55 protein-coding genes (2 of these 55 only partly in view) are annotated in these 56220 nt (G+C 57.8%); 13 read left to right on the plus strand and 42 right to left on the minus strand.

What is annotated here, in order from left to right; genetic code table 11:
* The 7 genes in view from ACR0JA_RS14380 to ACR0JA_RS14410 are tightly spaced (at most 24 nt apart) and all read right to left on the minus strand, a layout consistent with a single transcriptional unit that may run on beyond the window.
* Positions 1-1098: the 5' portion of an amidase gene (locus ACR0JA_RS14380; RefSeq protein ID WP_480575997.1), read on the minus strand. 186 nt of this gene lie to the left of the window's left edge; 1098 of the gene's 1284 nt are visible here — the first part of the coding sequence; it begins with the start codon at positions 1096-1098; its stop codon lies off the left edge, out of view.
* The gene (locus tag ACR0JA_RS14385; protein WP_480576000.1) at positions 1095-2285 is read right to left on the minus strand and encodes a YlbE family protein; all 1191 of its coding nucleotides are present in this window, start codon (positions 2283-2285) and stop codon (positions 1095-1097) included. Before ACR0JA_RS14385 ends, ACR0JA_RS14380 begins: the two co-directional genes overlap by 4 nt.
* Positions 2285-2911, minus strand: a complete 627-nt coding sequence (locus ACR0JA_RS14390; protein WP_480576003.1) for a hypothetical protein — start codon at positions 2909-2911, stop codon at positions 2285-2287. The genes ACR0JA_RS14385 and ACR0JA_RS14390 overlap by 1 nt, the downstream gene beginning before the upstream one ends.
* Positions 2911-3543: a hypothetical protein gene (locus ACR0JA_RS14395; protein WP_480576006.1), complete on the minus strand. Its 633-nt coding sequence runs from the start codon at positions 3541-3543 to the stop codon at positions 2911-2913. The genes ACR0JA_RS14390 and ACR0JA_RS14395 overlap by 1 nt, the downstream gene beginning before the upstream one ends.
* Complete coding sequence (locus ACR0JA_RS14400; RefSeq protein ID WP_480576009.1) at positions 3540-4910, minus strand: Rieske 2Fe-2S domain-containing protein; 1371 nt, start codon at positions 4908-4910, stop codon at positions 3540-3542. The genes ACR0JA_RS14395 and ACR0JA_RS14400 overlap by 4 nt, the downstream gene beginning before the upstream one ends.
* Positions 4911-4934: 24 nt before the next feature.
* Positions 4935-6395 carry an aldehyde dehydrogenase gene (locus ACR0JA_RS14405; RefSeq protein WP_480576012.1) on the minus strand — a complete coding sequence of 487 codons (1461 nt, stop codon included), beginning with the start codon at positions 6393-6395 and terminating at the stop codon, positions 4935-4937.
* Positions 6392-7417 (minus strand): succinylglutamate desuccinylase/aspartoacylase family protein, encoded by a 1026-nt coding sequence (locus ACR0JA_RS14410; protein WP_480576015.1) that lies wholly within the window; start codon positions 7415-7417, stop codon positions 6392-6394. The genes ACR0JA_RS14405 and ACR0JA_RS14410 overlap by 4 nt, the downstream gene beginning before the upstream one ends.
* A gap of 129 nt (positions 7418-7546) precedes the next feature.
* Between ACR0JA_RS14410 and ACR0JA_RS14415 the strand changes: the two genes are divergently transcribed.
* Genes ACR0JA_RS14415 through ACR0JA_RS14425 form a run of 3 tightly spaced genes read left to right on the plus strand, consistent with a single transcriptional unit; the run spans position 7547 to position 9758 of the window.
* Positions 7547-8641: a pyridoxal phosphate-dependent aminotransferase gene (locus tag ACR0JA_RS14415; protein ID WP_480576018.1), complete on the plus strand. Its 1095-nt coding sequence runs from the start codon at positions 7547-7549 to the stop codon at positions 8639-8641.
* Positions 8641-9189, plus strand: a complete 549-nt coding sequence (locus tag ACR0JA_RS14420) for a decarboxylase (protein WP_480576021.1) — start codon at positions 8641-8643, stop codon at positions 9187-9189. Before ACR0JA_RS14415 ends, ACR0JA_RS14420 begins: the two co-directional genes overlap by 1 nt.
* Complete coding sequence (locus ACR0JA_RS14425) at positions 9186-9758, plus strand: thiamine pyrophosphate-dependent enzyme (protein WP_480576024.1); 573 nt, start codon at positions 9186-9188, stop codon at positions 9756-9758. The genes ACR0JA_RS14420 and ACR0JA_RS14425 overlap by 4 nt, the downstream gene beginning before the upstream one ends.
* Here the strand turns inward: ACR0JA_RS14425 and ACR0JA_RS14430 are convergent.
* The 5 genes from ACR0JA_RS14430 to ACR0JA_RS14450 form a co-directional block, all read right to left on the minus strand.
* Positions 9727-10635, minus strand: a complete 909-nt coding sequence (locus tag ACR0JA_RS14430) for a LysR substrate-binding domain-containing protein (protein ID WP_480576027.1) — start codon at positions 10633-10635, stop codon at positions 9727-9729. The two genes, ACR0JA_RS14425 and ACR0JA_RS14430, sit on opposite strands and share 32 nt — an antisense overlap.
* Positions 10636-10762: 127 nt before the next feature.
* The gene (locus ACR0JA_RS14435; protein WP_480576030.1) at positions 10763-11341 is read right to left on the minus strand and encodes a helix-turn-helix domain-containing protein; all 579 of its coding nucleotides are present in this window, start codon (positions 11339-11341) and stop codon (positions 10763-10765) included.
* Between the two features lie 123 nt (positions 11342-11464).
* A complete protein-coding gene (locus ACR0JA_RS14440; protein WP_480576032.1) occupies positions 11465-12976 on the minus strand; it encodes a malonate--CoA ligase in 1512 nt (503 codons plus the stop codon).
* Positions 12977-13171: 195 nt separating this feature from the next.
* On the minus strand, positions 13172-15430 hold the full coding sequence (locus ACR0JA_RS14445; protein ID WP_480576035.1) for a molybdopterin-dependent oxidoreductase: 2259 nt from the start codon (positions 15428-15430) through the stop codon (positions 13172-13174).
* A gap of 253 nt (positions 15431-15683) precedes the next feature.
* Positions 15684-16472 (minus strand): transporter substrate-binding domain-containing protein, encoded by a 789-nt coding sequence (locus tag ACR0JA_RS14450; RefSeq protein ID WP_480576039.1) that lies wholly within the window; start codon positions 16470-16472, stop codon positions 15684-15686.
* 127 nt (positions 16473-16599) lie between these two features.
* On the opposite strand from ACR0JA_RS14450, the gene ACR0JA_RS14455 reads away from it, so the two are divergent.
* Together ACR0JA_RS14455 and ACR0JA_RS14460 are read left to right on the plus strand one after the other, a co-directional pair.
* Positions 16600-17349, plus strand: coding sequence for an amino acid ABC transporter ATP-binding protein (locus tag ACR0JA_RS14455; protein WP_480576042.1), 750 nt, complete (start codon positions 16600-16602; stop codon positions 17347-17349).
* Between the two features lie 10 nt (positions 17350-17359).
* The gene (locus ACR0JA_RS14460) at positions 17360-18133 is read left to right on the plus strand and encodes an amino acid ABC transporter permease (RefSeq protein WP_480576045.1); all 774 of its coding nucleotides are present in this window, start codon (positions 17360-17362) and stop codon (positions 18131-18133) included.
* A gap of 63 nt (positions 18134-18196) precedes the next feature.
* On the opposite strand, the gene ACR0JA_RS14465 is transcribed toward ACR0JA_RS14460, so the two are convergent.
* On the minus strand, positions 18197-18541 hold the full coding sequence (locus tag ACR0JA_RS14465; protein ID WP_480576048.1) for a carboxymuconolactone decarboxylase family protein: 345 nt from the start codon (positions 18539-18541) through the stop codon (positions 18197-18199).
* Between the two features lie 278 nt (positions 18542-18819).
* Between ACR0JA_RS14465 and ACR0JA_RS14470 the strand changes: the two genes are divergently transcribed.
* Entirely contained in the window at positions 18820-19566 is a 747-nt protein-coding gene (locus tag ACR0JA_RS14470) for a creatininase family protein (RefSeq protein WP_480576051.1), read from the plus strand.
* A 29-nt stretch (positions 19567-19595) separates the two neighbouring features.
* Here the strand turns inward: ACR0JA_RS14470 and ACR0JA_RS14475 are convergent, their stop codons facing one another.
* Positions 19596-20294, minus strand: a complete 699-nt coding sequence (locus ACR0JA_RS14475; RefSeq protein ID WP_480576054.1) for a GntR family transcriptional regulator — start codon at positions 20292-20294, stop codon at positions 19596-19598.
* Positions 20295-20602: 308 nt separating this feature from the next.
* Between ACR0JA_RS14475 and ACR0JA_RS14480 the strand changes: the two genes are divergently transcribed.
* The 3 genes from ACR0JA_RS14480 to ACR0JA_RS14490 are packed head-to-tail and all read left to right on the plus strand — an operon-like array spanning position 20603 to position 23751.
* A complete protein-coding gene (locus tag ACR0JA_RS14480; protein ID WP_480576058.1) occupies positions 20603-21109 on the plus strand; it encodes a TRAP transporter small permease subunit in 507 nt (168 codons plus the stop codon).
* Complete coding sequence (locus tag ACR0JA_RS14485) at positions 21099-22652, plus strand: TRAP transporter large permease (RefSeq protein ID WP_480576061.1); 1554 nt, start codon at positions 21099-21101, stop codon at positions 22650-22652. The genes ACR0JA_RS14480 and ACR0JA_RS14485 overlap by 11 nt, the downstream gene beginning before the upstream one ends.
* A gap of 34 nt (positions 22653-22686) precedes the next feature.
* Entirely contained in the window at positions 22687-23751 is a 1065-nt protein-coding gene (locus ACR0JA_RS14490) for a TRAP transporter substrate-binding protein (protein ID WP_480576064.1), read from the plus strand.
* An 89-nt stretch (positions 23752-23840) separates the two neighbouring features.
* Here the strand turns inward: ACR0JA_RS14490 and ACR0JA_RS14495 are convergent, their stop codons facing one another.
* Positions 23841-25820, minus strand: a complete 1980-nt coding sequence (locus ACR0JA_RS14495) for a bifunctional 2',3'-cyclic-nucleotide 2'-phosphodiesterase/3'-nucleotidase (RefSeq protein ID WP_480576067.1) — start codon at positions 25818-25820, stop codon at positions 23841-23843.
* Between ACR0JA_RS14495 and ACR0JA_RS14500 the strand changes: the two genes are divergently transcribed.
* A complete protein-coding gene (locus ACR0JA_RS14500) occupies positions 25747-25956 on the plus strand; it encodes a hypothetical protein (protein ID WP_480576382.1) in 210 nt (69 codons plus the stop codon). The genes ACR0JA_RS14495 and ACR0JA_RS14500 overlap by 74 nt on opposite strands.
* Positions 25957-26102: 146 nt before the next feature.
* Here ACR0JA_RS14500 and ACR0JA_RS14505 read toward each other — a convergent pair whose 3' ends face one another.
* Positions 26103-26582 carry a MarR family winged helix-turn-helix transcriptional regulator gene (locus ACR0JA_RS14505; RefSeq protein ID WP_480576070.1) on the minus strand — a complete coding sequence of 160 codons (480 nt, stop codon included), beginning with the start codon at positions 26580-26582 and terminating at the stop codon, positions 26103-26105.
* A gap of 123 nt (positions 26583-26705) precedes the next feature.
* Between ACR0JA_RS14505 and ACR0JA_RS14510 the strand changes: the two genes are divergently transcribed.
* Entirely contained in the window at positions 26706-29057 is a 2352-nt protein-coding gene (locus ACR0JA_RS14510; RefSeq protein ID WP_480576073.1) for an oxidoreductase, read from the plus strand.
* Between the two features lie 71 nt (positions 29058-29128).
* Here the strand turns inward: ACR0JA_RS14510 and ACR0JA_RS14515 are convergent, their stop codons facing one another.
* From ACR0JA_RS14515 to ACR0JA_RS14600, 18 genes are all read right to left on the minus strand, one after another.
* Entirely contained in the window at positions 29129-29530 is a 402-nt protein-coding gene (locus ACR0JA_RS14515) for a RidA family protein (protein WP_480576076.1), read from the minus strand.
* Positions 29527-29934 carry an acyl-CoA thioesterase gene (locus ACR0JA_RS14520; protein WP_480576078.1) on the minus strand — a complete coding sequence of 136 codons (408 nt, stop codon included), beginning with the start codon at positions 29932-29934 and terminating at the stop codon, positions 29527-29529. The genes ACR0JA_RS14515 and ACR0JA_RS14520 overlap by 4 nt, the downstream gene beginning before the upstream one ends.
* A gap of 6 nt (positions 29935-29940) precedes the next feature.
* Positions 29941-30120: a hypothetical protein gene (locus tag ACR0JA_RS14525; RefSeq protein WP_480576081.1), complete on the minus strand. Its 180-nt coding sequence runs from the start codon at positions 30118-30120 to the stop codon at positions 29941-29943.
* Positions 30121-30139: 19 nt separating this feature from the next.
* Positions 30140-31327: a kynureninase gene (gene kynU / locus ACR0JA_RS14530; protein WP_480576084.1), complete on the minus strand. Its 1188-nt coding sequence runs from the start codon at positions 31325-31327 to the stop codon at positions 30140-30142.
* Between the two features lie 3 nt (positions 31328-31330).
* Complete coding sequence (locus tag ACR0JA_RS14535; protein WP_480576087.1) at positions 31331-32170, minus strand: tryptophan 2,3-dioxygenase; 840 nt, start codon at positions 32168-32170, stop codon at positions 31331-31333.
* Entirely contained in the window at positions 32167-33786 is a 1620-nt protein-coding gene (locus tag ACR0JA_RS14540; protein WP_480576090.1) for an AMP-binding protein, read from the minus strand. Before ACR0JA_RS14540 ends, ACR0JA_RS14535 begins: the two co-directional genes overlap by 4 nt.
* 4 nt (positions 33787-33790) lie before the next feature.
* The gene (locus ACR0JA_RS14545) at positions 33791-34945 is read right to left on the minus strand and encodes an acyl-CoA dehydrogenase family protein (protein WP_480576093.1); all 1155 of its coding nucleotides are present in this window, start codon (positions 34943-34945) and stop codon (positions 33791-33793) included.
* A gap of 46 nt (positions 34946-34991) precedes the next feature.
* Positions 34992-35792 (minus strand): enoyl-CoA hydratase family protein, encoded by an 801-nt coding sequence (locus tag ACR0JA_RS14550; RefSeq protein ID WP_480576096.1) that lies wholly within the window; start codon positions 35790-35792, stop codon positions 34992-34994.
* 3 nt (positions 35793-35795) lie between these two features.
* Positions 35796-36272, minus strand: a complete 477-nt coding sequence (locus ACR0JA_RS14555) for a MarR family winged helix-turn-helix transcriptional regulator (protein ID WP_480576099.1) — start codon at positions 36270-36272, stop codon at positions 35796-35798.
* On the minus strand, positions 36269-37012 hold the full coding sequence (locus tag ACR0JA_RS14560; protein WP_480576101.1) for an SDR family NAD(P)-dependent oxidoreductase: 744 nt from the start codon (positions 37010-37012) through the stop codon (positions 36269-36271). The genes ACR0JA_RS14555 and ACR0JA_RS14560 overlap by 4 nt, the downstream gene beginning before the upstream one ends.
* 288 nt (positions 37013-37300) lie before the next feature.
* On the minus strand, positions 37301-38518 hold the full coding sequence (locus ACR0JA_RS14565; protein WP_480576104.1) for a 4Fe-4S double cluster binding domain-containing protein: 1218 nt from the start codon (positions 38516-38518) through the stop codon (positions 37301-37303).
* 157 nt (positions 38519-38675) lie between these two features.
* On the minus strand, positions 38676-40193 hold the full coding sequence (locus tag ACR0JA_RS14570) for an ABC-F family ATP-binding cassette domain-containing protein (protein WP_480576107.1): 1518 nt from the start codon (positions 40191-40193) through the stop codon (positions 38676-38678).
* 378 nt (positions 40194-40571) lie between these two features.
* Entirely contained in the window at positions 40572-41324 is a 753-nt protein-coding gene (locus tag ACR0JA_RS14575) for an ABC transporter ATP-binding protein (protein WP_480576109.1), read from the minus strand.
* Position 41325: 1 nt separating this feature from the next.
* Positions 41326-42174, minus strand: coding sequence for an ABC transporter ATP-binding protein (locus ACR0JA_RS14580; protein WP_480576113.1), 849 nt, complete (start codon positions 42172-42174; stop codon positions 41326-41328).
* Entirely contained in the window at positions 42171-43082 is a 912-nt protein-coding gene (nikC, locus tag ACR0JA_RS14585) for a nickel transporter permease (RefSeq protein WP_480576116.1), read from the minus strand. The genes ACR0JA_RS14580 and nikC overlap by 4 nt, the downstream gene beginning before the upstream one ends.
* Positions 43079-44137, minus strand: coding sequence for an ABC transporter permease (locus ACR0JA_RS14590; protein WP_480576119.1), 1059 nt, complete (start codon positions 44135-44137; stop codon positions 43079-43081). The genes nikC and ACR0JA_RS14590 overlap by 4 nt, the downstream gene beginning before the upstream one ends.
* The gene (locus tag ACR0JA_RS14595; protein WP_480576121.1) at positions 44138-45733 is read right to left on the minus strand and encodes an ABC transporter substrate-binding protein; all 1596 of its coding nucleotides are present in this window, start codon (positions 45731-45733) and stop codon (positions 44138-44140) included.
* 35 nt (positions 45734-45768) lie between these two features.
* Positions 45769-46830 carry a dipeptidase gene (locus ACR0JA_RS14600; RefSeq protein WP_480576124.1) on the minus strand — a complete coding sequence of 354 codons (1062 nt, stop codon included), beginning with the start codon at positions 46828-46830 and terminating at the stop codon, positions 45769-45771.
* A gap of 116 nt (positions 46831-46946) precedes the next feature.
* On the opposite strand from ACR0JA_RS14600, the gene ACR0JA_RS14605 reads away from it, so the two are divergent.
* On the plus strand, positions 46947-47858 hold the full coding sequence (locus tag ACR0JA_RS14605) for a LysR family transcriptional regulator (protein WP_480576127.1): 912 nt from the start codon (positions 46947-46949) through the stop codon (positions 47856-47858).
* On the opposite strand, the gene ACR0JA_RS14610 is transcribed toward ACR0JA_RS14605, so the two are convergent.
* From ACR0JA_RS14610 to ACR0JA_RS14645, 8 genes are all read right to left on the minus strand, one after another.
* Entirely contained in the window at positions 47855-48562 is a 708-nt protein-coding gene (locus ACR0JA_RS14610) for a DUF1194 domain-containing protein (RefSeq protein WP_480576130.1), read from the minus strand. The two genes, ACR0JA_RS14605 and ACR0JA_RS14610, sit on opposite strands and share 4 nt — an antisense overlap.
* Before the next feature lie 16 nt (positions 48563-48578).
* A complete protein-coding gene (locus tag ACR0JA_RS14615; protein ID WP_480576134.1) occupies positions 48579-49310 on the minus strand; it encodes a type 1 glutamine amidotransferase in 732 nt (243 codons plus the stop codon).
* Entirely contained in the window at positions 49310-50641 is a 1332-nt protein-coding gene (locus ACR0JA_RS14620; RefSeq protein WP_480576137.1) for an NAD(P)/FAD-dependent oxidoreductase, read from the minus strand. Before ACR0JA_RS14620 ends, ACR0JA_RS14615 begins: the two co-directional genes overlap by 1 nt.
* 2 nt (positions 50642-50643) lie before the next feature.
* Positions 50644-51984 (minus strand): glutamine synthetase family protein, encoded by a 1341-nt coding sequence (locus tag ACR0JA_RS14625; protein ID WP_480576140.1) that lies wholly within the window; start codon positions 51982-51984, stop codon positions 50644-50646.
* The gene (locus ACR0JA_RS14630; protein WP_480576143.1) at positions 51981-52799 is read right to left on the minus strand and encodes an ABC transporter permease; all 819 of its coding nucleotides are present in this window, start codon (positions 52797-52799) and stop codon (positions 51981-51983) included. The genes ACR0JA_RS14625 and ACR0JA_RS14630 overlap by 4 nt, the downstream gene beginning before the upstream one ends.
* Positions 52796-53692: an ABC transporter permease subunit gene (locus ACR0JA_RS14635; protein WP_480576146.1), complete on the minus strand. Its 897-nt coding sequence runs from the start codon at positions 53690-53692 to the stop codon at positions 52796-52798. Before ACR0JA_RS14635 ends, ACR0JA_RS14630 begins: the two co-directional genes overlap by 4 nt.
* 12 nt (positions 53693-53704) lie before the next feature.
* Positions 53705-54844, minus strand: coding sequence for an ABC transporter ATP-binding protein (locus ACR0JA_RS14640; RefSeq protein WP_480576149.1), 1140 nt, complete (start codon positions 54842-54844; stop codon positions 53705-53707).
* Positions 54845-54918: 74 nt separating this feature from the next.
* Positions 54919-56007 (minus strand): polyamine ABC transporter substrate-binding protein, encoded by a 1089-nt coding sequence (locus ACR0JA_RS14645; protein WP_480576152.1) that lies wholly within the window; start codon positions 56005-56007, stop codon positions 54919-54921.
* A 156-nt stretch (positions 56008-56163) separates the two neighbouring features.
* Here ACR0JA_RS14645 and ACR0JA_RS14650 point away from each other — a divergent pair, with 156 nt between their 5' ends.
* On the plus strand, positions 56164-56220 hold the 5' portion of the coding sequence (locus ACR0JA_RS14650) for a GntR family transcriptional regulator (protein WP_480576155.1). 600 nt of this gene lie beyond the right edge of the window; 57 of the gene's 657 nt are visible here — the first part of the coding sequence; its start codon is at positions 56164-56166; its stop codon lies off the right edge, out of view.

The following is a 56220-nucleotide window of genomic DNA, read 5'->3' on the forward strand; positions in this document are numbered from 1 at the left end:
TCCCAACGGTGCTGGTCCGGGCGCGGACGGAACCAACAGAGCATCCACGTCTCGGAACATTTGATCCAGCATCGCACCTGCGTGATCCCGCAGGTCCAGCGCAGCGCGGTAGTCTATATCGCTGACCGCCAACCCTGCGGTGACGAGGTCATGAAACTGTGGGCTGATGCCGGGGACGCCGACAGCGTTTTCATGCGCGCGTTGCCGCGCGACCTCGTATCCCATGACAGCGATTTGAGCCTGAGTGAGTTGGGAAAAAATCGGCGGGTGGGCGATTTCTCCGGTCTCGGCCCCGGTTGTGGCAAGGGTGGCCAGCGCGCGCGTGCAGGTATCCCGCATCTCAACCGAGCCGTCCTGCCAATACGGGCCGCGCATCAGGCTGATCCGCGGCAATGTATCGTCGAAGGCGGGCGGCGGTGGCAGGTCCGTTCCGCGTAACACCGCGTCGGACAGCGACAGATCCCGCGGATCGCGGGCCAAAACCCCCAATGTGTCAAGGCTTTCGGACAGGCCCATGACCCCCGTCAGATCATATCGCCCGGTGGTTGGCTTGAACCCGCAGACCCCGCAATACGCCGCAGGCCGGATCAGCGATGCAGCGGTTTGCGATCCAAATGCGAGCGGTGCCATAAAGTCGGCCACCGCAGCGGCCGAACCGGATGACGACCCTCCGGGCGTATGCGCGGGGTTGGCCGGGTTGGCGGTCTTGCCTGGGCGAAAATACGCGAATTCCGTGGTGACGGTTTTGCCGATGGGAATTGCACCGGCGTTCAAGAACGCGTGAACACAAGCCGCGTTGCGGTCCGGTTGCCGTTCGGCATACAGGTCGCTGCCCCATCCGGTCGGCATGTCTTCGGTGTCGATGATGTCCTTGATCGCAAACGGCACGCCGTGAAGCGGCCCACGATGGCCGAGTTCGTCGGCAACATATGCCCTCTCCATGGCGCGCGCTGCATCGAGAGTCTGGAAAGCCCCGATAACAGGTTCCCGATCCTTGATCCGGTCCAGATGCTCGGCCATCACTTGCGATGGTTTGACCTCGCCCGACCGGATCATCGCTGCAAGTACGTGGGCAGAGCGCTGGTTCAGGGGGGTCATGCTTCAAGCGCTTTCAGCGCCGCAGCGAAAGGGGCAACAGGCATGTCGTAGATGCCACCCCCCAACCGCCCGGCCTCGCCCAGACGGTCAAGGATGCCCAGGCCGATCACCGGCCCGGAACCTTGCACAACTGCACCGCGCGCCGTGCTGCCAAGCTGTACATCCAATGCGCGGAAATAGGGGTGCGCTCCGACCGACAGGCCGGACATGCGCGCCTGCGCGTCTGCGGGAAGAAATGACCCCAGCCCCTTTTCCTGCTCAGGACTCAGGTCGATAGCCATTGCGCCCAGTCCGAATGCCTCAACCACGGCGCTATCGCCAATTGCGCCGAGGGCGCGGTCCTCTGGCAACTCCACGTCAAACGCCCCCTTTGGCGGGTTGGCAGGGATCGTGAACCACTGGTTCGCGAGGCCGGAAACCTGAATGCCGACATCGCGACCATTTCCGCCTGCCGCTGTAACAAAGCTGGAATCCTCGATCCCTTCGGCCAGTTTCATCATACATTTGGTGGCTGCCATCCAGAGGTTGAGAAACAGTGAGGGCGAGCTGTCCATGAAGGCCAGCACGTCGTCATCCGAGATACCACCGGGCGTACGGTCCTTAAGTTCCGCTACCAGCGCCTGAGCGGCAACTGGTGTACGACCATGACAGTCATCCCCGCCCATCAGTCCGATCACGGCTAACGGGACCAGAGCGATCCCTTCAGCGATTCCCTTCTCCAACACATCCAAAAACCGGGTATTCAGCCAACGAATATGGTCCAGCACCGCCTCGGACCGCAGTCCCAGACGCATTGCCGGTCGGCTGCCCGCGTTGATCGGTGCGTACACCCTGTGCTGTCCGCGCCACGCATCATAGACCGTGTGCAGCGGCATTTCAGCCGAGACAACGGCAGCCAGAGGTGTCACTACATCGTGGTCCTGCGCTGGTTGCAGGAGTATCTCGCCAGCGTTGATCATCGCTTCGGCCCGATCAAAATCCTTCGCCAGACCTTGCCAGACCGCGGCAACACAAGCCGAATTCAGGATTGGGGCGGTTATCTGATCCGGGCTGGCAAAGGCCGGTCCGGCATGCAACAGAACGTTTTCGTCCAAACCTAAAGCTTCAGATGCAGTGTTGAAACGGTTCCACACCGGCTGAGTCACCATTGCCCGGTCAAAGGCCAGTTGATCAGCCGGATGCAGCATCACGCATCCTCCGGTGGAATGATCCATGTTTCCGAGAAATACAGGAACGCGCTCGTCGTCTCGTAACCGGCTTGTACACGTTTGCCCAGTTTGCCCGGCAGCGGTCGGCCATTGACGATGATCTGCGCCGAATGCGCAGGTACCAACAACGAGAACATGTTCTGCTCGCCCGATGCGACCTCATGCGGGGACAGTTCCAGCGCACGGGGTGGCTCAAAGCCTTCCCAGACCAGTTCGATTGTCAGGTTCTCGCCGACGACGGTTTCGGAATAGCGGTGGCTCATCGGGTCACCGGAGGTGCGGACAACCTGCGCGCCGATCTCGGGCAGTGTGGCAAAGGCAGGCGCATTGGCGAACGCGGCCAGTTTGCTGATAAAATTTGTTTTCAGAAACGTCGTGAGATCGGGATTGTCGCTGAGGATCACGTTTGGCGCGTATGAAGATCCGTCGATCTGATCGGGTGTTCCGTAAAGCAACAGGACTTGACCCTGACCAACCGGCGACCAGGCAACGCGAAAGAACAACGCCATGGCCGAGAAATTGTCATTGTCATCTTTCAGGAGGATACCCGGATTCTCGCCGGTCCAATCGACGGTGCCCGGGGTAATCGGTTCGTTCAAAGGCATTACAGATCCTCCTGCGGGGTCACCCAGGTCTCGGAAAACGCCAGGAAAGCGGTCGACATGGTACGGCCAAAGAACTGACGGCTGGCGACCTGTCCGGGCAAGGGGGTGCCATTGATCACGACTTGCGCCGTTTTGGCCTCGAGAAATACCGAGTACATTTCGTGCGCTTTGGTGGCCGAGTTCTCTTTGGTCACTTCGACCGGTAATGGCGGTCCCATATCCTGCCAGATCATCTCGACCGTTACGCCCGAGCCGCGCAAGGTTTCGGAATAGCGCGATTTCAGATTGCCGGGACGCTTTTCGACACTGTCGCAATCCAGCCAGGTCATTGCGCCGAGCCCGGCCTTGCCAATGAACGTCGGCATCTTCGTGACCCAGCCATCCACGATCCAGCGCATCATCCGCTGGTTGTCGGTCATGATCAGGTTGGGCACCTGCGGCCAGCCCTGCGCCTGATCCGGGGCACCCAGGATCAGTGCCGCGTTGCCACGTCCGTATGGTGATAGAACCACCCGAAAGAACAGTGCCAGCGTGTCGTAATGATCCTGTGCTGGGTCCTGTTTCAGATAGATGCCGGGGTTTTCACCGGACCAGTCGACCCGACCGGGGTTGTGGGGAATGCGTGTGGTCATGACCAGCTTGCCTCGTAGTTTTTGAGTGCGTCGACGATGAACGCCTTGCGCGCATCGCCCTGAAGGTGGTCGCCGGATTTGTAGATCTCGGCCACCTGGTGCGAGATCTCTTTCAGCACCGCGCCGTCGTCGCGCCCCTCCTGCACCGGAATGCGTAGCATTGTATCGCCCGCATAGGTCGGGATCACCTTGCCAGCGAAACTGTCCGAGGGCTGCGGCGGGCGTTCACCTTTTTGCAGGGCGCGAATGGCGTTACGCAACAGGCGGCGTGCCTTGGCCACACCCCGGTCGGTGAAGCTGAGGTTTTCGCGGGCATGGATGTTCCTTGGCCCCTGACTGACCCACGCATCATAGTCGCCAGGATCGCGCTGGCGCATCTCATAAGGGCGGTCGGGATCCTGACCGTAGAAATCGGTCATCCCGTAACCGACCTTGCTTTTGTCCGTCAGACCCTTTGGATCGTCATTCGCGGCCTCATCCCGAAAGTGCCGCCAGGCGATGACCATGGTATTGGTGTCGTCAATTGGAGTGATCCAGCGCGACAAGCCGCAGCGCCCAAAATAGCGCGGCCCGTCCGGAACCGGGAAATGACCGCCATTCTGTGTGAATGAAGGCAACATGTGGTCGTGTATGCGGACCCAAACGATATCATCGACCCGCCGGACATTTGTGTAGAAATCGCCCGTCTGGCTTTCGTGAAACTCGATCATCGGCATCTCGGCGAACGCGTCGATGAATTGGCTGCGCACGGCCAGAGTGTGCAGATACACCACATGGAACGGATCCCATGCGTTCTCCATCACTTGCAGCCAGTTGCAGGGCGATTTGATCAGATAGGGCACCAGTTCGTCGCCATTGTCGTCGAACGTGTCCATCACCGGAAAGGGGGGCTGTTCCTCGGCGGGACCCATATAGGCAAAGGCCAAACCTTTGTATTCGATCACCGGATAGGCCCCCAGACAGGCCTTTTTCTTGACCTGAGAGGCGGGCGGTTCGCACGGAGTTTCCAAAATGGTGCCGTCCAGCCCGTATTTCCAACCGTGATAGGAACAGCGAATGCCGCCTTCTTCGACGATACCAAACTCAAGACTCATATTGCGGTGGCAGCAATGCAGATGGGTCAGACCCAGTTTGCCATCTTTCTTTTCGCGAAACAGAACCAGATCCTCGCCCAGTATGCGCAAACGATAGGGTAGGTCGCCGATCTGATCGGTCATCGCCACCGGCATCCAGAACCGACGCAGGTATTCGCCGCAGGGGGTGCCGGGGCCAACCTCGGTCAGTTCAGGGTCGGGGCGTTCGTGCCAGACTTTCTGCTGATCGTGACCTCGGAAATTGCCTTTGGGGGCTGAGAAATGATCGTTCATAGCGTCCTCCGCGCGTATCCGTGGTCAGGGAAATGGATCAGGTACCGGAGCGGTGCCGGTCCAGATCGATTTGGTTTGGCAAAAATCCTTGATGGCATTGGGGCCAAGCTCACGCCCATAGCCAGACAATTTGATCCCGCCGATTGGGCTGGCTGGATCGACGCTGCGATAGTGGTTGATATAGACAGTGCCCGCCGCAATGGCTTCGGCGACGCGCGCGCCTTTGCTGGCATCGGTTGTCCAAACCCCGGCGGCCAGACCATAATCGCTGTCATTGGCCAGCGCGATGGCGTCGTCTTCGGTTTCAAAGCTGGTGACCGCCAGCACCGGTCCAAAAACCTCTTGTCGCCAAAGCTGCATCTCGGGCGTAACACCGTCGAATACGGTCGGGCCGACATAGTACCCGTCGTGTCCCGCGGCGGTTTCCAAGCCGTCCAACAGGCAAACGGCACCCTCGGCCCTGGCCTGCTTGATCATCGCGGACACTTTGCGCAGATGGGGTTCGTTGGCCAGCGGCGCGATCTGCGTTTCAGGGTCCATAGGATCGCCCATCTTCAATGCACTTGCGCGGTCGATCAGACGTGAGACCAGCGTGTCTTTCAGGCTGGCCTGAACGATCAGCCTGGAACCGGCGACACATGTCTGGCCGTTGGACAAAAAGATACCTGACAAAATCCCGTTGACCGCGTTGTCCAGATCGCAATCTGAAAAGACCACCTGCGCGGACTTCCCGCCCAGTTCCAGCACCGTTGGGACGACGCCCGCAGCAGCTGCCTCGGCCACTTTGCGGCCACCCGGATCCGATCCGGTAAAGGTGACTTTGCGGGTCAATGGGTGCCGTACCAGCGCCTCGCCCACTTCATGCCCCAGCCCGGTCACGACATTCAGCACGCCGGGTGGCAGACCTGCCTCATACACCAGTTGCGCGAATTCCAGCGTCGAGGCCGAGGCCATCTCGGACGGTTTCACCACGACAGTATTGCCCGCCGCCAGTGCCGGGGCCAGTTTCCAGGCCATGATCATCAGAGGTGAGTTCCAGGGCGTAATGGCGACAACAACCCCATAGGGAATGTGGTGGCCCACGCTGCGTACACCGGGGACCGAATTCGCCTGCGCCTCAGGCTCCAGTTCGCGCGCTTGGGCAGCGAAATAGCGGAACCAAATGTGCAGGCCGGAAAACTGGCCCCGCACTTCGGTAATCCGCTTTCCGTTGTCACGGATTTCGGGTGTGACAAGCTGTTCCCAACGGTGTTCCAGCGCATCCGCCACCCGGTCGAGCATGCCTGCTCTCTCATTTGTAGCCAATTTCGCCCATGGTCCATTGCGAAAGGCGTGATCTGCGTCCTGGATCGCCTGATCGGCAGTATGGTCGTTGCCACGGGCAATTGTACTCCAACCCTGGCCGGTCGCTGGGTCGATACTGGTCAGAGACTCCCCAGCCCAATCCATATACGCGCCCGAGATGAAGGGAGTGTAGTTTTTCATACCATGTCACCGGACACAGTTTGGGCTACCAACGCCAACAGGTCGCCACGTTGGACGATGCCCCGGTTGCCATGGGCCAAGACAAACCCCGCAGTCGAGAATTTCAGATCCATCGATGGGCGTTCCGGCTCGGCCGGAAAGTGCAACTTTCCGGCGGACGCACCGCGTTCGACGTGTTGGCCCGCAGAACAACGCCGGTCAAACAGGCCGTCAGCGGGGGCGTAAACCGAATGCGAAGGGTCGGTGATTTCGACACATTTCGGCGTTGCCGGTTCGAACTGAACGCCCGACACAATACTAAGATGCCCAAGACACCGTATCAATCCCGCCTCGGTAAGATCGGTGATCTCGGGGTCAAGGCCACCACCGCCGCCAAGTTCGGCGGCGATCATTGGGGTGTTGGTCCGGGCTGCCGCCGAATTTACGGATCGATTGTCGTTATGCGCCCCCAGTACCCAGATCAAAGGCAGCCCAAAGGCGCGGGCAAGTTCCATGTTGGCGGCGGTCAGCGCATCGGTCTGCGTGCGGGCGGCCAAAGCACATGCGGCAAAGACCGAGGCTTTGCCACCAGAATGCAGGTCAATCGCGGCATCGACCCGCGGCAGCAGGACAGTTTCAACAAAGTGCGCAAGCATCGCCGTTGGACCGCCTTCGGCGTCTCCGGGAAAGGCCCGGTTCAGATTCTGACCATCCAGCGGTGACACGCGAGACGCCGCCGCGAGGGCGGGTGCGTTCAGGCCCGGGATCAGAATGACCTGCCCCGTCAGCTCCTCTGGGTTCAGGCGCGCGGCGAGACGCATGATGGCGGCTGGCCCTTCAAATTCGTCGCCATGTGTGCCCCCAAGGATCAGGATACTTGGCCCCGGGCGACCATTCACACTGATCACCGGTACGGGGTGGTATCCCAGTGGCACCGAATTGTCGGACCATTTCAGCATCAGATCGCCCACGTGCCTGCCTGGCGCATCAAGATCGATGGTCAGGGTCAGCCGGCTGGGATGTGGTGAAGCAGTATGGGTCATTCGGTCTCATAGGTTGGATGCCTGCTTCATATCATAATTTTTTTGAAAGTGAATTGATAAAATATGGGTGATATGTGATATGAAGGGTGAGAACTCGCGGCCACCCCATGGCCCTGCCGGAGGAATTCAATGGCGCTCAGTCGCGCAAAAGCTGGAATCGACAGGATCAAACCTCATATGGTGGGCGGGCTGTCTGAAGGCCTGCCGCCGCCAGCTACTTTGCTGAATTCAAACGAAAACGTCTTTGGGCCCAGTCCGAACGCGCGTGCAGCCGCGTGTGCTGCCATCAGCACGGTCGAGCGATACATGGAGGATCCAGACAGAATTCTAACCCCGTCCATTGCCAGGCATTTTGGGTTGGATGCGGCGCGGATCACAACCGGGCAGGGGTCGGATGACTTGCTGGCGCGGCTGGCCCGCGCCTATCTGGGACCCGGCACCGAGTTGATCCGCAGTGCCAATGGGTATTTGAAAGTGCCCAACTACGCCTATGCGAACGATGCCGAGGTTGTGTCTGTTGAGGATGATGCTTTCAAGCCGTCAGTAGATCGGATGATCAATGCGCTAAGCGACCGAACGCGTGTCGTCTATCTTGCCAATCCCGAAAACCCGGCAGGAACCTACCTGAACGGCGCCGAGTTGCGGCGGTTGCACGCCGCGCTGCCTGCGCACGTATTGCTGATCATAGACGCCGCGTACGAAGAATATGTCGACGCCCAGGATTATGAGCCTGCGCACAAGCTGGTTGAGGACTCGGACAATGTGGTTATGTGCCGGACATTCTCGAAAATTTACGGGCTGGCCGGTGCGCGCGTGGGCTGGATGTATGGACCCGAGGATGTGGTCGACAGTGTAAGGCGGATTGGTCTGACGTTCCCCATCTCTGCCCCTTCAGTTGCTGCTGCGGTCGCTGCGTTGGAGGACAAAGCCCACATACAAGCAGTCTATGAAGCCAACGTAATTGGGCGGCGTTGGATTGAGACAGAACTGAAGGCGTTGGGGTTGAACGTTGTGCCAAGCCAGACCAATTTCGTACTGGTCCGCTTTCCGGACCAGGCAAAAACGGCGGAGGCTGCGGATCTGTTTCTGAGGCAGCGGGGCGTGATGGTGCGTCGGTTCGCTTCGCCTGCCTACCGCGATTACATCCGCATTACCATCGGCTACCCGCATGAGATGCGGGCCGCGCGCGACGGGATCGCTGCGTTTCTGGACGGAGTCCTGTGATGGTCGCGTCTTCGCAAGCCCGCGATGATGCTCCGTCGGTCGCGCATCCTTCCGGGGCCGCTATCATCGCGGCGATCAAAGCGTCCGGCATTCGGGAAGTCGTTGCGTTGCCGGACATCGTGACCAGCGACGGTCTGCTGTGGCCGATTTCGCGCGATCCCGATTTTCGCCTGACCCGGATCTGCAAGGAAGACGAAGGCGTCAGCATTTGTGGTGCGATGTCCTATAACGGCACGCGCGCAGTTCTGATGATGCAACAAACCGGCCTAATGGATTCATTGAATGCGATCCGTGCGATCGGTGTCGACTACGAATTGCCAATTGTCATGATGGTTGGCCTGCAAGGGAAGGAACCCCATCTGCTGCCGGATCAGTCGGCCTCGTATGGAGTGCGGATCATCCAGCCGGTTCTGGATGCGATGACCCTGTCGCATTCACTTATCGAAGAGCCCGGGGACGAAGTTCTGATACCACCTGTCGTCGAGGCCGCTTATGCCGCCTCTAGACCTCATATCTTCCTGATTGGCCGATCGCCGGAGGCCTCATGAGCATGAATAGAGATGCGGCTTTGAAGGCGCTGATCCCGCATGTCCTGGACGAAGACATCGTAGTCGCCGTCTATCAAAGCTGTTTCGACTGGTTGGCCCTGAACCCGCGTGATCTGAACTACGTAGCGGTCGGGGCGATGGGACAGGCATCCTCACATGGTCTGGGACTGGCGCTGGCAAATCCCAAGCGGCGTGTGATCGTTCTGGATGGGGATGGCAGCCTGTTGATGAACCTTGGCTCGCTTGTGACAATCGCCAATGCACAGGTCAGCAATCTGTATCACTTTCTGTCGGTCAACAGAGTGTACGAGGTAAACGGGTCACATCCTTTGCCCGGTGGCGAAAGGGTCGACTTTGCAGCCATGGCCTGGGCCGCAGGCTATGCCGGGGTGCAGCGATTTGCCGACTTGGATCAGTTTTCGCAAGCACTGCCGCATGTTCTATCGGCAAGCGGCCCACAATTCGTTTCAATGGAGGTGCAGGCCGGAACCGCCTATCCAAGAGACTATGCATATATCCACAGCGCGATCGCCCGCTCTAGCTTTCGTGAGGCGCTAAATCGCGATTGACCTGCGCCTCGACAATCTTCAGGAAAGACTGCCCAACTGCTGAGAGGGGTTTGTTCTTGGACCAGAACAGCACTGCCCGAAACGTCAAAGGCGCAGCAAAGGGTAGGGCGATACAGTCGGGCAGAGTTTTGAGGTAATCGAGGCTGGCGCCGACGACAGAAACGCCCAACCCCCGAGCGACCAGACGACACACCGCATCAGTCGTGCGGGTTTCGTACTGCATGTGCCGAGCGATGCCCTTTGCTTCGAAAAACTGATCGATCTCGAACCGGAATCGTGACGACGGCATGTAGGATATGAAATTCTCTCCTTCCAAATCCCGCGCCTGAATGATGGTTCTGCCTGCGAGATGGTGGCCGCTGGGCAAAACGCAGCACACATCACTGTCGCGGATTACCAGGCTTTCGAAGGAAGGATTGGCCGGTTCTGTCGTGGTGATCCCAAAATCATAATTCTGCGAGACCATCCACTCGACCGCGTCGTCGTTCGGGGCGATTTCCATCCGCGCCATAGCATGTGGACAGGTGTCCACGAATTTTCCGATCAGATCGGGTGCCAGTTGGGAAGAGACCCCCGGGGTGATCACCAGGTTCAGCCGTGCGTGGCCGAATTTTCCGATTGCGGCGGCCGAGTCCTTGATGTGTTCCATGCCGCTCACGGCCTGCCTCACCTCTTCGACCAGCAGCCGGGCTTCATCGGTCGGCACCAATACCCGCCCTGACCGCTGAAACAGTTGAAACCCAACCTCTGCCTCGAAATCCGAAATCAGACGGCTGACAGCAGGCTGCGATATCCCAAGCATTGCGGCTGCTTCGGTGACAGTTCCGGTTGATACCACCGTGCGAAAGGCGTCAACCTGTTTGAAAGTGATTTTCATAGGAGGCGGAACCGTCGTTGTTTGCGAAAGGTTGTTCATAGTAAAATAGTATGAAACAGCCCGCAACCGCCTGCAAAGATTATGCTTCGATGATCCATGATGGGCAAGGTCGTGTCGACTTTGCAATCTATTGCGGGCGGGTCGAGACGGTGATGAATTCTATACTTTCGGAGACGATCTCGGAGAAACCATGGGGCAGTTTGGCATCGAAACTCAGGGTATCGCCTGTGGTCATGGAAAAATCTTCGGTGCCGCACCTGTAGATTGCATCGCCCTTGATCATGTACAGGAAGACATATCCTTCGTGCTGGTAGCTGGGCAGAGATCCCGATTGCGCCTTGGAAATGCTGATCCGGGCGGACTGAAACGAACCGCCCGGCCCACCATGTTTGCCGAGCAGCAGGTAGTCATGTGCGTGCCCTTGTGTGATCCGCCGCGACGCCAACCCCTCGCACGCTTTGACATGATGCACATCTGCCGAAACCTCGGTCTGTGCGAACAACGCCATCAAAGGCACATCCATCGCATCCGCCAAAGCCTGAAGCGTTCCAAGCGAAGGTGAAACGCTGCCGTTTTCTATTCGGCTGATCATCGAGGCCGATACCTGCGCAATTGTCGCCAGTTCGGACAGGGTCAGATTGCGCTCTTGCCGCAATCTTTGCAGAGTCTGTCCGACGTCTTGCTCAATATCTCGATCTTTGATCACAGGTTTCCGTGCCGGTATTGCGGTTGGTCTTCAAAAAGCTGGTCCCCACAGTTGCGTCAATTTTCCGTCCTCCGTCAATCGCGGTCTTAAAGGGGGAACGGCCGTGACGAAAAGAGACGCGCTCTAAACGAACAGAGATTTGTACTGTTCCCGCAGAACGTTCTTTTGCACCTTGCCCATCGTGTTGCGCGGCAGCTCGTCCACCAGGATCAGTCGTCTGGGATGTTTGAACCGGGCCAGTTCCCGCCCGACACTTTCCATAACGCCATCAAGATCGGGGTGTTGTCCGGCCTCGGGGACCAGAATGCCCAGAACGGTTTCGCCAAAATCAGGATGGGGTATGCCGATCACCGCGCTTTCCAGAACGCCGGGCTGGTCGTCCAGCACCAGCTCAACCTCTTTGGGATAGATGTTATAGCCGCCCGAGATCACCAGATCCTTGTTCCGTCCGACGATGTGCAGGTACCCCTCGGCGTCCAGCTTGCCCAGATCGCCGGTGATGAACCAGCCATCCTCGCGCAGTTCTTCGGCAGTTTTCTCGGGCATCTGCCAATAACCTGAGAATACATTCGGCCCGCGCACTTCGATCTGACCGATGTCCCCGTCGCGCAGGGCTTTCCCGGTCTCGGCGTCGGTGATTTTGATTTCGACCCCGGGCAAAGGCAAGCCCACCGTGCCAGCGCGGCGCTCTTTATCATATGGGTTCGAAGTGTTCATGTTGGTCTCGGTCATGCCATAGCGTTCAAGGATACGATGACCGGTGCGATCTTCGAACTGACGGTGCGTTTCCGCCAGCAAGGGTGCCGAACCCGAGATGAACAGTCGCATGTTCTGCGTCAAATCACGGGTAAAACGCGCGTCACCCAGCAAACGGGTGTAAAATGTCGGAACGCCCATCATCGAGGTGGCAAGCGGAAGCAGCCGGATCATCTCCTCCAGATCGAACTTGGGCAGGAAAATCATGCTGCCGCCCGCTGCCAGCATAACGTTGCAAGCCACGAACAGTCCGTGCGTGTGAAAGATCGGAAGCCCGTGCAACAGCACGTCGTCCGAGGTGAAGCGCCATTCCTGCACCAGAGTCTTCGCATTCGACAGCAGGTTGCGCTGGCTAAGCATCGCACCCTTCGGTCGACCGGTCGTGCCCGATGTATATAGGATCGCGGCAAGATCCTCGGCGCTGCGATCGACCGTGGCAAACTCGGCAGACAGCGAGGACGCGCGATCCGTCAGGGTGCCACCGCCATCTGCATTTAGCGTCTCGATACACGTTTCCAGTGCTGCGGTTGCGTCGATGATCTCTTGCTGTCTGCTTTCGTCGCAGATGACCAGCGCCGCACCGCTGTTTTCAAGGAAATAGACCAGTTCGCTGGCTGTATAGGCGGTGTTCAGCGGCAGAAAGACCAGCCCGGCTTGCGCGCAGGCGGCATAGACGGCAAGCGCTTCGACCGATTTCTCTGTCTGCACCGCAACCCGGTCACCGGGTTTCAACCCCAACTGTACAGTGGCATTTGCGATCCGGGCGGCAATGGCCAGAAAATCGCGATGCGATATGGCGACGCCAGATGGCAGCTGAATGAAAGTTGTGGTTTTCCCGGCATGAACCCCGAACAGGTCATCATAAAGTGGATTTGCCATGGTGCTGCCTTTCTGGCGGTAGTTGAGTCTTGGTGCGTTTGTCCGCCACAGCGGAGTGACCCGTTGGCCAGTCAACACCCGACGCACGACTGCAGTTCTACCTGCTCTGCACAGTGGTCGGCCACCCAAAACTGGCATCAAAAGCGTGACAGTATTTTCAGTGTAACTTCGCGGCCAACCCCTTGTGACAACGCGTCAGCGGGCCAGGTCAATCCGGGTAACTTGAACCAGCGCCGTATGCGCACTGCATCCCTGTCCAAGGCGTGAGGTACCAACATCCTTGGTCAGCACGTTGGGGTTGCCGTGCGGATCGATGTTTTCGCCCGGATCGCCATACCAGGCCCCGGTGGGAAGCGCGACGACTCCTGCAACGATACCTTCGGAAACCAGCGCTTTTGCGCGACAAGCCCCGCGCGCGTTGTGAACCCGAACCAGATCGCCGGTATTGATGCTGCGCTCGCGGGCATCGTCTGGATGAATAACGATTGTCTCGGGTCGCGCGCCGTCGGCATCGGCCAGCGCGCATTCGAACTGGCTGTGCAGCTTGTCGCCGGGTTGTGGCGAGACAAGGTGCAAGGGTGCAGATCGGGTGGCGGTTCCCAGCCATTCCGATGGCGGCAGCCACACCGGATGGCCCGGACAATCGTCATAGCCAAACCCGTCGATTGTGTCCGAAAAGATCTCGATCCTGCCCGAAGGCGTTGGCAGGGGCGATTTGTCGGGGTCCGCGCGGAAAGGGGCAAACAACGTGCGGTTGGGCCCTTCGGCCCGGATCGGCAGTCGTACCCAATTCTTGCGTCTGAGCGAGTCCAGATCGGGTACCTCGATGCCCTTGGCAGCGGCCGTGTTCTGGTAGCCGAGATAGAGGTGTTCGATCCATTCCCTGGCGCTGCGGCCTTCCGAGAAAGTCTGAGCAATGCCCATCCGTTCGGCCAGCCCCTCAAAGATCGAGTAGTCGTCCCGGGCCTCGCCCTGCGGTGGCACCAGTTGCGGCATGTGAAACAGATAGTCATCCAGACTCGTGCGTCCGATATCCTCGCGTTCATACGGGGTGGTGGCGGGAAAGACGATGTCGGCGCGTCTGGCGGTCGCCGTCCACCACGGTTCATTCACAATGATAGTCTCGGGATACTGCCAGGCTTCGTGCAGCGCGTTCAGATCCTGATGATGATGATAGGGATTTCCACCAGCCCAGTAGACAAGCCGGATATCCGGATAGGGTTCGCGCTTGCCGTTGAAGTCATAGAGATGCCCGGGGTTGCGCAGCATGTCGCCAATTCGCGCGACGGGGATCACTTCTTTCACCGGGTTGGTCAGTTGAGGCAAAGTCATGCCGCTAAGGTTTGTGAACGACTTTCCAACCCCGCCAACCGCGCCATAGCCATAACCGACACCGCCCCCGGGCAAGCCGATCTGCCCCAGCATAGCGGCCAAAACAGCCGACATCCAAAAAGGCTGTTCGCCATGTTCTCCGCGCTGCAAAGACCAAGACACGGTGATGAGCGTGCGCGTCGTCGCCATGCGGTTCGCAAGCCTGTGTATCTCTTCGGACGAGACACCGCATAACGGCGCTGCCCATTCCGGCGATTTCGGCTGTCCGTCGCTGTCCCCCAAAAGATAGGGGAGAAAGCGGTCAAAACCGGTGGTGTAACGGCCCAGAAAACCCCGGTCGGTCAGGTCTTCGAGTTCCAGCACATAGGCGAGGGCCAGCATAAGCGCCGTATCCGACGCAGGACGCGTCGGAAGCCACTGACACCCGTCAGGTGAATCGGTTCGTTGCGGCGCGACATTGATACAGCGCATGCCTTTCGCCAGAAATCTGTCGAACCAGTTCGCGGTTTCGTGCTGGGTTATGCCGCCCATGCTGACTTGAGAGTTCTTGGGGTTGATCCCGCCGAACATCACAAGTGTTTCTGTGTGATCGTAGATGGTTTGCCAGCTGTCCTGATGTTCGTAGTTGAGCGTCAGGAAATTCACTCCGAACACATGTGGCATGATCGATTGGGCGCACCCCGTCGAGTAGCTGCCAAAGGACGCAACATAGCCGCCTGCGGCGTTGAGAAAGCGATGCACCTGGCTTTGGGCGTGATGAAAGCGGCCCGCGGAACCCCAACCGTAGGACCCACCGAAAATCGCCTGATTGCCATGGGTCTGGCGCACCCGGTCAATCTCATTCGCTGCGATATCCAGCGCTTCGTCCCAGGGAAGTTCGACAAAGTCGTCCCGGCCTCGCCCCTTACGGCTGCGCTGTTCCAGCCAGCCACGCCGGATTGCCGGGCGCGTAACCCGTGTCCGGTGATGCACCACCTCTTGAAGAACGTTGGGAATGCCTGTTGGCGAAGGGTCATGAGCAAAAGGCCGCGTGGCGACAATTCGGTCGCCTTCGACATCCACCTCAAACGCCCCCCAATGGCTTGAAGTTACCTTTGTCTGTCTGTGGGAATCTTTGGCCATGTATTTGTTGCCGGTCACTTGCCAGTTGTCGATCGATCAGAAAAATAGGTCAAATTGACCGAGTTAAAAACCAAAATCGCGCGGCGCGCGGAGTTACGAGTTTCACGGCTCGGCGACATGTGCGCCGGCAGCGGCGACGGGTTGCGTTGGCTCGAATAACTGAGGATTGTGACTGGGCGACTTTACAATAGTGGTGGCGCGGCCAGACATGTAAGCGGACAGGCGCGCTGAGCGCGCGCCTGAATTTGGCGCTTTAGTTCAGGCCCCAACGGGCGGCGACTTCGTCAAAGAACCCCTGCGACTTTTTCAGTTTGATCCAGTTGTTCACATAGTTGATCCAGACCTGATCACGCTGTGGCACGATCATCGCGATTGGTGTCTTGGCGCGTGGTGCCTCGACAGGGATCTGGCGTACATTCGGGAATTTCGCGATCAGGGTCGAACCTTCGATGTTCGAGGTTACAAAGACATCTGCACGGCCCGAAAGGACCTCTTGATGACCAAGAGCCGGGGCCTCGACAATCTTGATATCTGCATCTGGGAACCAGGCTTTGACCTGCCGTTCGAACGTTGTCCCCAGGGTGGCAGCAACAGCCACTTCGGGCTTGTTGATTGAATCCCAACCGTCGAAACGTTCGATCTTGTCCGCTGTGGTGAACGGAAGGATTTCAACGCCGATATAGCTTTCTGAGAAACCAGCTGCCTTCATCCGCGCCGGGCTGATTGATGCCGAGCCCGTAAGGTGGTAGTTGCCGGCCACAACCCCGTTTACAAGCGTTTTCCAGTCGGTGGGCACCAGTTCAAGCTCGACGTCGAGATCGGCGGCAAGCTGTTTCATCACGTCGATATCGTAGCCTTCGAATGTGTTCGTGGCTGGATTTCTGAGTGACATCGGGTTCCAGTCACCCGTGGTCCCGACCTTGAGCGTGCCGGTTTCGAGAATTTCAATCAGCGCCGATTGCCCTGCGTCCTGGGCCGCTACCGATGACCCAACAAGGGCCATGAAAGCTGCTGCCAGCCCATTTTTGATAAGTTTTTTCATACTACACTCCTTGTTGTTGATCGCGGCATTGTTGACTGATTGATAGATTATCATGGCCTTTTTTCTTGCGCGTGTAAACATAATGTGCATACAAAATGGCAATAGCGAGAAGTTAAGGGGGATGCAGATGTCCGGCAGCGCCGCCGTTGCAATCGAAGTCGAAGGCCTGAACAAGTGGTACGGCGACTTCCATGTTCTAAAGGACATTTCAATCAGCGTTGCCGAAGGCGAAAAGATCGTTGTATGCGGCCCCTCCGGTTCGGGAAAATCAACATTCATCCGGTGTATCAATCACCTGGAAACCCATGGGTCCGGCACCATCAAGGTGCATGGTATCGAGCTTGGTGATGACACCGACTCGATCGGGCGCATTCGGTCTGAAGTTGGCATGGTTTTTCAGCAATTCAATCTTTTTCCGCATCTGACCATTTTGCAGAACCTTATGCTTGGTCCGACCGTGGCCCTCAAGAAGTCCAAGAAAGAGGCCGAAGAGATAGCGATGTCCTATCTCGAACGCGTGCGCATACCGGAACAGGCACATAAACGACCGGCGCAATTGTCGGGTGGCCAGCAACAGCGTGTGGCGATTGCCAGGTCCTTGTGCATGCAACCAAAGATCATGCTGTTCGATGAACCGACCTCGGCGCTTGATCCCGAGATGATCAACGAGGTTCTCGACGTGATGGTTGGTCTGGCCGAGGATGGCATGACCATGATCTGCGTCACCCACGAAATGGGTTTCGCGCGCAAGGCGGCAGATCGGATGGTCTTTATGGACCATGGCGAAATTGTCGAAGAGGGAAAACCCGAGGACTTCTTCACATCACCAAAATCGGAGCGGTGCAGGCAGTTCCTGGACCAAATCCTGCAGCATTAGGAGTGACGAAATGAGACTCAGACTGCTCTCCGTCTTCGGGCTTCTGCTGGTGTTGTCGGGATGTAATTCCGCCCCTGGAACCTGGGGCTGGTATGTGATCGACCCGACCAATCCGGCGGGCTGGACCAATATCAAGTTTCTGGTTAGCGGGATGGGCGCGACGATCCAGATGTCGATCATAGCGGCGGTGCTTTCGATGATCCTGGGGCTGATCGTCGCTTTACCGGGGATGAGCAGCAATCGCCTCATTCGCATGCCGTCGCGCGTGTATATCGAATTTGTCCGCGCCGTTCCTTTGTTGCCGCTTCTGTTCTGGGTGTTCTATGGGCTTCCGGTCGTTCTGGCGTCTATCGTCGGCTTCAACGTGTCGATCGACCCGTTCTGGGGGGCGATTATCACTCTGGTGATTTCCGATAGCGCATTCACGGCCGAAATCTATCGCTCGGGGATTCAATCGATCCCTCGCGGCCAGTCCGAGGCGGCGCAAACCGTCGGTCTGAACTACATGCAGACCATGCGTTATGTGATCCTGCCGCAGGCGATCCGCCGCATTCTGCCGCCCCTTGCCAATCAGTTCATCTACATCGTCAAGATGTCGGCCTTTGCCTCTGTCATCGGCATGCAGGAATTGACCAGACGGGCAAACGAGCTGGTGGTTACCGAATATCGGCCGCTTGAGATTTATTCGCTGCTGATCCTGGAATATCTGGTTCTGGTCCTGATCATCAGCGCCTTCGTGCGCTGGTTGGAACGCAAGATGGGCTCGAATGAGGCCGCAAGCTAAGGGGTGGGCACGTTAAACAAAGGTGACAGCCCGTTGGCCGTCACCATTTTCGGCATAGCCAGATCAGGCGTTATCGCCAGTAAACTCATCGTAGGCTTCCAACGCTTTTCCGCTGTACGCAATCGCTGGACCGCCGCCCATATAGCTGATCATTGTCAACGCCTCGATGAACTCTTCTCGGGTTGTGCCCAGGCGTACCAGAGACTTGGTGTGGAACCCGATGCAGCTGTCGCAGCGGGTTGAAATCGCAATACCAAGGGCGATCAGCTCTTTGGTCTTTTCTGATAGCGCACCGTTGGTCTTGGCAGCTGCTGACATCTTGTTGAAACCCTCAAAAATTTCCGGGGCATGCTTTTGAAACGCGCCGATGCGCTTGACGGTTTCGTTGAGGAAGGGCTTCCAGGTCATTCGGATCTCCAAATCAGGAAAATGTCGTTATGTGCATACTTTTACTGCTTTCTCATGGAGCGCACCAGTCTGGGCAGGCGGCGTTGACCGCAAGCCTCGCTGGTTTAGGCGGCGGTGCAGTCGCCTTGCGTGCAGCGAGGTGCTTGAAAGGGAAAAGCAAAGTCTGTGGGCCGCGTGAAATTGAGTTTCTGCGGCACTTGCGGATCGTATAGGCTGCGCTAGACGCACTAGCCTGAACGGGTTTGCAGCAAAGTTTGGTAGGTGAGGCGAAACCAACGATGAAACTGGAAACGATGCGCTGGACCGAGGTGGAAGACTATCTGGCTGACAGCGACGCAATAATCCTGCCCGTTGGGTCGACCGAACAGCACGGGCCGATCGGTTTGATCGGGACCGACACCATTTGCGCCCGCGAGATCGCCTTTGCAGCGGCCGAGCGGGTCGCAGCGATCGTTGCGCCCGAGATGCCCTATACGCCTGCACCCTTCAACATGAGCTTCCCCGGCACAGTGTCGGTAAGTGCATCGCTTTTTTCGGAGTTGTTTCAGCAGGTTGTGTCAGCGCTTGCTCGGCACGGGTTTCGACGGTTCTATGTTTTGAACGGCCACGGTGCGAACCTCGAGCCGCTGCAAGACGTAATTCGGGACATGGGCGCGCTGTCGTTTCGCGTGCGTAGTTGGTGGGAATACCCCGAGGTCAACACCCTGCGAACTGCCCTTTATGGCGATTGGGAGGGGATGCATGCGACACCGTCCGAAGTCGCGATTACGCAGGCGCGGCTTGGGATTGTTCACGGCGGTGCCGAAAACCCGCCCGAGAAGCTTTCGCGCGCATTCATCCTTTCTCACGCAGGCGACCGTCACGGCCTGCCCGATGAGCATCGCGAGATGTTTCCGGATGGCCGCGTAGGCTCTCATTCGGCATTGGCGAATAAGAATGACGGGCAGCGTCTTTTCGATTTGGCGGTGGACGCGATGGCGCGCGACTATGAGGCGTTTCGCGCTGCACCTTCGCAGGGTTCTTAGCGACACAGATGACGCAGTTTCAGACCGACCTATAGCCGCGCCGTCATTGAATAACCGCGCCCGAAACTCATTCGGGCAAAAGTGACGGGTTCCCCGTCAAGCCATGTGGTCCGTTCGGCGACAAAGATGGCTTCGCCGTCTTTGACCATCAGCAACTCTGCCAAAGAGACATCCGCCGCGCTTGCATAGAAACGGATTTCAACATCGGTGTAGGGGATAGTCTTGACCAACCATTCGTTGGGTCCACAGCTTTGAAAATCAGCATCCTCAACCTCGGGCACGGCTTTGATGTTGATCCATCGATCCTCGAACTGAAAGGGGGTGCCGCCGGCATAATGCATGCAGCGCAGGTGCAAAACACGGGCCTCTTCTTCAAGACCCAGTCGGGCGCGCAGCCACTCGGGCGCGGGCAATACCTCGCGCTTGACAAGACTATAGCGATACTCTGCTCCGGTCTCTTCGATCTCGGTGCGAATAAGGGGGATGGCGAATTTGGCGTTGCGGATCGGGTTTGGATTGACTCGGGTGCCCGCCTTGCGCTTTCGCTGTAGATACCCATCCTCGGCAAGCTCGCGCATCGCCCGGTTTACGGTCGCGCGGGCGCATCCAAACTCGATGGCTAAATCGGCCTCTCCGGGGACGGCAACACCCGGTGCCCACGTTTTGTCGCGAATTCGAGCAAGGATCTCCGTTTTAACGTCACGATAGCTCTTTTTGCGTGAATTCACTCAGCTTTCTCCGTCATATGTGCGCTATTATACAAATAATGTTAGAAGTTATTCCAAATTTCAAGGCCCTGAAACGCTGCAGGAAGTGCCGCCACGCTGGCTGATTATTGACCTGGCGTGAGATGAAATGGGAATTCGGGCCCATTCTGAAATCAGAAGCGTCAGTTCCCAACGAAGGGCGCAACACGACCAAATTATCAATGTGATCGCTGGCACATTGACAAGCATTCTGTGGTCAACCATCAAGGCCTAACGGGATCGCGACCCAGGTGTTGGCATCGGACGCGATAGCGCAGAGGCAGGAGTAAATGCACAGCATCATCAAGACATTAGAGGCCGCTTCGCGGCATTCGATGGGAGTCGTTCTTGCGGTTTGTCTGGCATGCGTCGGCGTGGTATTCGCGGGCCAGATCGTCATAGTCGTTCTGCGCTATGTCATGGGTGTGGGGTTTCTCGAGCTTCAGGACCTGGTGACTTACGCTTTCGCCGTTCTCGTCGTCTTTGCGGTGCCGTTGGCCTATTGGAACGGCCGTCATGTGCGGGTCGATGTGTTCAGCAACCGGCTTGGCAAGCGCGCGGTCAGAGTGATCGAGCGTGTGGGTACTTTGGTTCTTGTTCTACCTGTATTCGGCCTTCTTCTGGTCAACGCCTGGCCGATTGTCGTTGCCTCTTTCGCCATCCTAGAAGGGTCCCGCGAAACCGGTGGACTTGGTGGTCTTTTCCTTGTCAAAGGCACCGTGATCGTGATGTGCATACTCGTGATCCTCGTCGCCCTGGTGACGGTTCTTGGGGGGAAGGTTGGCGATGACAATTGAGGCCATCTGGCTGCTCGTCCTCTTTCTGACCCTGATGACAGGGATCATTAGCGGTTTGCCGGTCATGTTCGTGATCGCGGGCGTGCCAACCCTTGTCGCTTTTGTTGCGGCTGCCTTCGGTGAATTTGATCTGGTTCTGATGCAGGCCATTCCACAGCGCGTTTTTGGTATCATGGAGAACCGGCTTTTTCTGGCGGTCCCGTTGTTCGTGTTAATGGGCATTTTGCTTGATCAGTCGGGGCAGGCCGAACGGATGCTGACATCCATCAACGGTCTTTTCGGGCGCCGCAGGTCCGGATTGGCGTTGGCGGTTCTGTCCGTGAGCGCGTTGATTGCGGCATCGACCGGGATCATCGGCGCAACAATTGTCATGCTGGGAACGATCAGCCTGCCGACGCTGCTGCGCGCGGGCATCGACAAACACACAGCAAGCGGGTTGATCTGCGCCAGCGGGTCGCTGGGTCAGATCATCCCGCCATCGATCGTTCTGGTTCTGCTTGGCGATCAGATTTCCAACGCCTATCTCGAGGCGCAGCTGAACGCCGGCAATTTTGCACCCGAACCGGTGACCGTTGCTGACCTGTTTGCAGGGGCGCTGGTTCCTGGGCTTCTTCTCGTGGCGCTTTATGGGATCTACGCAGTCTTTCGCCTTGGACGATCAGGCGCGGCGATCCCGGTGATTGAGGAAGAACAATCTGCCAGCGGATCGCTCTGGGTTGATCTTCTTCCTACATTGACACTGATCGTATCGGTCCTGGGATCCATCCTGGCCGGTGTGGCTACTCCGACCGAAGCTGCTGCAGTTGGTGCTGCGGGGGCACTTTTGATCGCTGCGGCTCAGACCTCGGCCAAAGCCGTGCGGGTCAGCTTCATGCTTGGGGCCTATGCTGTCGCTTTGGTTCCGGCAAGCGCCCTTGGTCTATTGCGGGTCGATTTTTCCTCGGGCACGCTCAGTTTCACACCCGGGACGGTGCTGACGGTCGCGGCGCTTGCGATCCTTGTTCTCGGCCTTCTTTGGGCAGCAGTCACTTTGTTGCGCGTATCGGTGCTGGGCCGGGCGTTGAAGGAAACCGCGCTGATGTCAGGCATGGTTTTCGGGATCGTGATCGCCTCGAGCATTCTGTCGCTGGTGTTCCGTGGGTTTGAGGGCGACGAAATTGTTGCCAACGTTCTTGGTGCCGTGCCCGGAGGCGCATATGGCATGCTTTTGGTCACCATGATCGTGATCTTTGTTCTTGGTTTCGTGCTTGAATTCATTGAGATCATCTACATCGTTATTCCCATTGTGGGGCCGGTCATTCTGGCAACGGAAATTGATCCGGTTTGGTTTGCGGTGCTTGTCGCGATGAACCTGCAAACTTCGTTCCTGACGCCCCCTTTCGGTTTCGCGCTGTTCTATTTCCGATCCGTAGCACCGTCAGACATCACCACAACCGACATCTACCGCGCGATTGCACCTTTCGTGTTGCTGCAACTTTGCGCAATCGCGCTGGTCGCGACGTTTCCGGCCCTTGCGACGGCTTTGCCGGAAGTGTTCAGATAGAAAGAAACGCAAACACAACAGGAGGATTTTTCGAATGAAAAGACGTGACCTACTCAAAGCCGGGATTATAGGCGCACCGGCGACCGCACTGGCCGCTCCGGCGATTGCGCAGGGAAAGATCGAGTGGAACCTGCCCACCTCGTTTCCGTCCCGCGCACCGGGGATCGGCACCAACGTGACAACCTTCGCCGATCGCGTGAATGCGATGTCCGACGGCCAACTGACACTGAAGGTCTTTTCCGGTGGAGAATTGGTACCGCCCTTTGGCGTGGAAGACGCTGTATCGCAGGGCACCGCACCAATTGGCCATTCCACGCCCTATTACAATGCCAGCAAAAACTCGGCCTACCATTTCTTCTCGGCCATCCCCTACGGGATGACTGCGATCGAGACCCTTGGCTGGCTGCGCTATGGCGGCGGGCAGGAGATCTGGGACGAGATTTATGGCAAGCAAAACCTGAAACCATTCGCAAGCGGGAACTCGGGTATTCAGGCGGCGGGTTGGTTCCGCAGCCCGATTGAAAGCGTCGAGGATTTCTCGGGCCTGAACATGCGGATCGCGGGGCTTGGTGGCGAGGCGATGCGCAAGCTTGGCGTCAACGCCGTGCTGTTGCCGCCGCAAGAGATTTTCCCGTCGTTCCAATCCGGTGCAATCGACGCCACCGAATGGGTCGGCCCGCTTCTTGATCAGGCGTTTGGCCTGCAGAAAGTGGCGAACTACTGTTACCTGCCCGCCTTCCACGAGCCATCTGCGATCCTTGAGATTATCGTCAACAAAGAAGCCTATGAAGAGCTTCCTGCACACCTGCAAGCGGTCATCGCAAACGCGGCCGAGGCTTCGTATGCAGAGACATCCGCGCAGTTCGACTATTTCAACGCCGTTGCGTTCAAGAATCTTGTGGAAGAAGGCGTGATATTTGGCAGTTTCTCGGACGAGATCAACGCAGCGCTCAAAGCCGCCGTGGCCGAGGTGATGGCCGAAAACGCGGCAGCCAACCCGGATTTCGCGAAGGTAATGGAAAGCTATAATGCGACGCTCGACCTGTTCCGCAGCTATGGCACCGCGATGAAAGAACCGACTTTCGCAAATCGCGCCTGAGGCAAATTCCGAGCGGGCCAACATATCGTTGGCCCGCTACAATTAGATTACGATGACGGGCGATTTGCCCGCCAAACAGATCGACCGGATCAAAGCTTGATGCGGAAAGCTGCGAAGCCTTCGGTGCCCTCTCCGGCATCCTCGATCGCGACACCTTTGACATCGTTCATGTAGTCCCGGGCTTTCGGGCCGGTTTCGAACAATACGGTGGTGTTCTCAAGCGGCGCAAACGACCAGTTGGCGTCCGCTTTCGGATCGATCGTGCCCTGTTCGACGATATAGCGCACGATGACGTCGCGGTTGGTATCCGGCGCTTCGAATACGATCGTGTCACCCAGAGCGCCGGGGAAAGAGCCGCCGCCCGATGCGCGGTAATTGTTGGTGGCGATGATGAATTCCATGTCATCGGTAACCGGCTCGCCGTTGAAGGCAAGGTTCACGATCCGCGCCGCATCAGCATTGATCTCTTCGCCCTTTGGTCCAAAGCGCGACGGCTGGGACAGGTCGATCTGATAGGTCACGCCGTCCATCACATCGAAGTTGTAGGACGGGAAGTCCGGGTTCAGCAGAATAGCGTCCTCGGAACCGGCCGCGACCTGATTGAACATACCTGCCGACCGTTCCAGCCAGCCTCGCACCTGCGCCCCGTTCACGCGGACCGCGCGCACGGTATTCGGGTAGAGGTACAGATCGGCCACGTTCTTGATGGCAACGTCACCCACCGGAACATCGGTATAGTATTCCGGGCCACCCCGGCCACCAGCCTTAAAGGGCGCAGCGGCGGACAGGATCGGCAGCGTTTCGTGCTCGGTGCCTTTAAGCATCTCTTCGACGTACCATTTCTGTGCGATTGACACGATCTGCACAGACGGATCATCCGCGACCAAAGCAAAATAGCTGTGAAGCGGGGCAGACGTCTTGCCGACCGCGCGTCGGACATAGGCCAGCGTTTCGTCATGGTCTTTCGCGACCGAGTCGAGTACCTTTTGATCATCGCCGACCAGAGCGGTAATCGAGCGGTCCTCGTTACGCTTGGAAATCGGCCGTGCCTCGGATGTGGTGGTCACGACGCGCCATTCGTTTCCGTCGCGTTCCAGCAGCAGGTCCAGCAGGCCAAGGTGCGACCCCCAGAAGCCGCCCATGACGGCAGGTTTGCCCATCAGGGTGCCTTTTTCCACATCAATCCCCGGACGATCTGCAAATGTCGGTGAGGGGAAGACAAGGTGATTGTGGCCGGTTACCAGCGCGTCGATGCCGTCGACACCAGCCAGAACGACCGAAGCGTTTTCCATACCATCTTCGTGGTCGGCGCCACCAATCCCCGAATGTGACAATGCGATGATCAGATCGCATCCCTGTTCTTTCATCTCGGGCACATAGGCTTGCGCCGTCTCGACGATGTCACGGGTCTGAACGTTGCCCTCAAGATGTCGGCGATCCCAATTCATGATTTGCGGCGGCGTAAAACCGATGACCCCGACTTTGATCGGGTGCTTGGTGCCGTCACCCATTTCGATTTCACGATCGAGGATGGCATAGGGCTTGACCAGCGGTGTGTCATCGCGCGGGCTCGCGCCCTTTTCCTTGACCACATTTGCAAGCACGACCGGGAAGTCCGCGCCAGCCAGTGCTTTGTCCAAAAACTCCAGACCATAGTTGAATTCGTGGTTGCCCAGCGTAGCAGCGTCGTAACCAACGGTGTTGAACGCGTTGATGATCGGGTGGCTGTCGCCGTCCTTCATTCCGCGTTCATAGGCGATATAGTCGCCCATCGGGTTGCCCTGCAGAAAGTCGCCATTGTCGACCAGCAGAGAGTTTGTCGCCTCGGACCGGATGTCGTTGATGATCGAAGCCGTGCGCGACAGGCCCACGGTGTCGCGGGGTTTGTCCGCATAGTAGTCATACGGGAAGACGTGGACATGGATATCTGTGGTTTCCATGATCCGCAAATGTGCCTGATTGTTGGCCGCAGCAACAGAGAAGGGGTGCAGAGTGATGGCCGCAGCACTGGCGGTCGTCGTGGCAAGGAACTTGCGGCGCGAAATGGAAGAGCTGCTGGAAAAAGACATAGGGTACCTTTCAGTTTTTTTGGTCGACGAGACTTTTGTTGGCGTTTCACAACAACTGTATGACAATGCTGCCAACAAAGCTGACCCGTCGCTTTTTGTGGGCGGTATTGCGACCTACCACGCTCAGCGCTTCTGATCCATTCATTTCCCGCCAAACGGTGCATATCGGCGGCTTTCGAGTGCGAAAACGGAGTTGTCTACATCCTTGCAGAACAGCGCCGAAAAAACGATCCACCAGCTTGTGATCCAACGCCGAGCCGGCGTTGGATTCAGGTCTTTTGCTCAGCGACCGGTCATCACGTTGCGGCGTGGCGCACGGCCGAGGTCCAGTGCGATTCCGGCCGAATTCCGCTGCAGCCGTTTCAGTGCGGTCAGTAAATCGCTGATTTGGGCCCGGCTGAACCCGTCAAATAACTGCGCGCGCGCTGTGTCTACATCTGTGTTGCAGGCATTCAGTTTGTCTCGCCCAGCCGCGCGCAACGACACGCGAGCATAGCGCCGGTCATCTTCCATCTGCGTCTTGGAAACAAACCCTCTGTCGACCAAGCGATCGATCATGCGGCTGGTTGCGGTGCGCTCGATCACCGCAAGCGAGGCCAGATCGCAAACCGATAAGTCACCCTGATCCGCGAGGCATTGCATCATGCGCCATTCAACCAGCTTCAAACCATGCGGACGCAGAACCGCGTTCATCATCTCGCGTATCTGACCATTCAGCTTCGTCAGATGGTATTCCGGCGGATCCAGATCTTCGATCTTCATGGTGAAATCCAATGGCCTCAACTTGTTTGCCGAACTTAACGCTAACAGAAACTTTAAGCTTAAACAATTTCATATTATGTGCTAATGCACATATATTGCACGTGCGCACCCGGAGGGAAGCATATGAAAATCACCGTAATCGGGGGTGGCCCGGGTGGGCTTTATACGGCTCTGTTGACCAAGAAAGCGCGACCGGACTGGCAGGTTGAGGTGTTCGAACGCAATCGGGCTGATGACACCTTTGGTTTTGGCGTGGTGTTTTCGGACGAAACGCTGGACGAATTCCTGAGCCGCGACAAACCTGTCTTTGACCGGATCAAGGACGAGTTTGCCTATTGGGACGATGTTGCGATCCACTTCAAGGGGCGTGAGATGCGCTGTGCGGGCAACGGGTTCTGCGGCACCTCACGCCAGACATTGCTGACGATCCTGCAAGACAGATGCCTGGAATTGGGCGTCAGAATGGAGTTTGGCGTCGAGATCAAGCCCGAGGATCTTAAGACGCGCTTTTCAGACTCCGATGTTATCGTCGCGTGTGACGGCATCAACTCGGCCATCCGCGCGTACCACAAGAAGGGGTTCCAACCCTCGACCACCTGGAAGTCGAACCGGTTCTGCTGGATGGGGTCGACCCGCCCGATGAAAGAGTTCAACTATTTCTTCCGCGAGACCGCGCACGGCCATATGGTGGCGCATTGCTATCAGTACGAGCAGGATCACTCGACCTGGGTGTTCGAGATGGACGAAGCCACCTGGCAGGGCCACGGTTTCGAAGAGTTTGACGAAGAGGGATCGAAGGCCAAGCTTGAGGAGATTTTTGCGCAAGAGCTTCAGGGCCACCCACTTCTGCTGAACCGCTCAAACTGGCGCAATTTTCCACGCGTATTCTGTGAAAACTGGCATGTCGATAACATCGTCATTCTTGGCGATGCCAAAGCCAGTGCGCATTTCTCGATCGGGTCCGGCACCAAACTGGCGATGGATTGCGCCATCGCGCTGGCGGACGCCCTGCTGGAGCATGGAGAGGCCGACGTACAGGCGGCGTTCAAAGCCTATGACGAGGCCCGCCGCGTGCCCTGCCAGATCATTCAGCACAACGCCGATGTTTCGCTGGCCTGGTTTGAACATATGAACCGCTCATGGGACATGGACCCGTATCAGTTCGCCATGGTCGTAATGTGCCGTGCCAAGTCGATAACCTATGACAACCTGATCGTTCGCGATGCCGAATTCGTTCGCAAGGCCGATGACGAATGGTACGGGCGCCATCTGCGCGAAACCGGCGAGGATCTTACCAAATCCCGCCCAACCCCGATGTTCGCGACATTCAGGCTGCGCGAGATGGAATTGATGAACCGCGTGGTGATGTCGCCAATGGCACAATACAGCTGTGACGGCGACGGTGTGCCCAATGATTGGCACAAGGTGCACTATGTCGGCCACGCTCATGGCGGTGCCGGCATGATCTATACCGAAATGACCTGCCCTTCGGCGGATGCTCGCATTACCGAAGGATGCCCGGGCCTTTGGAATGACGAGCAGGAGGCCGGGTGGAAAGAGATCGTGGACATGATCCATGCGACCTCGGCAGCGAAGGTCGCAATGCAGATCGGTCACGCGGGCCGCAAGGGGTCGACCCAATTGGGTTGGGAGAAGATGGACCACCCCATCGCGGATGCGGATGCGAATTGGCCAGTGGTCTCGGCGTCTCCGATCCCCTGGTTTGATGGTATCAGCCAGGTTCCGCTGCAACTGGACCGCTCAGGAATGGACAGGATCAAGGGCGAATTCGTGCATGCCACCAAACGCGCCGCGCGCGCCGGATTCGACATGATCGAGCTGCATTGCGCCCACGGGTACCTACTGGCATCGTTCCTTTCACCGCTCACCAACCAGCGGAGTGACGATTACGGCGGCGGACTCGAAAGCCGGCTGCGTTTCCCGCTTGACGTGTTCCGGGCGATGCGCGCCGCGTGGCCCCTAGATCGCCCGATGGCTGTCCGCGTTTCCGGTACCGACTGGAAAGAGGGTGGCCTGACCGAAGCGGACCTGATCGGCATCGCCGAGGCGTTCCGCGATGCGGGCTGCGATCTGATTGACGTGTCCGCTGGCCAGACCATTCCGGATCAAGAGCCGATCTATGGGCGCATGTTCCAGACCCATCTGGCCGAGGCTGTGCGCAATGTACCCAAAATCGCCACGATGGCCGTGGGCGCGATCACCGAACCTGCGCAGGTCAACACAATCCTGCATACACGCCGGGCAGATCTTGTGGCTATCGGCCGACCGCATTTGTGGAACCCGTATTTCACCCATCAGGCCGCGGCTTGGTACGGCGCTCTGAACAAGAAGGCCTGGGCAAAGCAATATGAAAGTGGCGCGATACAGGCATTTCGAGAGGTCGAAAAGAACCGGCAGCGCATGCTGGACCTGCAACGTAAAGCTGCGCCTGGTCGGCACAATCGGTCCCTCTGAGCCGCTATTTCCGAAAGACAGGCGCGCTGGATCGGCGGACGCACGACACCGCACGCAACCAGGCCAAAGTCCTAGTCCGGGGCGATAAAGGCGGTGGCTTCGATTTCGATCAGGGCTTCATCCTCGACAAGATCCTTGATGATCAGCATCGACATGGCCGGGAAGTGCTTGCCAAAAACGCGCCGGTATGCGTGGCCAACCTCACGTTGTTTGGCGATGTATTCTTCTTTGTCCTTCACGAACCAGGTCAACCGGCCAATATCCGTGACGTCACCCCCGGCGGCCCGCACGATTGCGGCAATGTTGTTAAGGGCTTGTTCCATTTGGCCGATAAAATCGCTATTTTCAAAGACCTTATCCTTGTTCCACCCGATCTGCCCGCCAATATGAAGGGTGCCATCCGCCATCAGCATCCCGTTGGCGTAACCAAGTGCGGGCGCCCACCCCTCGGGCTGAATAGTTTGGCCTGTCACGCGGTTTCCTCCAAGATACTGACTATTTTGCTGCGCACGGCCTCGGGCCATCGCGATGGTCGACCCGCCGCATTGACGCAGACCAGTGTCTGATCCGCGACAAAGCGGGTTTCATCACGGCTCGTCGCGACAGTCTGCAAAGTCATGCTGGATCCTCCGATCCGATTGATGGTGATATTCAGGTCCAGATGATCACCGTGTCTGCTGGGCGCCGTGAACGTTACGTTGAACGCAACGGTTGGCATACCGCTGTCCGGGTGCATGCTTTCAAAGGGCCATTCCAGAAGTTCGTTGAACATGGATTCAACGGCGTCGTTGATCATTTCGAAATAACGCGGATAAAAGACGATCCCCGCCGGGTCGCAGTGTTTGAACAGGACTTTTTGGTGCAGCGTAAAATGCATGAAACCTCAGATTGCCTTGACCGTTTGCGTCTTTTCCGCGCCCTCGGCCGCACCGAGTTTCGGCGGCGGGCCGTCGCCCCTGTCGAGCGGGTGGCGCTTGGAATACGATAGGCGCGGCGCGGTCCATTCGGCCGCCTTGCAGGCGGTTCCTGAATGGCCATCGATCGGGGTAAACAGGTATGCCAAGCTTTCTCTTCCTCGCGATTTAGGTAACGCGCGATCTGATTTGATACTTCGGCTCGCGCCAGCTTTCTGAATTTAGGACATCCTCGATGATCTCGCTGGCCCGGATAACGTCGTTTTTGTCCAGATAGAGCGGCGTGAAGCCAAAGCGCATGATATTGGGCGCGCGAAAGTCGCCGATAACACCGCGATCAATCACCGCCTGCATCGCCGGATAACCGTTTTCAAACGCGAACGAGACCTGCGAACCGCGCTGTTCCGAATCCCGCGGTGAAGCCAGCGTAAGCTGTGGGCAGCGGGCCTCGACCTCGGCAATGAAGGTTTCGGACAGTTCGATTGACGCAGCCCGGATTTCTTCCATGGTCACGCCATCCCAGGCTTTCATCGCATGTTCCAGAATGGAAAGCTGAATGATCGAGGGGGTGCCGACACGCAGGCGCTCGGTGCTCATGGCGGGGCGATAGTCCAGGTCCATTGCAAAAGGCGCCTCGTGACCCAACCAACCGGACAGCGCCGGTTGAATGTCTGTTGCGATGTCGGGGCGGGCGTAGATGAATGCCGGTGCGCCTGGGCCACCGTTGAAATACTTGTACGTACAACCGACCGCAAACTCGGCGTTGCAGCCGGTCATGTCCACGGGCACGGCACCGGCACTGTGGGCGAGATCCCAGATCATCACTGCCCCGACCTCATGCGCGCGGCGTGTGATATCGGCCATGTCGTGCATCTTGCCTGTGCGGTAGTCGATCTGAGTCAGCATGATCACGGCAACCTCATCCGAGATATGATCGGTCAGACTTTCTGGAGGCGGGGTGCGCAGTTCGTACCCTTTGTCGATCGTGCTGATCAGGCCCTGCGCCATATAGAGGTCGGTTGGAAAATTACCGTTATCCGACAGGATCACCTTGCGATCAGGGCGCATTTTCAATGCAGCCGCCAGCGCCTGATATACCTTGATCGACAGGGTGTCGCCGGTTGCGACTGATCCCTCTGGTGCACCGATGAAACCTGCTATTTGGTCACCAACGCGTTTGGGCAATGACATCCAGTCGGCGGTGTTCCAGGCGCGGATCAGACCGACGCCCCATTCCTGGGTCATCACTTCGGCTGCCCGTTCTACCGCTCCGCGGGGTAGGGGACCCAGCGAATTGCCATCCAGATAGATCACGTCATCAGGGATGTCGAACAGGTGTTTCTTGGGTAGCGACATGGTTCAAAGCTCTCCGCGCAGGTTCCAGAGTTCAGGGAAAAGTTCAACGCTCAGCATCCGGCGCAGATATTGCACACCGGATGTGCCGCCGGTGCCGCGCTTGAACCCGATTACCCGTTCCACGGTGGTTACATGATTAAAGCGCCAGCGGCGGAAATAGTCCTCGAGATCGACCATCTTTTCGGCAAGCTGGTACAATGTCCAATAGTCGTCGATGTTCTCGTAAACGACTTTCCACCGCTCCTGAATCTCGGCGAGCGCGGTATGAGGCGCATCCAGTTGCGGCGCCGGGACATTGTTTTCGTGCCCGTCGACCGCGCGGAACAGCAGCCGCACCACCTCGTCGTAAAAGCTGGGGCGCGCAAGCTCGTCTAGCAGCATCTGATGCACTTCGGGCAGATGAGCATGCGGTTTCAGCATGTTGGGGTTTCGATTGCCCAGCACGTATTCGATCATCCGATACTGATAGGACTGAAACCCCGAAGACGGGCCCAATACTTCGCGAAATCTGGTGTAATCTGCGGGCGTCATCGTGCGCAACACGTCCCAGGCATTGTTCAATTGCTCGAAAATCCGGCTGACACGGGCCAGCATCTTGAACATTCCAGACGTATCGCCCGAGCATAAAGCAGTGCGTGCAGCGGCCAGTTCATGGATTGCCAGCTTCATCCAAAGTTCACTTGTCTGATGTTGGATGATGAACAGCAACTCATCATGCGCGCTGCTCAGAGGGTGCTGCTGGGCCAGAAGATTGTCCAGGTGCAGGTAGTCGCCGTAAGACATAGCCTCGGCAAAGCCCATTTGCGCCCCCTCGGCTTCGGGGTTGTAGGCTTCGGTACTCATCGTGTTTCTTTCAGTCTAAAGCGCTGGATCTTGCCGCTTTCGGTTTTTGGCAGCGCTTTGGTGAAGATGATCGAACGGGGGTATTTGTAAGGAGAGATCGACGCCTTTACGTGGTCCTTCAACTCATCAATCAAGGCCTCGTCGGGCACGTAGCCTGACGACAGGACCACATGCGCCTGCACGATTGACCCGCGCTCATCGTCGGGCACGCCGATTACGGCGCATTCTGCGACTGCGGCATGTGCCAACAGCGCGGCCTCGACCTCGGGGCCGGCGATGTTGTAGCCCGACGACACGATCATATCGTCGTTGCGCGCGGCAAAATGGAAATAACCCTTTTCGTCCATCGAGAAAGCGTCGCCCGAGATGTTCCAGCCGTTCTGGACATATTCGTCCTGGTGTTCACCGCGTAAGTAACGGCAGCCGGTCGGGCCGCGTATAGCAAGGCGCCCGATTTCGCCCGGGGCCAGTGTTTTGCCATCCGGGCCGATGACCATTACCTCATAGCCCGTGACGGGCTTGCCGGTGCAGGCGGGTTTGTGATCCTCGAACCGGTTCGTCAGGAAGATATGCAGCATCTCGGTTGCGCCGATCCCGTCCAACATCGGTTTGCCGGTCTTTTCCATCCATTCATCATATACAGGTCCCGGCAGGGTTTCACCGGCCGAGACCGCAGCGCGCAGCGAGGACAGATCGGCACCTTCGTCCATAGCGCGCAACATTGCGCGGTATGCTGTGGGGGCGGTAAAACACACTGTTGCACCATATTTCTCAATTATTTCAACCATATTTGGCGGCGAGGCGTTTTCGAGCAACGTGGCCGCCGCCCCAAATCGAAGCGGAAAGACCGCCAACCCTCCCAGGCCGAACGTAAACGCCAGCGGCGGAGAACCGACGAAGACATCTTTGGGCGTCACACCCAGAACTTCGGCGGCATACCCATCGGCGATGATCAGAAGGTCGCGGTGAAAATGCATCGTCGCCTTGGGATTTCCGGTCGAGCCCGAGGTGAACCCGATCAGGGCAACATCGTCCTGAGATGTCTTGACGGCATCAAACGCAACAGGCTTTTCCAAGGCCAGCCGGTCAAGCTCGGCATCGTGGTTCGACGTGCCGTCAAAGCCGACCACGGTCTTGAGGAACGCGCTGTCCTTGGCACAGGCGATCATCTCGTCCATCAGCCTTGTGTCGCACAGAGCGTGCGTGATTTCGGCCTTTTCGACATATTTGGCCAGCTCACCCGCCCGCAGCATCGGCATCGTGTTCACGACAACCGCGCCCGCCTTTGTTGCGGCCAGCCAGCAGGCCACCATGGCGGGGTTGTTGGCCGAGCGGATCATCACTCGGTTACCGGGCCGGACACCCAGATCGTCGACCAGCGCATGGGCCAAGCGGTTGGTCCAGTCGGTCAGCTCTTTAAAGGTGCGCCGCCGCCCGTTTCCGATCAACGCAGTGTTGTCGCCCAAGCCAGCAGCGACCATCGCATCTGTTAGCTCTTCCGCCGCATTCAACTGGTCTGGATAGTCGAACCCCTCCAACAACAGGTCTGGCCAGCTTTCGATCGGAGGCAGGTTGTCGCGGGCAAATGTGTCGGTATGTGCAGATGGTTTGAGCATGATTTCAGCTTCCCCCTTGTTCCGCTAGAGTCTGACGGGCGATGATCACGCGTTGAACATCCGATGCGCCCTCATAGATGCGCAACGCTCTGATTTCGCGATAGAGTCTCTCTACGGCTTCACCCGATTTCACACCGTCGCCGCCATGCAATTGAACGGCCGTGTCAATAACCTGCTGCGCCTGATCGGTGGCAAACAGCTTGGCCATCGCTGCCTCGCGTGTGACCCGCGGGGCTCCTGCATCCTTAGCCCAGGCGGCGCGATAGACCAGCAGGGCCGCCGCGTCGATATTCAGCGCCATGTCGGCGATGTGACCTTGCACCATTTGCAGATCAAACAGCGGTGACCCCTGCACATGTCTCGAGGTCACGCGGGTTAGGGCTTCGTCCAGCGCGCGGCGGGCAAAGCCAAGCGCTGCGGCTGCCACGGTGGATCGGAACACGTCCAGCACCGACATCGCGATCTTAAAGCCCTGACCGGGCGCGCCGAGCATCGATGATGCCGGGACACGGACGTCCTTAAACCGCAACCTCGCCAGTGGATGCGGCGCGATCGTTTCCAGTCGTTCTGCGACCTCAAAGCCCGGCTGGTCCGGGGTAACAATGAAGGCGCTCAGCCCTTTGGCACCGGGCGCTTCGCGGGTACGGGCAAACAGCGAATAGACATCCGCAATGCCGCCGTTCGAAATCCAGGTCTTTTCACCATTCAGCACAAACGCGTCGCCATCTCTCTCGGCTGACATGGTCGAGTTGGCCACGTCCGAGCCCGATTGGGGCTCAGTCAGTGCAAAAGCAGCAATGGCTTGGCCGGTCCGGGTTTTGGGCAGCCATTCCGATTTCTGCGCGGGCGTCCCGAACAGCGAAATCGCGCCGGTGCCCAGCCCTTGCATGGCAAAGGAAAAATCAGCCAATCCGTCATAGCGGGCCAGCGCTTCACGGATCAGGCACAAACTGCGGACATCCAACGGCCCGTCTTCACTTGCGGAATGGGTCAGAAACCCGGATTCGCCCAGCATCGTCACAAGCTGACGGCAGGCGGCATCCGTGTCCGAATGGTCGACGGCGTGAAGGTTGGCCCCGGCCCAGTCGTCAAGCGCTTTAGCCAGCGCGCGGTGGCGATCCTCAAAGAACGGCCAGTTCAGAAAACTCTGATCAGCCATCGCGACCCCCCTTGCGCGCTTTGCAAACAGTTCCGGACGCGCATTGTCAGTCCCCCTCGAAAACCGGCCGCTCTTTGGCGACGAAGGCGCGATAGGCCCGGTGAAAGTCCTGCCCCTGCATGCAAATCGCCTGAGCCTGCGCTTCGGCTTCTATGGCCTGCTCGATGGACATGGACCACTCCTGCGCCAGCATCGTCTTGGTCATCATGTTGGCAAAGGACGGCCCCTCGGCGATGCGACGGGCCAGATCGTGCGCGTTCGTCAGCAACTCGTCTGCGGGCACCACGCGGTTGAAAAATCCCCAGGACTGACCTTCCCCGGCACTCATCGACCGGCCCAGATATAGCAGTTCAGCCGCGCGTCCCTGACCGATAATGCGCGGAAGGATTGCGCAGGCGCCCATATCGCAGCCTGCCAGCCCGACCCGGTTAAACAGGAAAGCGGTCTTGGCCTCGGGCGTCGCGATGCGCAGATCCGAGGCCATGGCGATAATCGCACCGGCCCCGGCGCAGACCCCGTCCACCGCAGCGATGATCGGCTTGCCACAATTCACCATCGCCTTGACCAGATCGCCAGTCATCCGGGTGAATGTCAGCAGCTCTTTCATATTCATTTTTGTCAGCGGGCCGATGATATCGTGGACATCACCACCCGAACTGAAATTGCGGCCATTGGGTGCAATGACAACCGCCTTGATCGTGTCGTCATAGTGCAGGTCGCGAAACCAGTCGCGCAGTTCGGCATAACTTTCAAAGGTCAACGGGTTCTTGCGCTCGGGGCGTGACAGAGAGACCTCGGCGATGCCATCGCTGACTGAACAGTTGAAATGAGTGACGTCGGTGCGCATTCTTCAGTCCTGATTTTCCAGAAATTTCACCAGATGGTCGAGCCGCACGGTCATACCCTCGATGTCATCCGCATCCAGCCGACCCAGGATTTCGTCGATCCAGGCTTCATGGGTTGCCGCGTGTTCGGCGAAAACCTCTTCGCCATTGGGTGTAAGCCGCACCATGTTGGCCCGGCGGTCGGTCGGCAGAGCCAGCCGCAATGCCAGCCCGTCTTGTACAAGGCGATCAACGATCCCGGTGACATTGCCGTTAGATACGCGCAGCATCTTTGATATCTCGCTCATCTTCAGGCCTTCGGGGCGGCGGGCCAGCGCTGACATCACGTCAAAGCGCGGCAGCGTCCAGTCAAGTTCGGTCCGCAACCGGCTGCGGATTTCATCTTCGATCAGACTGCTGGCCTTCAACAGGCTCAGCCACAATCGCAGGCGCGATTTCGAAATTGGCTCGGCAACAGGCCCCTTTTTCTTTTCAGTGCTCATATTTCACCTCCCGACAGGGTGAGAGTATGTCCGTTTACGGAGCGGGCAGATTCCGAGCACAGCCACAACGCGGTATCCGCGACCTCGTCGGTTTGCACAAAGCGTCTTTGCGGGTTTCCAGCCAGCAGAGACTCACGCGCTTGTTCGACCGTCATGCCGGTCTTTTCGACGATATTGCCGACCGATCGGTCCAGCATCGGCGTTTCGATAAAGCCCGGGCAAATAGCGTTGACGGTGATCCCCGAGGTGCCAAATTCGATGGCCAGTGCCCGGGTCAGGCCGATCACGCCGTGCTTGGCCGCGCAATAGGCAGAGGCATATGCATATCCCTTGAGGCCCGCTGTCGACGCTATGGCGATCATCCGACCCCAGCCCTCTGACTTCATGTCGGGCAAAGCGGCCTGCCACACATTGGCGACGCCGATCAGATTGACCGACAGCATCGCCTGCAACGCCTCGGGCGTCATGCGCGCAAATGGATCGGTTTGCACAGCACCCGCATTGGCGATGACGCCAACAATGGGTCCGTTCTGGTCGCGTGCGGCGTCGAATGCCAGCCGTACTGCCGCAGCATCGGTCACGTCGCAGGTTTGATAGGGTAGCTCTTGCGCCTTCAGGGGCTCAGCGTTACGGCCCAGTATCGTGACATCGGCCCCGGCATTCGCAAGTGTACGGGCGGTTTCAGCGCCAACCCCGGTGCCGCCACCGGTCACAACGATATGCTTGCCTTCCAAATTCATCCCCGGAGCACCCTCGTTTGGCCGCCTATGCCGCCCGCAGCGGTTGGCCAGCTTGCAGAATGCCAATGGCGCATTGCCTGCCTATTGCTCAGGCAGCGTACGCTCTCGTCCCGTTCCGCCAGCAATTGGCTGAGATGCCGACTTGGCTTGATCAATCGGTACCGGAGTCCTCGATTTATTTCAAGCTTAAAATTTTTAAATATTATGTAAATGAGCCCTAAGCCTTGGACCGCGATGAGAAGAAAGTGAAAGGGGGTGGGCTGTCAGACTTTCGCTCGCAGCAGGCATTCAAGACCTGGCATCCCACCAGTCTTTTGGTTTCAACCGCTTGGCTCGGTCGCTGCGTTTGTCCCACCACAGGGCCAATTTGCGCCAACGGCTGAGGGCAAGCTTGCGCCAGATCCGGTCCTGCAATCTGTCAAAGTCACGATTGAACGGGCAGACGCGCATGCAAATCGCACAATCGCTTTGCAGTTTTGCCCAATATTGAAAGCAGGATTTTGCGTCTGATGTCCACTTTCGCACACCTTTGATGGCAGAGGCATCGTTTTGTGCGCTCACTTCGGGTGGCCCATAGGGCAGAGCCTTTGCCGGGCAGGCATCTGCACATTCGGTGCAGATGTCGCAAAACGCCCGGACGCCCAAGGGGCGGGGTTGATCGTGACTCAACGGCAGATTGGTAAAGACCTTTGAAAACCGCAACCGGGGACCGAATTCCGGCGTGATGACCATCTGGTTGCGGGCGTACTCGCCCAAACCGGCCTTGATTGCGTAGGGAATGACCAGCCCGGTGTCATTCATCGACGGAATGGCCTCATAGCCGAGGTTTCGGATATAGGCGGCCAACTGGATCACGATTGCGGCCTCGTGGCTGTATTCGCGACCGGTCGCAGCCCCGGCCAGCGCCGAAGGGTAGGTTGCGACCAAATCCTGGTCCATCTTGTGGCCCAGCACGATAACGCTGTTCAACCCTTCGGGCAGCGTGTTGTCGGTCTCGGAAAAGTCGCGAGTATCGACGCGGCTGGAATAGACCCATCGGTCATCAAAATCGGTTATCCCGGCTAGATCCGCCCCAAAGAAATGGGCAATACGCTTGATCTCGTGAGCCATGGCAATAGGGTCATCAATGTCCACCCGCGTTTCAGCAACAGGCGTATCCGCCACAATGGGGGCCTGAAACCCCTCGCGACGCCCTTCATGGGCCGAGCGATTGCTGACGATATCCGAAATGATCCAACTGGCATTTCGCAACGCGAAGTCCTTTTGCCGAAATCCGTCCCCTTTGCGATAGTTCGCTTTCATTCGGTAGCTTTGAAAGAAATCATCCGTCTGTTTTGTCCGCACGGACTCGTCCCAGAACGCACGTGTAAACATGTCGTTGCGTTGCGAAAATGGCTCGAACTCTTCGGTGGTCTCGATACCGGCAGCGACATCGCTTTCGGCGTATTTCAAATTCCAACGTGCGCGGTCGTCGTCGGAAATGGCTTGGTTGCGGGGCCAAGGCATGGAGATCTCCGGTCGTATCATTTCCGGCGACATGAGGCATTTCGCATCTGGTGGAAACGCAGCCCGGTCGTCGGACCGTGGTAGAAACACCAGATACCAGACGATCGACTTTGGATAAATCGGAAAGTCAGGCCGGTAGTTTACCGGCCTAATCAGTTTAGCGTCGCGAAAGTTCTGCCTCCAGAAAGGGTTCGGCGCTCTCGACCTCTTCTAACTTTCGACTTTTGATCCACCAGAACCGGGTACCGACATTGCGGATAAACTGCCGGTCGTGGCTGACCAACAAGCAGGAAGCCCCTTGCGAAATCAATTCGGCCTCCAATACCTCTTGTCCGTGAATATCCAGATGATTTGTTGGTTCATCCAGCAGGTAGAAATTCGGGTTTTCCAATCGCAGGACAAGCATGGCTAGGCGGGCTTTTTGGCCACCTGACAGCTGTTCAATGGGACGATCCTGATGGGAAATTTCAATGCCCGCCGCAGCCAGAGCTTGCCGTGCGCGCCGGTCACCAATGTCGGACTGGCGGGTGACTGCGATCATTGGTGTCTTTGCGCCATCCAGTTGCTCGAAATTCTGGCCCGAATACGCCGGGACAACCGAGGCAGCGCACCGGATCTGGTCGCGATCCCCGATCAACGCGCGCCGGACGGTTTGGATCAACCGGGTCTTGCCAGTCCCATTTGCCCCGAGCAACACGACGCGATCACCTTTTGTGATCCACTTTTCACCTGTCAGGTAAAGTGTTTGGCCGCCCGGTTTGGTAATGGCGACATTGTCCAGCGCGATCAACGCTTTTGCATGGGTCCCGCTGTTTGCCAGTTTTATTTGCCCGGCGTCCCGTTCCTGATGCGCGGGCTTGGTCCCTTCTTCGATCTTCTCCGCACGGTCGGTCAGCCGCTTGGTTTTGGTCAGCAGTAAGTCCGAACCCGAATTTATGCCGACATTCTTGAGTTTCGCCGCCTGACGGCGCAATTGGCGCACCTTGTTCATTTCGTTGGAATGGTGGCGCGCATCTGCCGCATCCGCTTCGTCCAGCGCATCACGCGCGGCTGAAAACGGCAATTGGAAGACGCGCGAATGTTCGGGGCGAATGAACAGCGTTCGATCTGTTGTTTCATCCAGAAACGCCCGATCATGCGAAGTCATCAACACGGCAACACCATGCGGCAGAGCCTTCAGCCACTCCTGCAAAAGACCGATACGGCTGAGGTCCAGATGGTTTGTCGGCTCGTCAAGCAACAGAAGGTCCGGTTCTGTCACCCAAGCTGCAGCCAATAGGGCGGTTCGCTGCCAGCCACCGCTCAGTCTGGTCATCAGCGTATGCTGGAAATCGAAAGGCACCTGCAAATCCGCCAACGCGACATCTGCTTTCCAGCTTTCATATTCTGCCATTTCAGGGGGCAGGGACTTTAGCACGCAGTCGTAAAGCGTGCCGGACAGCGCAGCTTCGGGCACCTCCTGAGGAACATACGCGACGCGCAGACCTCTGCTGTGGGTAATGTCCCCGGTCGTCTGCTCGAATAAGCCGGCCAGACATTTTAGAAGGGTGGATTTGCCGCGCCCGTTGGCGGCGATCAGACCAATGCGATCACCTTTTGAGATAGTCAGATCGAGGTTTCGAAACAGCGGGGTGCCAAGGGTCACGCCAAGGGATTTTGTACTAAGAAGGGTCATTACGGTCTCGTGTCACAAGAATCGTGCCGCAGAGCGGCTTTGGGCAGACCGTAAATCGGGTAAAGACTTGGTCAGCCCTGCAAACGGATTCGCAGGGCATAACGGGGACCATGCTGAAGTCGGCGTGTGATGCGCATGCTCAGCAATTGCCCTCCTCTTGTGAACATCCAGATACCGGCAGCGTATTTGAACGATTGGCCGTCGGCAAGCTGCCTTTATGCAGAATAGCGGATGGTTTGCAGTGGTGAACTGGCAAGCAGCGGCATTCCGGTGCCGCCCGCCGAAACCGAAAGCGGAGAGTTCGGCTGAACATGCCGCGGAAAGCGAGATTGGGCATGGTTCGTCCGACCTATGCAGATCGTGCCGGGCACGCGGCCGTCATGCCAGCGACACCGAAGCACTCAGCAATTGCCTGGAATAGTCGTGTTCGGGTTTTCCGTTTCGCAACGTTTCGGCCGACATCACCTCGACGATCTCGCCATTTCTCATAACCGCCAAACGATCACACATATGCGCAATGACCGGAAGGTCATGTGAGACCATAAGGTAAGTCAAACCGCGTTGGGCGCGCAGGTCGGTCAGCAGGTTCAAGACCTCTGCCTGAACGCTGACATCCAATGCGGATGTGGGTTCATCCAAAAGCAGGATATCCGGCTCACCAGCCAAGGCTCGTGCGATGGCGATGCGCTGGCGCTGACCGCCTGACAGTTGGTGCGGGTATCTGAAGCGAAAGCGCTGTCCAAGCCCGACATCATCCAACAACTTGGCAACGCGCGTATCGATATTATCCAACCCATGCAGGTATAGTGTTTCACTCAACACCTGATCGACTGTATGTCGTGGGTGCAGCGAAGCGTAGGGGTCCTGAAAAACCATTTGCACGGTCCGAAAGAACGCGCGATCCCGTTTTGCACCGGACAGCGTTTGTCCTTCGATCTGGATGGTGCCGGACCATTGCGGGGCAAGACCGGTAATGGCGCGAAGAATGGTTGACTTGCCGGAACCGCTTTCGCCGACAAGGCCAAAGCTCTGCCCTTGTTCGATCTCGAAACTGGCACCTTTTACCGCGTCGACCCGGTCATGCGCATAACCGAACCAGACGTCCAGGTTTTTGATCTCGACAACGGTCATGTCACCCCCTCACGCTTGGGGCGTCGGACCAGCTTGGGTCGCGGGTCAGAACGCTCAGATGCGTGCGCTTTTCGTCAAGCCGGGGCAGGGAGTTCAGCAACCCCTGCGTATATGGGTGCTGGGCGTGATGCAGCTTGTGCGCCTCGCAAACCTCTACGATCCGGCCGGAATACATGATGAGAACGCGATCGCAGAATTCGGACACCAGATTCAGATCATGGCTGATGAAAATCAGGCCCATGCCGCGTTCTCTGACCAACCCGTCCATGATGTTCAGCACCTGCCTTTGGACGCTGACATCCAGTGCCGAAGTCGGTTCGTCGGCAATCAGTATCTTTGGGTTTGGGATCAGCATCATCGCGATCATGATGCGCTGGCCCATACCGCCGGAAACCTCGTGCGGATAGGCGCGCATCACCCGTTCCGGATCCCGGATCGAGACGTTTTCCAGCATCTCGATCGCCATCTTGCGGGCCCCCGATCTGGCACCGGAATTGTGCTGAAGATAGGCCTCCATCAACTGCTCGCCGACCGAGACCACCGGATTCAGCGAAAACTTGGGGTCTTGCATGACCATGGAAATCTGCTTGCCCCGGATTTCGCGCATCTCGCGCTCGCTGAGGTGCAGCAGATCGCGGCCTTCCAGGTTGATGTGATCGGCCTCGACAATGCCCGGCTTGCGGATCAACCGCAGGATCGCACGCCCGGTCATCGATTTGCCGGACCCGCTTTCGCCTACAATACCCAGACGCTCGCGCCCAAGCGAAAATGAGACACCGCGCACTGCATCGAACACGCCCTGTCGGGTTGGAAAGCGGACCCAAAGATCTTCGATATCCAGCAGGTTCATTGTCCATCATCCTTTGGATCAAGCGCATCCCGCAACCCGTCACCCAACAGGTTGAAGGCCAGTGAGACAGTGAAAATGGCAAGCCCAGGAACGGTGGCAACCCACCAGTGGTCCAGGATGAACCTGCGTCCCTCGGAGATCATTGCGCCCCATTCCGGGCTTGGCGGCTGTGCGCCCAGCCCCAGAAAGCCCAGCCCCGCCGCCGCCAGAATGATCCCGGCCATATCCAGCGTGACACGCACGATCAGCGACGAAATGCACAAGGGCCAGATGTGGCGGGTGATGATCCGCAGCGGTCCCGCGCCTTGAAGCCGGATGGCGTTGATGTAGTCGGTCGACCGGATGGTGAGCGTTTCCGCCCGCGCCATGCGCGCATATGGGGGCCATGCCGTAAGGGATATCGCAAGCACCGCGTTTTCGATTCCCGCGCCAAGCGCCGCGACAAAGGCCAGCGCGAGAACCAGCCGCGGAAAGGCCAGGAAGATGTCGGTGATTCGCATGAGAACCACGTCCGCCCATCCGCCCGCATATCCGGCGACAGTCCCGACCAGAAGCCCCGCGACCGGTGCAATCAGCGCGACCAGCGCAACGATGTAGAGCGTGATCCGTGCGCCATAGATCAGACGAGACAGGATATCCCGCCCCAGACTGTCGGTGCCCAGAAGATGGCCTTCGGTCCCTATCGGTTTCAACCGGCTGGACAGGTCCTGAACAAAAGGATCATGAGGCGCCAGGACAGGCGCGAATACCGCGCTTAGAATAAGCACGATAAGGATAGCCAGCCCCACCATCGCCATCGAGTTAGACCGTAGTGTCAGCCAGCCTTTGTACAGGCTGGACAATCGGGCGTGGCGGCGGGATGTCGGTTCGTCGGTCAGCAACCACTGACGCAATGTCATGTCGCTCATTTCGACCTCGGATCAAAGAAACGGTATAGCAGGTCGGAAAAGATGTTCAGGCAGATAAAGATCAGCCCGACCACCACGGTTCCGCCCAGAACCGCATTCATATCAGCGCTCAGCAGAGCGGTTGTGATGTAGCTGCCGATGCCAGGCCAGCTAAAGATGATTTCAGTCAGAACCGAACCTTCCAACAGGTTGGCATAGCTCAGCGCGATCACCGTGATGAGCTGTACGCGGATGTTCTTGAAGGCGTGGCGCCAGATCACCTGCCGTTCTGACAGGCCCTTGACCCGGGCGGTGATGACGTATTCGGCCGACAGCTGTTCCAGCATGAAAGACCGGGTCATGCGGCTGATATAGGCCAGCGAATAGTACCCCAGCAGGGCCGCGGGAAGGGTGATGTGCGACAACGCGTTGCGGAAAACATTCCAATCGCGGGCCAGCGCGCTGTCCACCAGGATAAGTCCAGTACGCGTGGGCACTATGTCCTCGTAAAAGATATCCAAACGGCCTGGTCCCCCGACCCAGCCAAGTATGCCATAGAAAACCAGCAGCCCCATGAGGCCCAACCAGAAAATGGGCATCGAATAGCCGACAAGCGCGACCACGCGCGCGATCTGGTCGATCCACGATCCGCGCTTTACGGCGGCGATGACGCCCAGTGGAACGCCCAGAAAGATACCGATCAGCACGCCCAGGGTTGCCAGTTCCAGCGTCGCGGGAAAGACCCGTGCAATGTCCTCGGACACAGGGCGCGCATTCAGCAACGAGTTGCCAAAATCGCCGTGCAGCACGTCCCACAGATAGTACCAGAATTGCACCAGCAATGGTTTATCGAGCCCAAGTTGCTGATAGACCGCGTCATAGGTCGATTGCGAGGCACGTTCGCCGACAATCGCCAGCACCGGGTCGATCGGCATGACCCGGCCGATGATGAAGGTCACGAACAGCAGGCCCAGCATGGTAATCGCGATGGTGCCAAGAGTTTTCAGGATGCTCTTGACCCAATGGATGAGAGGCGCCGCGCGGCGCCCCTCAGATGGTCTTTCGGCCAGTGCCATTTACTTGGTCACCTGCCAATACGATGCTGACGTAATCGCCTGACCGGTCGAGAAATCCGTCACGTTTTCGCGCAAAGCCGATTGCTCGATTTGCTGGAACATGATGACAAATGGCGAGGTCTCGCGGAACTCGGCCTGGATTTCCTTGTACATATCGGCCCGTTTCACGGTGTCGTTCTCGACCACGGCGGCAGCCGTTTTCTCGGTCAGCCCGCCGGTATCCCAGGAATTCCGCCACGCCAACAGACCGGTTGCATTGGCCGCATCTGCGTTGTCGGGATTATAGGCAAAGGTTCCCGCGTTGGTTTGCGGGTCAGGATAGTCCGGCCCCCATGCGCCAAGATAAACATCCAGTTCGCGCGCGCGGTACCGCGCCAGGATCTGTTTGGCAGTGCCAACGGTGATATTCATCGTGATGCCGGCCTGACCCAAAGCATTTTGCAGCGACTGAGCGATTTCGATCCGTTCCTGCGCCTCGCGTACGCCAACTTCGATTTCAAGACCACTCACACCTGCCTCATCCAGCAGGGCCTTGGCCTTTTCGATGTCATAGGTGAACGGGTTCTCGTCCGATGCGCCAAGATAGGTCTGCGGTAGGAAATTCTGGTGAATCGTATACTGGCCTTTCAGGAAACTGTCGCGCATCCCCTCATAATCAATGAGGTATTTGAAAGCCTGCCGGACCTGAGGTTTGCTGAGTTCAGGGTGCTTCTGGTTCAGCGAGACATACATCAGACGGCCCTTGAGCTCATCCGCGATCTTGACGCCAGCGACCGAGGACACGCCTGCCACATCTTCGGGGTTCAGGTTGCGGGCAACGTCGATATCACCACGCTCGAGCAGCAGGCGCTGGCTCGCGCTTTCCTGTACATGGCGGACGACAACACGCTCCATCGCCGGGGCACCCAGGTAGAAATCAGGGTTCGACTGCAGGGTTACGCTTTCGTTGGGCTTCCAGCTCACCAGGCTATATGCGCCAGATCCAGCCGTGTTGGTCTTGAGCCATTCGTTGCCCAGATCGCCATCCTTGTCATGCTCCATCACCGTCTTCTTGTCGACGATACCGCCAATGGTGGCGGTCAGGCAGTTCAGCACAAACGAGGTCGCATAGGGCTTGTCCGTGGTGATCGTCAGCGTGTCACCATCGGCCACGATAGTCTGTTCGACGTTTTCCGGGGTAAAGCCGAATTGGGTCAGGATAAAGGCCGGCGTCTTGTTCAGGATGATAGCGCGGCGCAGCGAAAACTGGACATCCTCGGCTGTCACCGGATTGCCGGAATGGAAGGTTAGCCCGCCCCTGATCTTGAAGGTGATCGATTTGCCGTCCTCGGACACCGTCCAGCTTTCAGCGACATCTGGCTGGTAGCCTGCATCCAGATCGAGCGGGTCGAAATTGACCAGTTTCTGATAGACGTTCCGGCTGACATCCGATCCGGCAAACTCAAAGCTCTCAGCGGGGTCAAGCGTTGTGATGTCGTCGATACGATTTGCAATCACCAGCATATTTGGTGGCGTTTCCGCCATTGCTGCGGTCGAGGTCACAGCCAGCGCCAGTCCCAGCGCCGCACCGGTTAGCAATCTGTTAAATGCGTTCATTTTGTCCTCTCTGTCATTAAGCCTTGTTCTAACGGTTACGATCCCCAGGTCTTTTCGAGAACGCGTAACCAGTTTCCATGGCAGAGCTTCTTAATGAGCTCTTCGCCGTATCCATGGGTCACCATGGCATCTCTTAGATGGGGTAGCATCGAGACATCGGTAATTTCATCTGGCACCACCGCCCCGTCATAATCCGAACCGAGCCCAACACGATCTTCGCCCAATATGGCGATCAGATGATCAAGGTGCCTGAGAACCTGCGTCAAAGGCACGTCGGGCAACATGCGCCCGTCTTCGCGCAAGAACGCGGAAGCAAAGTTCAGCCCGACCATGCCATCACTTTCCGCAATCGTGCGAAGCTGGTCGTCTGTCAGGTTGCGTGCGTGCGGACAGATGGTGTGGGCATTCGAATGCGTCGCGACCAGCGGTGCGTCCGAATGCCTTGCGACGTCCCAAAACCCCTTTTCGTTCAGATGAGACAGGTCCAGCATTATGCCAAGCGCATTGCAGCGCCGGACAAGCCTGAGGCCGTGATCGGTCAGTCCCGCACCGGTATCCGGCCCCGATGGATACCGAAAGGGAACCCCGTGGCCAAAAATGTTTGGTCGGCTCCATACCGGCCCGATTGATCGCAGGCCCGCAGCGTAGAAAACGTCAAGCGCGTGCAGATCGGCGTCGATCGCTTCGGCCCCTTCGATGTGAAAGATGGCCGCCATCTTACTTTGATCCATGCATTCCCGGATATCTGCGGCCGACCGAACAACGCTCAAAGCGCCCAGTCGCTCCAACTCGAACAGTATCGCGATTTGCCCCAGTGCGGGCTGCAAGGCATCTTCAACATCGATAAGGTCTGGAAGCGGCAGGTCATAACTTGGCTGGACCATCTCCTCCATCTTCGCATCAACATCCATGGGAGAAGGGACCCAAATCGCGAAGAAACCGCCAAGGAAGCCGCCACGCTGGGCTTTGTCCAGATCAATCGCGCCATCAAGGCCGCTGAGGAATCCGCCAGCCGCTGCCAGTCCGCCTGCAGATGAGAGCTTGGACAACACGTCGTTGTGCCCGTCAAAGATCAAAGGAGAGGTTTTCGAAGCCACCGCATCCACCAAAGGTATCAATTTGACACACGCTAGCAGACGGTATCATCATAATTGTAAAAAAAATTGATGAGTTTTACTCATTGAGCTAGTCGGATTCATGAGGGTACCGGGACGTGAAGAAACCGCGCAAATGGCACTCGTTGCCGGAATATCAAGCCCTGCGCGCGTTGATGCAGGCCGGAACGACGGCAGGGGCTGCACGCCAGCTGGATCTGTCGCAATCCGCAGTCAGCCGCTCGATCGGAAATCTGGAATCGCGTCTGGGTAAAACCCTGTTCGAACGCGATGCCGGCAGGCTGCGCCCAACGCAAGAGGCTGTGCGGCTGAACTTGCGCTTGGACCCTTTGTTTGATGCGTTGGACCGTATCGATGGTCCGGGTGAAACCGTGGAGGAGACATTGCGCCTTGTCGCGCCGCCCAGCTATGCGCATCGCTACATCGTTTCACTCATCGCCAGTTTCTTGCGCGGAAACCCCGGGTTTTTCGTGAACCTTGAGGTGACGACATCAGACATGGTCACGTTGGGCGTCTTGGAGAACCGCTTTGATCTTGCGGTAACGGGTATCGAACAAAGCCGCGCTGGTATCAAACTCATCCCATTTCGCGAGTCCCCCGCTGTCTGCGTGATGCGTCCCGAACACCCGCTGGCAAAGCGTCAGTCAATCTCGCCTTCTGACTTGCACGAACAGGACCTGATCGCGTTGACATACCGCCACGGAAGACGCGGGCAGCTTGACCGCGTGCTGCATCAGGTTCGCGCGGAACCCAGAATTGTTGCCGAAGTCTCGACCTCTTTCGCAGCCGCTGACATGGCGCGCGAAGGCTTGGGGCTGGCGATCATCAACCCCTTTCCTGTCTATATGTACCGGTCCCCTGATCTGGCGTTTGTTCGGTTTGAATCACCTATGCGCTATCGCGGTCATTTTGTTGTGTCGGATCAGCGACCGGTTCCGCGTATCGCACGCGCTTTCATGCGGCATCTGCGGCTGAACACGCCCCCCGATCCGTTTTCTGAGCGTAACTAGGTCGGGGTCCGATTTCTGACCGCTTGCGACACCTGTAGCTGCAACTCGCGTTCCAGTTTGCGGCGCATCGCAAGGCGGATGCTGTCCGATCCGTCAATGGCCATGACAAAGGAACCCGCTCCTCCGGCGACGTATGTCGCGTAATAGAGCCCGAGTTCACGGTCACTGGTCAGAATAGCCAGTCCGTTAATCGTAATCCCCTGGTCAATCGCTGCTTGCCGCGGCCCCAGTGGGTTGATGCCGGAATTGTTCCGAGCGTCTCCCGAAATGTCGATCTTGCGGAACACGCCGACGAAGTCATTGTCATTCAAAAGTTTGGTTGCCCGTGTGATCGCTTCGCCTATTGCAGTGGCTCGACCTGCGCCCTGTCGTTCAACACGCGCGACTTGATCCGCAAAGGCCGTCGCATCCGAGGCCTTGCGCAAATGATGCCAAGGCAGGGCGAGGCGGGTGAGATGGCCATAGCTCCATTCCATAACGGTTATTGCCAACCCGTTGGGCATGGACTCGATCACTGCCTGCACCTGAGGGTCACGCATCGCATCGGCGACACCCAACAATTGCAGCGCATATTCCTGATCTGAAACGCTGACCGAGGTGTCGATGGCGATTACCAGTTCGATATCGACCGCCACTTGTGCGCGTGAAGGGAATGCGACCCAGCACAGCATCATGGATGCCAGTATGAGCGTAAAACGCTGCATTACCTTGGTGCGTTCATCATGCCGGTGTTTTTTGCTTCAGCAGATGCTCGCGCACCAGATCGGCAATTATCGAGCGGTTGTCGTCAGTCGCCATGGCACGTTGGCCCCGGTCGACGTCGTCGTCCGTTAGAATAGTACCGCGCCGACTTTCCAGAAGGTCGCTGGCATAGGGCTTGGGGAATTCCGGGTGACCCTGCACCGTGACGGCAAATCCGGGATACCAAAGCGCACCATGCTCGCAAAAATCAGTCGAGGCGATGGTGACTGCGCCTTCGGGTTTCTCCTCGACCTGATCCTGATGATAGGCTTGTATTGCGAATTTCTCAGGGGGTTTGCCAAGTTCGGCTGGCCAGTCGGCAGTGGTTGGGTATTCGTGAACACCAAGGCCCCAACCCTTGTTGGATTTGCGCACAACGCCGCCCAGGGCCTGCGCGATCATCTGGTGACCAAAGCAAATGCCAAACATCAGTCGTTCAGCATCGCGCGTCGCCCGGATGAACTCCTCGAGAGGGGGGATCCAGGCATGATCTTCGTAGGCACCGAATTTCGATCCGGTAATCACCCAAAGATCGGCATCCTCGGGACGGGCGGGGAATTCTTCGTCCAGCACAGCGTATGACGAGAACTCGGCGTTCAGATTGCCAAGCCATTGCCGAACCATACTTGGGTAATCGCCGTGAACACGGGCCAGTTCCTCGGGGGGGCGACCGGTCTCCAGAATGCCAACGCGAATTTTCTGCTCGCTCATCATGCTCTCCTATCTTGCAGCCCATACCAAGCGTAGACAAGCGGCAGCAGCGCGCGTCGCCAGCGGCCCAATTCGAATTTTCGCATTGGCAGGGTCATTACATATGGGGTCTCTGGCCCCGTGTTCAAAATCTGTGCCGCGAGCAGGGCACCGGAATAGCTGCCCATGGCGACGCCATTGCCATGATAGCAAAGCGCGGTCCAGGCCCTATCAATGCCCGGGATTGGTCCCGCATAAGGTGTGCGGTTCCGCGACACGCAAACCAATCCGGACCAGAAATACGGGGTCTCGACATGCTGCCACGCCGGGAACATCCGGTCGAAATCATCGCGCGCGCAGGTTCTGGTTTCTTCCAAGCTGCGTTCGGTGGTCCGAGAGGCGGCCCGCAGACCAAACAGCATTCGGTTATCGGGCAGCAAGCGGAAATAGTGCAGCAGATGCCGGCTGTCATAGCACATCTGACGACTGGTCCAGCCTTGCGCCTCAAGCTCACTCTCGCTCATCGGGCGGGTGGTAATGATGCTGGATTGTACCGGTAAATACCGACCGCCCAGCCAGTTGGGCAAAATGTCCGAACTGTATCCGTTGGTCGCCACGATCAGGTTCTTTGCGCGAAGCTCACCCTGTGCGGTGCGCAGAAGGTGCCGACCATCGTTTGCCTGGGACATATCCGTCACGGCACTTTGCCCGTGGATGCGTACCCCCTCGTCCGTTGCCGCCTGCGCGAGCCCGGTGACATACTTCATCGGATTCAGGGCAAATCCGACGGGCGAGGTGAGCGCGCCATGGAACTCGCGGCTGTTTAACCCGTGATCAGCCAATGCTTCTTGGGGAATGAATTCAGCGTCTTCGCCGTAGATCTCACGGTACTCGCTGCGCTCATCCTGCAGTTCATGCGCCATGCGGCGAGAATGCGCCAACAAGGTTTCACCCTCTGAATGGGTGTCGGCCTCGATCCCGTACGTGTCCAGCAGATTGCGGACATATCCCACCGCGTCACGTTCGGCCCGCAGGTAGGCCAACGCTTTGTCACGTCCAACTTGCCGTGTCAGTTCGGCAAGCCCGATCTTGGACCCACCAATGCAGCAGAAACCGCCATTCCTGCCCGAAGCACCCCAACCGGGTTGTTCGGCGTCCAGAACGACGACATTCTGTCCACCTTGCGCAAGTTTCAATGCGGCATTCAATCCGGTATAGCCTGCACCGATAATGGCCGTGTCGCAATCGGCAGCACCGACCAGCGCCGGATACTCTGACCGCTGAACCGTGGTTGCCCAGTAGCTGTCCGCAATTGGCGCTGGCCCATAGGCCATATCTTCGTACAGTCGCATGCTTACAACCGGCTGAGATAGTAGGTATATTCAGCTGGTGTTATGGCTTCCAAAATCGATGCGATTTCGTCGCGCTTGACTGCGGCGTAGATCTCTAGGTAGTCGCCAAAGCAATCGGCTGCAATTTGCGATCCGGCAAAGCGTTCAACCGCGCTGGTCCAGTCATGCCCCAGCGGCTTGGCCGGTGTGCAATCGGGGTCATCCAACGGGCGCTGTAAGGCCGGGGCGGTGTTCAAACCGTGGATCATGCCACCAAGGATGGCGGTCAGGACAAGATAAGGGTTGGTGTCCGCGCCGCTGATGCGGTGTTCAAGCCGGGCTCCGGGCCCCTTGGTTTCCGGCAGTCGTACTGAGGCCGCGCGGTTGTCCAGACCCCAATCCGGCGTCGCCGGAGCAAAACTGTTGGGCCGAAACCGGCGGTAGGAATTGGCATGGGGCGCAAAGATCACCTGAAGATCGCGCATGCTATCCAGCACACCGGCGACCGCGTTCAGCAGGTTCTTCGAGATGTCTTCACCTGCGGCTGGCGTAAAGATGTTCCCACCTTCGCCGTCGATCACCGAGGCATGGACATGCATGCCATTGCCGGGCTGTTCGGTATAGGGTTTGGCCATGAAGGTCGCCTCATAGCCGTGGCTGGCGACCACGCCCCGCACCAGACGCCGGAACAGGATCGCGGTTTCTGCCGCTGCCAGAGCATCTTCAGTGTGGTGAAAATTGATCTCGAACTGGCCCGGTCCATATTCGGCGATCAAGGTATCCGTGGCCAGGCCCTGCGCGGCGCTGACCGACAGGATTTCGTTCAGGATCGCCTCGCGCCGAGACAGCAGTTCCATGTCATAGTTCTGCGCGTCTGGGCTGAAGGAGGGCGGCACTGGTGCCTCGGATCGCTCGGAACGCGCGCGCAGGATATAGAATTCCAACTCGGTCGCCACAACCGGGCGCCAGCCCTTGTCCTTGAAACGATCCAGCGTGGATTGGAGCAATGCCCGCGGCGAATTGGGGCTGATCGTACCGCCCATATCGGTCATCTCGACCAGTACTTGCGCCACGTTTCCCGGCAGCCACGGGGCCGGATGCAGCGTGCCCGGGATCGGCACGAGAATACCGTCGGGATCTCCGACCTCGATTCCCAGCCCGGTCTCGGCGACCTCATTGCCCATGATCGCAGGGGCATAGGTCGACAGAGGTAGCCGAACCGCCCCTTTGACCAGTTTGTCGGCCCCGTCTCCGGGCACCCATTTGCCCCGGAGCACCGAGTTCAGGTCACACAGAAGCAAATCGATACGATCCGGCGTACCATGCGCGGCGCAATAGGCGTCGTAGTCTTCAGTAAAACTCATGCGTTTTGTTCCGCCATCTGTTCCTCGCGCTGTCGTTTCTTGACGGCGCGCTTATTCAACAGCGACGCGGTGATCGTCCCAAAGGTGACCAGCGCGATCAGGATCGTCGACAACGCGTTGATCTCGGGCGTCACACCCAACCGGACCGAGCTGTAGATCCGGATCGGTAGCGTGGTCGAGGATGGGCCCGACACGAAGGACGAGATTACCAGATCATCCAGTGACAGCGTCAGGGCGAGCAACCATCCCGAGATCACCGCCGGGGCGATAATCGGTAATGTCACCAGTCGGAACGCATCAAAGGGCGAACATCCCAGATCCAGCGCGGCCTCTTCCACCGAGCGGTCAAAACTGACCAGGCGCGAACTGACCACCACCGACACGTAGCACATCGAAAAAGTCGTGTGCGCCAGGATGATCGTGAAAATGCCCCGGTCCAGACCGATGGAAATGAACAGCAGCAGCAGCGAAAGACCGGTGATAACCTCGGGCATTACCAGCGGTGCATAGATCATGCCCGAAAACAGCGTCCGCCCAAAGAACCGGCCGCCCCGGACCAGAACATAGGCGGCCATCGTCCCCAGAACCGTGGCAATGATCGACGACGCAAAGGCCACTTTCAGCGTCACCAGGGCCGCATCAAGAAAGGCTTCGTTCTTGACGAGCTCTCCGTACCATTTGGTCGAGAACCCGCCCCAGACCGTCACCAACCGGGATTCATTGAAGCTGTAGATGACCAAAATGACCATCGGCAGGTACAGAAATGCAAAACCAAGCGTAAGCGAGGTTGCATTGAACCAGGTCAGACGCCTCATTGCTCGGCCTCCATCAATTTCTGCTCGTTGCGCTGATACAGCACGATCGGGATGATCAGGATCAGCAGCAGGATCACAGCCACGGCACTTGCGACGGGCCAGTCGCGGTTCGAGAAGAACTCTTCAAACAGGACCTTACCGATCATCAGCGTCTCAGAGCCGCCCAGCAGCGACGGGATGACGAATTCACCCAGCGCCGGAATGAAGACCAGGAAACATCCTGCGATCACGCCCGCCTTGGACAGCGGGATCGTTACCAGCCAGAAGGCAGATGTGCGCGAACACCCAAGGTCCTCTGCGGCCTCGAGCAGCGAACCGTCCAGCTTTTCCAGCGTCGAATAGATCGGCAGGATCATGAACGGGCAATAGGTATAAACGATACCGATATAGACGGCAGTGTTGGTGTTCAGAATGGTCAGCGGTTCGCCGATGATGCCCAACGCCAACAGGATCTGGTTCAAGAACCCCTCTTGGCTGAGAATACCCATCCAGGAATACACCCGGATCAGAAAGCTGGTCCAGAAGGGCAGGATCACCAGCATCAGAAGCGTCGGGCGCCACTCGTCCGAGGCATTGGCCATACCATAGGCGATCGGGAATCCGACCAGAAGGCAGAGAAAGGTTGAGATCAACGCGATTCTGAGGCTGGAGAGATAGCTTTTCCAGTACAGATCGTCGGTGGTCAGGAACACGTAATTCTCGAAATCCAGTTCGGACCAGAACTCTTTGATCGCGCTCCAGCCGCCAGAGATATCCAGCGTCGGGGTATACGGTGGAATCGCAAGCGCCGTATCCGAAAGCGAGATTTTCAGCACGATCCCGAACGGAATGAGAAACAGTACCAAAAGCCAGACATAGGGCGTGGCGATCAGGAAAAAACGGCGGTAGTTCATCGTCTTCTCCTGTTATTTGTCCAGAACAATGCCGGCGGTCTCGGTCCATGAAAGCCAGACGTCATCTTCCCAGGTCAGCGACCGGCGTGCGATACGCCGGTTGTTGGCGGCCTGAGCCTTGACCATGGTTCCGTTCGCTAGCTCGACCTTGTAGGTCGAGATATTGCCGAGATAGGCGATGTCGTGGATCTTGCCGCTCACAACATTTGTCTTGTCGTCGGGACGTTCCTTGCTGATCGAGACCTTTTCGGGACGCACCGCGAAGGTGCAGCGGGCTTCGATGTCCGGCGCGTGCGGGCATTCGGCAACCAGAGGCGGCTGACCTTCGGCCCAGAACAGTTCGATCTTGCCATCACTCCGCGGCTTGGTGTTGCCTTCGATCAGGTTCACGTCGCCAATGAAGTCGGCAACATAAACCGAGTTCGGCGTCTCGTAGATTCTGGCCGGGGTCTCGACCTGTACCAGTTTGCCGTGATCCATAACCGCGATACGGCTGGCGACGGTCATTGCCTCTTCCTGATCGTGGGTCACGATGACAAAAGTGGTGCCGGTCTTTTCCTGAATGTCCATCAGTTCAAATTGCGTGTCCTGACGCAGCTTCTTGTCCAGCGCGCCAAGCGGTTCGTCCAGCAGCAACAATTTGGGGGCCTTGGCCAGCGCCCGCGCCAAGGCGACGCGCTGCCGTTGGCCGCCTGAAATCTGGTGAGGTTTGCGCTTTGCAAACTTGTCCAGCTGGACGAGCTTGACCATTTCTTCGACCCGCTCTTCGACCTGAGCTTTGGGCATGTTGTCCCGTCTCAGGCCGAACGCGATATTGTCCCAGACGGTCAGATGCGGGAACAGCGCATAGCTTTGGAACATCATGTTCACGGCGCGTTTGTTCGGAGGAACGGCGGCCATATCCTGACCATCAATTGTGATGACGCCCTTGGACGGAGTCTCGAATCCACCCAACATCCGCATCAAGGTGGTTTTACCGCAGCCCGAGGGACCAAGCAGCGCAAAGAACTCACGTGGGTAGATGTCCAAGTTGATGTCGTCAATTGCGGTGAAACTACCAAAATTCTTGGTTACCGATTTGAACGATATCAGCGGCGTTGCCTGAGGATCATCCCATGGTGCGAACTCTGTCGCAACAACAGGAGCAGTCATTCCTAGTCCCTCCTACCCAGAAAAATTTACGCCTGCCCGAGTGTGGGCAGGCGATCTTTTAACTATTTTTCACCTCAGGTGCCGGACTTGACCTTGGTCCACAAGCGCGTGACAGACCTTTGTGTCTTGGGGTCATAAGGCGTCGTGGTATAGAGCTTTTCAAGCGTTTCTTCGTCCGGATAGATGGCCGTATCGCCAATCACGTCCTCGCTCAGAAACTCCTGAGACGCTTTGTTGCCATTGGCGTAGTAGACATAGTTCGATGCAGCCGCCATGTTCTTGGCGTCCAAAATGAAGTTCAGGAATTTGTGCGCGGCTTCCGGGTTCGGTGCATCGACCGGAATCGCCATTTGGTCGAACCACATAAGCGCGCCTTCGCTGGGTGCGTTGTAAGCGATTTCAACACCGTTCTCAGCTTCGGCGGCGCGGTCGCGCGCTTGCAGGATGTCGCCGGACCAACCGAAGGCAACGCAGATGTCACCGTTTGCCAGCGCGTTTATGTATTCCGAACTGTGGAATTTCTTGACGTAGGGCCGGACGCCCATAAGGACCTCTTCGGTCTTGCCAATGACCTCAGCGTCGTGGCTGTCCGGATCTTCACCCAGATAGGCCAGCGCTGCCGGGATCATTTCGCTGGGTGCATCCAGAAAATAGACGCCGCATTCGGCCAGTTTGGACATGTTTTCGGGGTTGAACACCAGGTCCAGCGATCCGACGGGTGCGTCATCCCCAAGCACCTCCTTGACCTTGTTGACGTTTACGCCAATGCCGGTCGTGCCCCACATATAGTTGATCGAATAGGCATTTTCGGGGTCATACTGAACAGTACGCTGTTCAATGACGTCCCACAGGTTGCCAGCGTTCGGCAGTTGTTCAGAGCTCAGCTTTTGGAACGCACCGGCCGAAATCTGGCGTTGCAGGAAAGTGCCCGATGGGACAACGACGTCATAGCCGGAACCACCCGAGAGCATTTTGGTTTCCAGAACCTCGTTGCTGTCGAACACGTCGTAGACGAGTTTGATGCCGGTCTCTTCTTCGAATTTGGAAAGCAGCTCTTCGTCGATATAGTCGGACCAGTTGTAGACGCGCACTTCCTCGGCCCAGGCGGCCTGCGACACGAGTGCAACCGCCAGGACGGCGGTGCCGGACTTCAATTTCTGCATGTGGTTCTCCCTCTCTGAGCGTATTGGTGATCAGCTCACTGTGGTATAATTTTGATCAAAATATGATTCGTTGCAACCCTCTCGAAAAAAATTTGATAAAATTATAGTTGTTGGATAGGCTGCAACCCCGGACGCCCGACGCACGAAAGATGAGAGATGAACCGCTTAGTAGGCAAAAAACCCGAGCACGAGACGATTTACGGCCGCGTCAAG

The organism is Ruegeria sp. AM4, assembly GCF_056540665.1.

What these genes read in the sequence shown, in the direction of transcription:
- ACR0JA_RS14550 (WP_480576096.1), bottom strand. Translation starts at nt 35,792, where the DNA reads ATGCGCACCGACGTCACTCATTTCAACTGTTCAGTCAGCGATGGCATC.
- ACR0JA_RS14545 (WP_480576093.1), bottom strand. Translation starts at nt 34,945, where the DNA reads ATGGCTGATCAGAGTTTTCTGAACTGGCCGTTCTTTGAGGATCGCCAC.
- ACR0JA_RS14390 (WP_480576003.1), bottom strand. Translation starts at nt 2,911, where the DNA reads ATGCCTTTGAACGAACCGATTACCCCGGGCACCGTCGATTGGACCGGC.
- ACR0JA_RS14450 (WP_480576039.1), bottom strand. Translation starts at nt 16,472, where the DNA reads ATGAAAAAACTTATCAAAAATGGGCTGGCAGCAGCTTTCATGGCCCTT.
- ACR0JA_RS14430 (WP_480576027.1), bottom strand. Translation starts at nt 10,635, where the DNA reads ATGAAAATCACTTTCAAACAGGTTGACGCCTTTCGCACGGTGGTATCA.
- ACR0JA_RS14395 (WP_480576006.1), bottom strand. Translation starts at nt 3,543, where the DNA reads ATGACCACACGCATTCCCCACAACCCCGGTCGGGTCGACTGGTCCGGT.
- ACR0JA_RS14485 (WP_480576061.1), top strand. Translation starts at nt 21,099, where the DNA reads ATGACAATTGAGGCCATCTGGCTGCTCGTCCTCTTTCTGACCCTGATG.
- ACR0JA_RS14440 (WP_480576032.1), bottom strand. Translation starts at nt 12,976, where the DNA reads ATGGCAAATCCACTTTATGATGACCTGTTCGGGGTTCATGCCGGGAAA.
- ACR0JA_RS14490 (WP_480576064.1), top strand. Translation starts at nt 22,687, where the DNA reads ATGAAAAGACGTGACCTACTCAAAGCCGGGATTATAGGCGCACCGGCG.
- ACR0JA_RS14620 (WP_480576137.1), bottom strand. Translation starts at nt 50,641, where the DNA reads ATGCGACTGTACGAAGATATGGCCTATGGGCCAGCGCCAATTGCGGAC.
- ACR0JA_RS14560 (WP_480576101.1), bottom strand. Translation starts at nt 37,012, where the DNA reads ATGAATTTGGAAGGCAAGCATATCGTTGTGACCGGTGGCGGCACCGGG.
- ACR0JA_RS14465 (WP_480576048.1), bottom strand. Translation starts at nt 18,541, where the DNA reads ATGACCTGGAAGCCCTTCCTCAACGAAACCGTCAAGCGCATCGGCGCG.
- ACR0JA_RS14570 (WP_480576107.1), bottom strand. Translation starts at nt 40,193, where the DNA reads ATGACCCTTCTTAGTACAAAATCCCTTGGCGTGACCCTTGGCACCCCG.
- ACR0JA_RS14420 (WP_480576021.1), top strand. Translation starts at nt 8,641, where the DNA reads ATGGTCGCGTCTTCGCAAGCCCGCGATGATGCTCCGTCGGTCGCGCAT.
- ACR0JA_RS14495 (WP_480576067.1), bottom strand. Translation starts at nt 25,820, where the DNA reads ATGTCTTTTTCCAGCAGCTCTTCCATTTCGCGCCGCAAGTTCCTTGCC.
- ACR0JA_RS14445 (WP_480576035.1), bottom strand. Translation starts at nt 15,430, where the DNA reads ATGGCCAAAGATTCCCACAGACAGACAAAGGTAACTTCAAGCCATTGG.
- ACR0JA_RS14415 (WP_480576018.1), top strand. Translation starts at nt 7,547, where the DNA reads ATGGCGCTCAGTCGCGCAAAAGCTGGAATCGACAGGATCAAACCTCAT.
- ACR0JA_RS14615 (WP_480576134.1), bottom strand. Translation starts at nt 49,310, where the DNA reads ATGAGCGAGCAGAAAATTCGCGTTGGCATTCTGGAGACCGGTCGCCCC.
- ACR0JA_RS14470 (WP_480576051.1), top strand. Translation starts at nt 18,820, where the DNA reads ATGAAACTGGAAACGATGCGCTGGACCGAGGTGGAAGACTATCTGGCT.
- ACR0JA_RS14540 (WP_480576090.1), bottom strand. Translation starts at nt 33,786, where the DNA reads ATGCTCAAACCATCTGCACATACCGACACATTTGCCCGCGACAACCTG.
- ACR0JA_RS14580 (WP_480576113.1), bottom strand. Translation starts at nt 42,174, where the DNA reads ATGAACCTGCTGGATATCGAAGATCTTTGGGTCCGCTTTCCAACCCGA.
- ACR0JA_RS14625 (WP_480576140.1), bottom strand. Translation starts at nt 51,984, where the DNA reads ATGAGTTTTACTGAAGACTACGACGCCTATTGCGCCGCGCATGGTACG.
- ACR0JA_RS14635 (WP_480576146.1), bottom strand. Translation starts at nt 53,692, where the DNA reads ATGAACTACCGCCGTTTTTTCCTGATCGCCACGCCCTATGTCTGGCTT.
- nikC (WP_480576116.1), bottom strand. Translation starts at nt 43,082, where the DNA reads ATGAGCGACATGACATTGCGTCAGTGGTTGCTGACCGACGAACCGACA.
- ACR0JA_RS14460 (WP_480576045.1), top strand. Translation starts at nt 17,360, where the DNA reads ATGAGACTCAGACTGCTCTCCGTCTTCGGGCTTCTGCTGGTGTTGTCG.
- ACR0JA_RS14510 (WP_480576073.1), top strand. Translation starts at nt 26,706, where the DNA reads ATGAAAATCACCGTAATCGGGGGTGGCCCGGGTGGGCTTTATACGGCT.
- ACR0JA_RS14480 (WP_480576058.1), top strand. Translation starts at nt 20,603, where the DNA reads ATGCACAGCATCATCAAGACATTAGAGGCCGCTTCGCGGCATTCGATG.
- ACR0JA_RS14505 (WP_480576070.1), bottom strand. Translation starts at nt 26,582, where the DNA reads ATGAAGATCGAAGATCTGGATCCGCCGGAATACCATCTGACGAAGCTG.
- ACR0JA_RS14400 (WP_480576009.1), bottom strand. Translation starts at nt 4,910, where the DNA reads ATGAACGATCATTTCTCAGCCCCCAAAGGCAATTTCCGAGGTCACGAT.
- ACR0JA_RS14595 (WP_480576121.1), bottom strand. Translation starts at nt 45,733, where the DNA reads ATGAACGCATTTAACAGATTGCTAACCGGTGCGGCGCTGGGACTGGCG.
- ACR0JA_RS14590 (WP_480576119.1), bottom strand. Translation starts at nt 44,137, where the DNA reads ATGGCACTGGCCGAAAGACCATCTGAGGGGCGCCGCGCGGCGCCTCTC.
- ACR0JA_RS14500 (WP_480576382.1), top strand. Translation starts at nt 25,747, where the DNA reads ATGGCCGCAGCACTGGCGGTCGTCGTGGCAAGGAACTTGCGGCGCGAA.
- ACR0JA_RS14410 (WP_480576015.1), bottom strand. Translation starts at nt 7,417, where the DNA reads ATGACCCATACTGCTTCACCACATCCCAGCCGGCTGACCCTGACCATC.
- ACR0JA_RS14610 (WP_480576130.1), bottom strand. Translation starts at nt 48,562, where the DNA reads ATGCAGCGTTTTACGCTCATACTGGCATCCATGATGCTGTGCTGGGTC.
- ACR0JA_RS14455 (WP_480576042.1), top strand. Translation starts at nt 16,600, where the DNA reads ATGTCCGGCAGCGCCGCCGTTGCAATCGAAGTCGAAGGCCTGAACAAG.
- ACR0JA_RS14645 (WP_480576152.1), bottom strand. Translation starts at nt 56,007, where the DNA reads ATGCAGAAATTGAAGTCCGGCACCGCCGTCCTGGCGGTTGCACTCGTG.
- ACR0JA_RS14640 (WP_480576149.1), bottom strand. Translation starts at nt 54,844, where the DNA reads ATGACTGCTCCTGTTGTTGCGACAGAGTTCGCACCATGGGATGATCCT.
- ACR0JA_RS14520 (WP_480576078.1), bottom strand. Translation starts at nt 29,934, where the DNA reads ATGCATTTTACGCTGCACCAAAAAGTCCTGTTCAAACACTGCGACCCG.
- ACR0JA_RS14405 (WP_480576012.1), bottom strand. Translation starts at nt 6,395, where the DNA reads ATGAAAAACTACACTCCCTTCATCTCGGGCGCGTATATGGATTGGGCT.
- ACR0JA_RS14425 (WP_480576024.1), top strand. Translation starts at nt 9,186, where the DNA reads ATGAGCATGAATAGAGATGCGGCTTTGAAGGCGCTGATCCCGCATGTC.
- ACR0JA_RS14630 (WP_480576143.1), bottom strand. Translation starts at nt 52,799, where the DNA reads ATGAGGCGTCTGACCTGGTTCAATGCAACCTCGCTTACGCTTGGTTTT.
- ACR0JA_RS14575 (WP_480576109.1), bottom strand. Translation starts at nt 41,324, where the DNA reads ATGACCGTTGTCGAGATCAAAAACCTGGACGTCTGGTTCGGTTATGCG.
- kynU (WP_480576084.1), bottom strand. Translation starts at nt 31,327, where the DNA reads ATGTCGCTACCCAAGAAACACCTGTTCGACATCCCTGATGACGTGATC.
- ACR0JA_RS14565 (WP_480576104.1), bottom strand. Translation starts at nt 38,518, where the DNA reads ATGCCTTGGCCCCGCAACCAAGCCATTTCCGACGACGACCGCGCACGT.
- ACR0JA_RS14385 (WP_480576000.1), bottom strand. Translation starts at nt 2,285, where the DNA reads ATGCTGCATCCGGCTGATCAACTGGCCTTTGACCGGGCAATGGTGACT.
- ACR0JA_RS14555 (WP_480576099.1), bottom strand. Translation starts at nt 36,272, where the DNA reads ATGAGCACTGAAAAGAAAAAGGGGCCTGTTGCCGAGCCAATTTCGAAA.
- ACR0JA_RS14535 (WP_480576087.1), bottom strand. Translation starts at nt 32,170, where the DNA reads ATGAGTACCGAAGCCTACAACCCCGAAGCCGAGGGGGCGCAAATGGGC.